Raw genomic sequence first — 40,398 nt, forward strand, 5'->3', positions numbered from 1 at the left:
CAATATTTTATTATTTTCAAAAGGGACCTCTTTAATGAAGTCCCTTTTATTTTCTTTCTCATATCCTTCAAAACTTATATTTGGAGGGATAGTTGATGAAGATTTTTGATTTGAATTCAAGTAGTTTGAAGTATTTTGACAACTTGGAGCTCTTGAATTTTCCTGAAAATGTTCGAAATACAGATAATCTTGTAATATCACCTCCATTTGTAGATTTGCATACCCACGTTAGGTTAAACGCACAAGAAGATTATGAATCACTAAGTAGAGCTGCCATTGCAGGTGGTTTTGGGGTATGCAATATTCAACCCAACACCGTCCCAAAGCTTGAAAGCTTGGAAGTGCTTCTCAAACATGTCGAGCTTTCAAGAGAGAAACCTGTTAACTTTCTGCACACAATAAGCTTTTTTGGAGAGATTAATGACATTTCCACAGTTGACCATGTTTCAAATAGGATTACTGGTTTTTCAACAGACGGAATGCGTTACGATTCAAAGGAGCTTTACGCTTCATTTGCTACGAAAAAAGCCGCTCTTCTTTTCGACCATTCTCAGCTCCATGAAATTCCTGGTGATTTTTACATAGGAACGCAATTGCCAAACTCAATAAGAACTTATTCAAATGAAGCGATAGCGATTTTCAGAACCGTTTTAACAGGTTTAGAGTTTGGCTATACATCATTTCATATACAACATGTATCCACAGCGACGTCTCTTGAGGTAGTTCAATATCTGAGAAGGTTTGCTAACATAACATGCGAAGTCACACCACACCATGTGTTTTTCACCCCTGACATGATTTCGAACACAACTCAAAAGATAAATCCGCCGATTTCAAAAGACAGAGAAATATTGAGAGAAGCTTTGAGAAAAGGTATTATAGACTGCTTTGCAACAGACCACGCACCGCACAATCCTAAGGGGGATAATTTCGAGAATGCGCCTTACGGAAGCTCGCATATAGAGATTGCATTTTCAGTCTATTATACATTGTTTGAAGATATTGAACTTGTTCTGAGAAACCTAACTCTTAACCCTCTCAAAGTGATAAAAAGGTCATATGAAGAGCTTGGAATAAAATATCCACATGATGCTGTTCTAATAGATGCATCCGCTGAGTATACAGTAGATAGCAGTAGATTCTTTAGTCTTGGAAAGAATTGTGCGTTTGATGGTTATAAACTGAAAGGTCAGGTGGTAGGTTTCAGAAGGAACGGAAGGTGGGTGTATTGGAATGGTGAGTTCATCGATAAGGCAATTTGATGGTTCAAGCGAGAAAAAAACAAAGTATAACGTTTTCGAACTGTCAAAAAGAGAGATTATGGAAATAACAGTCGACACTTTTTTAATAACGTTCGAGGAAAAAATTGACTTTTCACCCGGACAGTTTTGTATGGTAGACGTTAATGACTTCGGACTTACCCGAAAGCCTTTTACTCTCGGAAGTGATGCTGAAGGACGAATCATGATTTCGGTAAAGATAGTTGGGGCTGGAACAGAATACATTGTGAAAACACAAAACAAATTGAACATATTAGCTCCGCTCGGCAGGGGATTCTTGCCACCGAATAAGAATGGTGCGATAATTGTCGCGCCTTCTTGCCTTGCCGAGGGCCTTGAGCTATCAAGATACTTCGATGTTCCATTATTTGTAGCCTCAAGAACAAATTTAAACGATGATATTGTACAACACTATGGACTAAACTACATAATAGGTGATTACGATTATATCTATTTGCTTGAAAAACTAAAATTTTCAAATTTCGAATGGTTCTTTGTATCGGGTTCCAAAAAGATGGAGGAAATCACAACTAAACATCTTTCAGCCGAAGGTATAAAGGAGGTATTCGTCTCGCTTAACGAGTATATGGCTTGTGGAATAGGTGCGTGCAAAGGATGTGCAGTTGAAACGACAAGTGGCATTAAGCACGTGTGTCAAGATGGTCCTGTCTTTAGAGGTGATGAAATATGGAGATGAAAAAATCAGGAAATAAGTTGAACCTCCGAACACCTATTGTTATCGCGTCTGGACCAGGAGGTTTTGGAGAGTACTTTGAAATTCCTACGATAGACTGGGCCCTTGTTGGAGCTTACACACTCAAAACGGTTACGTTAAATAGGAAAATTGGAAACAAACCTCCGCGTATATACGCTAAGGATGGATACGTTATCAATAGAATCGGATTAGAAAATCCCGGTTTCGAAGGTTTTAAAGCACTTATGGAGGAAAGGGGATTAGAGGAAGTAATATCACATGTTCCGGTCATACTGAGCGTTGGTGGTGATACTTTCGATGAATACGTTGAACTTACAAGACTTTTAAAACCTTATTTGAATCGATTCATAGCTATAGAATACAACTTCTCTTGTCCAAACGTTCAACACGGTGGGCTATCTATAGTGTCTGATAAAAACGAGTGGCGAAGATTGTTACAAGTGGTACGTAAAGAAACAGATTCATTTATAATCGCAAAGCTCGGTATCGAGGGTGGTTTTATCGAGCAGATGGCAGAGGTTGCAGCATCTGAAGGCTGGAACGGCGTAACCGTAATTAACACTATAAGGGGGTTAATGATAGACGGGGAAAATCGTGTGGTACTGGGTGGCTTATCAGGTCCGAATCTTTTTCCAATAGCTCTGCGTGCTGTTTATGAGGTGAGGAAAAGACTGCCAGATATTTACATCATCGCTTCTGGTGGTGTATACACACCTGATGATGCAAAGCTGATGATTGAATTCGGGGCGGATGCCGTGAGTATAGGTAGTGCACTGTTTAAGAACGAGTCTGTGTTAAATGAAATCGGAAAATCATTGCAAGGTATCCAAAATACTTGAACAGGGGGTGTGTTTATGATTATGTTAGCAGAGGAGCAACAAAGACAAATCGTGTACGAAAGCGATATCAGGAAAGCTCATGTGCGAATAACTGAACCTGTACTCAGTCTTGATATGGAAAATCCTATCGAGTTTGTGCAAAAATACGGGAGTTTTGAGTACGTTAAAGTTGGACACAACCTGGCAGTAGAAGGAAAAAGGGTGCTTGATTACTTTTTAGAAAATGGGTATAAGGTGATTTTAGACTTGAAATTCTCGGATATCCCCTCAACTGTTGCAAGGTCTGTTCGTTCTTGGGACCATCCTGCGATTGTTGGTTTTACCGTACATGCAAATTCTGGGTTGGAAAGTGTGAAAGCTGCATTAGAATCAAGTGGAAAGAGGATATTCACAGTCATAAAGCTTACTTCAATTCCTGGGAAGTTGGAAGACTTCAAGGATGTTATAATTGGACTTTCAAGACTCGGCGCTTCTTTTGTATTACCTGGTCAGTGGGCTATCGCTATGAGGAGATACATAGGTGGTTCGATATTGGTGCCAGGAATCAGAATGGAACAATCAAAGGATGACCAGAAAGACGTTATCTCATTGTGGGACATTTTTGGAATTGCAGATTTCGCAGTTCTTGGAAGGGAGATTTACAAATCTAAGAATCCTGATGAAAAGATAAACGAAATTAAGGAAAGGGTGAAAACATGGAGAGAGTAATGGAAAGAACAGGTGATATGGAAAAACGTGTCTTGGAAATTTTAAAAGAGACTAACGCACTTCTTGAAGGACATTTTATACTTTCCTCAGGTTTACACTCAACAAATTATGTGCAGTGTGCGAAAGTCTTCGAATATCCAAAGTATGGAGAAGAAGTTGGTAAACTTTTGGCTGAAAAGATAAAAGCCTCAAACATTGAAATCGACGTGGTAGTTGGTCCGGCTCTGGGTGGTGTCATAGTCGCATATGAGGTAGCGAGGAGCCTTGGTGTAAGGGGTATTTTTACCGAGCGAGAAGATGGACTAATGAAACTGAGAAGAGGATTTGAAATAAGGGAAAACGAAAAGGTGCTGATTGTGGAGGACGTCGTAACAACAGGCAAATCTACACTTGAGGTTGTTGAAGTTGTCAATTCATGCGGTGGAGAAATAGTAGGTTTTGCAAGTATTATTAACAGGTCAGGCAAAGAAAATCCTTTTGGACAAAGGAAACCCTACTTTTATTTAGTAAAACTCGATTTTCCAACTTACAATCCTGAAAACTGTCCACTTTGCGAATCGAATATCCCTGCAATAAAACCCGGCAGTCGAAAGCTTAACGCTAAGTAGTTTCGCTGCCGGGTTTATTAAATGCTCTAAATATTTTATTTTTGCCTGTACGATGTGATATACTTTTCCCTTAGCAATCTTGCGTGTTCCATTGGAAGAAGAGAAACATTTCCAACTTTCAGCGCTTCAACGTATATTTGGGCGGTCTTTTCTGCTATCAATGTCGCTATGAACGCCTCTTGGAGGTTCTCACCCACGGTCACAAGACCGTGGTTTTTTAAGAATACGCAGTTATTTGTTCCAAGAGCCTCAAGAGCTTTTTGGGCAAGTTCTTCTGTGCCAGGTAGTGCGTACTCTGAGACTTTTAATGTTTCTCCGAGAATCATCACAGCATCTTCCACTATCGGTGGAATTTCTCTTTGCGTAATTGAAACTATCGTGCTGTATATAGGATGAGTGTGAATTATCGCACCAACGTTTGACCTATTTAGATATATCTGAATGTGCAAAGGCAACTCACTCGATGGTTTTAAGTTGCCAAAAACTTTTTGTCCTTCCATGTCAACAACGCATATATCTTTCGGCTTCAATTTATCGTAGGGATAACCTGAAGGAGTAATATACACATATTCTCCGGACTTTACACTGATGTTGCCCCATGTTCCTTTTGTAAGCCTTTCGGCTGAAACTTTTTTTGCATATTCTATGACTTCTTGCGCTATCTTTATATTGAATACTACGTTTTGCATAGTGATCTTTTCCTTTCTGTTTTTCCAATTCTCAGATACTGTCGACTCTGAATACTCCAGAGCTTGTTTCTACATTCATCAAAGAAGGTGTAATACCATATTTCATCGTATACATTTCAGCTACTTTCTTAAAAATCTCTTCAAAGTTATCTCTTGCCAACACAATAACACTACCACCAAATCCTGCTCCAACTATCCTTGCACCGAGCACGTCTGGATATTTTCTCAGTTCCTCTATAAGAAAGTCAATTTCCTCACACGAAACTTCGTAGTTATCTCTTAGACTCTCATGAGACTCGTATAGATAACGGCCTACGAGAAGAAGATTGTCTGATTCAAGAGCCGATAGGGTTTTTAAAACACGCTCGTTCTCTGTAATTACATGTAGTGCGCGTTTTCTCAGCACAGGATCGGAAAGTCTATCAACATCATCCATTGTTACATCACGGAACGATGACTTTTTCATAGATTCCAAAGCAAGCTCGCATTCGTGTCTGCGTCTGTTGTACTCCGAGTTTCCCAACTCGTGCTTTATTCCTGAGTTAATGAGATACAACTTTGCACTGTCCAAATACAATGGCACATATTTGTACTCTCTCGTCATAGTGTCAATAAATAGTGCGTGGTCTTCTTTGGAGAGTGCAACAGCGTACTGGTCCATTATGCCACATCTAACGCCTACAAAATCTACTTCACATTCGTGCGCTATCTTTGCAAGTTCCTCTCGTTCTATTTCATATCCCATAAGTTGAGAAATAGCGTATCCAACCCCTACTTCTAACGCAGCGGAGCTAGAAAGACCAGCTCCCATGGGAAGTTCCGAATCTAAAATCATGTTGAACGGTTCCACTTTGTATCCGTGCTCTCTAAGCTTCACTATCATACCAATGACATAATCAGCCCAGGAGTTAGTCTTTAAAGGTGCTTCGAATTCAATCCCCTTCTTAACCTGTTTTGAGAATATTTTGAATCTCTCAGAAGATTCAATTTCAATTTTTACATACTTCTTAATCGCAAACGGGAGTATGTAACCGTCGTTGTAGTCTGTATGTTCACCTATAAGGTTCGCTCTTCCTGGAGAATAAACAACTATTTTGTTTGCCATACTTAGATCTCGACCTCCACATTTCTTAATTCTCTTGCAGCTTCTTCAGGAATTTTGGGATTGATAAACGCCCATGTTCCTGTTTCAACACTTGCCATCCATTTGATCTTGTCTTTGTCGCGCTTTACAGGATTAAACTCGATGTGAAAATGGAAAGCATGATCATATTTAATGTAGTTTACAGGTGACTGAAAGAGCATCATCATGTAGGGGAATGCTTGTTTGAATAACAAGTCATACTTCATTGTAACAACTTTTAGAGCTTTTGACAAGAGATGCCTCTCATCATTTTTTAGCTCTGCGAGTGTGCTTACATGGCGTTTCGGATAAATGTGTACCTCATAAGGCCACCTGGCATAAAATGGTACGAGGGCGATGAAAGAATCGTTTTCGTATATTACCCTTTCTTTTCTCTTTGTTTCCTCTTCGACTACGTCACACAACGCACATCTGTTATTTTCATCATAGTACTGTGCAAACGCCTTCAGTTTTGATTCGATCCTTTTTGGTATGAATGGAAAAGCGTACAATTGTCCATGCGGATGTGGAAGTGTAGCACCAACTTCTTTACCTCTGTTCTCAAAGATGTACACATACTTGATTGAGCGATGTTGTGAAAGGTCAAGGTACCTATCAGCCCACATGTTTAATAGCTTCTCTATCTGATGGACAGACATTTGACTCATCGCACTCTCGTGCTCTACTGTGTAGACAACAACCTCACACTTCCCGTTGGAGCGTTCCTTTTTAAATAATCCTTCAGACTCAACCTCTGGAGCATCGAGTTTCATCGATGGAAATCTATTGTCAAAAGAGGATAAATCATAGTCACTTTCAAATTCATCACCACCAGGGCAGAGTGGACAGAAATTCGTAGGGTTTGTTGGTCTTGCTTGTGTGTAAGCCGAGATAAGGACCCATTCACCTGTAATTAGGCTCCATCTTCTTTCCATCATATCACTTCACCACCTTTATTCTTTTTCAGTCTTCTGATCTTGGTTCGGTATAATAGTTAAACGTTCTCCCGTCAGGTCTTTTTTCAACAGTTTTCGCAAGCTCAACTCTTTTCTTGTCAAAATTCATCTCGAATGTAGGCAAAGATAAGTCGCCGATTAGAAGCTCATCGACTCCGTTGACCCCAGCTGAGGTTATTTTGTATTTTTCGTTGATTAAACCTTCGACTTTGAACTTCCTTCTTCCGTACTTCCTGTAATCTAAAACCTTATTCCACAAGTCAAAATCAATTTTGTAAGAAAGGTTATCACTTTGAATTATCATGTTATCCAACATAAGTGAGACAAGAATGTACAATTCCCTATGCTTATCATTCAACTGAGTATCCTCTTTTCTCAGCATAAGACAGTCTGGATCATTCCACCAAAGTACGTTGTTCATAAAGCTCCTTGTAATAACATTTCTAAGTGCATAGTATGCATTCGGATATCCAATATCAGGTCCAGTTGGGTCCCAGAATGGCGCCGTATCGGCACTTATTCTCATTCCATCTACAAATCCCACACTTGGAAGAAGCGGAGCACCACAGCCAAGAACGAATGAATCACCAACGCTGTTTCTAATTATCTCCAAACCTTTTCTGTAAGCTTCAATAGGGGTTGCGTTTTCGTATCGTTTGCCTTGAATTGCTGCAGCAAATAGAAAATCTATCTTGAAGTAATCGAATCCGTTTTTCTTCAAATTTTTGAACAGTTCACTTAACCATTTTGCAGCTTCTGGATGTGTTGTATCCAATGCGTATATTTTCTTATTCCAATTCTCGTAGGCAACTACAGGGCTGCCATTATCATCTTTCACCAGCCAATCAGGATGCACTTTAAATATCTGCGAAGTTTCAGATATGCTGAATGGTGCCAGCCAAATTCCTGGAATGTAACCAAATGATGCAATATCATCGGCTATTTTTTCAAGCGATGGAAATTTCTCATTCGGCTCCCAATCTCCGATATCTTTTTCCCAAGCATCGTCTATCTGAAAGACTTCATAATTCAGTCCAAGTTCTTTTGAACGCTTCAAATCACTCATCATTTTTTCATAATCGAAATCTAAAAAGTACTGATACCAGCTCGACCATCCCAATGGATGATTCGCTGCAAATTTAACATCATTCTGATGGGCGATTAAATCAGCATAGTGAGGTAGTCCTATATCTGCTTTTAACCTAAGTACTACGAAAGGCTCGATATCCGTCCAATCATTGAAATTTCTCTCGAAGTATCGCAACATAACTGTTATTTTGTCATCTTCTATCCTGAAATATGGGTGCCCAATTTTAGAACTCAGCGAACCTATTACAAAATCTTCAAAAGCTATGAAATAGTCGCTCAAAAGTGTATTGAAATATTCTTCCGGCATTATCGACGCGCTAAAACCGAATTTTTGGATTAACTCTGAAGGGAAACTGAGTTTGAAGCCTTTTCGTATGACCCTTGATGGTCCCCAAGACTGCCAATTATTCACAAGAAGCTTATCCGGCGTAGGCATTGAGAAAATTTCTAACTTATCGATGACACCTTTAACTTGCCCTTTGATTAAGTATCCAAAATCAATCTTCTCGATCTCTATAATGCATTCACCGCTTTCGAATTTCCTGTACCCTGCAATCTTTTTAATCTCTGATAAGTTATCTATGTACATATAACCTTCCCTACCTTTCGTCATTTTTGATAAAGTTAGTAAGTTAAAACGTTTCACGAAGACTGGCGCACTATTAAATTAACATCTAAGACTATCTTTTTCTTCTCTAACTTTTCTCCCTTAATTATCTTGAGCAACAGTTCAAAAGCTAACTCACCTTCTTGTTGTTTATCAATCCTAACAGTCGTTAATGGTGGCTCAATAAATCTGGCAAACAATATGTCATCATACCCAACAACTGAAATTTGGTCAGGCACTTTTCTTCCACTCTCTTTGAGAGCCCAAACTGTTCCGATAGCCGATATGTCGTTGAAACAGAATACTGCATCAAAGTCTTTTGATGAATTGACAATCTCGAGTACCTTTTGGTAAGACTGCTCAATCCCTTCCTCAACCTCGTAGACCAACTTTTCATCAAACGGAATGCCAAAGTCTTCAAGGGCTTTCTTATACCCAGCTAATCTCATTTGAGCGACCGATTTATAAAGGTAGGCGCTTAAATATATTATCCTTCTTCTGCCATTTTCGAGCAGATGTCTTACTGCAGCGTATGCTCCTTGAAAATCGTTACTGTATACTTCAGGGATGTTCTCTTCATTGAAATGAACACCCAAAACAACAAATGGAGTTCCTGATTCGAGGAGTAGTTTCATATCCTCTGTCTTTTCCTGTGTTGGTGAGATTATAATCCCGTCCACTCTTCTACTGAGCATGGTCCTTATCGCTTCTTCTTCAAGGCCGTAGTCTTTTTCTGTATTCATCAAGATTACGTTGAACCCATTCTCCTTTGCTTTGACTTCAATGCCTTTGAGCACCTCAGAGAAAAATGGATTCGAGCTGTCTTCAAGTATCACACCAACGACCCTCGAAAGCCCGTATCTAAGAGATAAAGCTGTAGCATCTTTTATATAGCCAAGTTCTTTTGCAACTTTTAGAACCTTTGCTTTTGTTTGAGGGTTTATATCAGGTCTGTTGTTTAGTGCCCTGGATACAGTATTTATAGATACTCCTGCTGCCTTAGCTACGTCACGAATGGTAACAAATTTCTTTGACTTCTTCAATCTGTTCAGCCCCCTATAGCTTTTTACATTCAAATGGTTTTAATTCTACTTTCTCACCATTCAAGTATACAACATTAATGTCTTTCTTTAGATTCAATATTACATAACCATCTATTGTTTTGGCAATTTCAAAATCTCTGCCTACAACTCTGGATTTTAAAACATCGGACAAAACTATCTTCCAACCATTCTCATCCAATACCGTACCTATGTAATACCAATTGTTTTTCTGTGTAACCATCGGTGAACAATCACTAAAAATGCCTATGACCTTTGAATCAATTATGTCTATCTCTTCCTTCCAGTAATAAACATCGACATTCTGTGACATTATAGCTCCATTCTCTTTATCGATAGCGCCGAAATCCACCACTTCTAACCCCAGTTCATCTATGAGATTATGAGGTATCCTTTCTCTTATCCAGTTGTTTTGATCTTTCAATGCTGACATAGCCGTCACGAAAACAGGACCTTTGAAACGCTTTAGTTTGCTGGAAAATTCCTCTGGTATATATTTGGCGTATGGCACGATCATCACTTTGTATTCATCTATCTCATCGTCGCTGAACACAAATTCGGCATTATAACCCAAATTCTTAACTGCCTTGTAAATCTCAACCACTGCATCCCAGTATTTAAAATTCCTATTCACATGGCTTATCCTATGAATCCACTCATTCTCGTAATCGAAATATATTGCAATCTCCTTTAACTGCTCAATCATACCAGATGTCTCATTTTTAACTTTTGAAAATGCTTCCAATCTCTTCGACGGACGTCCTGCATAATCGAGAAGCCCACCGTGGTACTGTTCTGCTCCAAATCTAATCTGGTCAAATCTAAATGGCATAACTCCAAAAGCACCATCCAAGTAAGCCTGTTTTGTCCACATTCCCAAGTATTCGGGATCAAAATTCTCATTAGTCACGCGCCAATTAACGCGACCAGGTTGTTGCTCTATCACCAAGAACGGCTTGTGTTTGATAGAACGCATCAAAGAATGATTTGCCGATTGGCGTAACGGATCATAGTCCTTTGTTGCTATGTAATTATCCCATGAAACAAAATCAATGTATTCAGCCATCTTTCTGTAATTTAAATCCATGAAGTCGATCATGAAATTATGTGTAATGGGTTTCTTAGAATGTTTCCTAATGATATCAACTTGTTCTTTTAGGAACTCTATATTGCTGTCTGACATAAACCTGTATATATCAAGCATTTGGTGAGGATTTTCAAACGTTGGCGTATTAATTGGAAAGACTATTTCGTTCCAATCATTGTAGTTCTGACTCCAGAAGACTGTCCCCCATGCTTTGTTCAAATTTTCGATATTTCCGTACTTTTCTTTCAGCCACACGCGAAACTTCTCGAGATCAGCATTTGCAAAGCTGTAAGTTGTACCGTGGCATCCAAATTCATTATCAACCTGCCAAGCATCGATTTCATCACCGTATCTTGAAGCATATTTTTCTGTTATTCTCAGTGCGTAATCTTTATAAGGTTTAGAATTAACTGAATAATGCCTCCTACTCCCAAATCCACGAACTTGTCCGTGCCAGTCAACAGGAAGCATCTCTGGGTACTTTTTTGTTAACCAAGCGGGTGGAGTTGCTGTTGGTGTGCCAAGAATCACCTTGATATCATTTGCTTTCAGTATATTGATCGCCTTGTCAAGAACAGAAAAATCGAATTTCCCGTCCTCAGGTTCTATGACGCTCCACATAAACTCACCGATTCTAACCCACTCAATGCCATACTCTTTCATAACCTTGATATGAACATTCCAAAACTTTTCATCCCAGTGCTCCGGATAATATGCGGCTCCATAGATGTCCATAAAGTAAACCTCCCAAGTTTATGATAATAGTGGTAATCTTGATAACAATCAACGAGACACACTGAACAGCATCGGTAACGTTACCGATGCTGCTAATATTATTTAAACAAAAAGTTCACTGTTTTCAAATCTTGAAATAAGTTGATTATATTCAAATAATTGAAGAAAATTAACTTTTTCTTTCCCATGCATTGTTTTATTTTCCATTGTTTCTTTGAACACACGCCAGTTTGTGATATCATTTATATGTAGTTCGCAGTACGAATTAAATTGTGGGAGGCGTTTTCGGTAGAATGGATCAAGAGCGAAGATATATGAATCCTTATAGGGCTTTAAGGAACAAGTACTATCGAAATTTCTGGGTTGTACAGAGTATTTCACTTATAGGAACGTGGATAGATACAACATTACGAGGTTGGGTAGCCGTCAACATGTTTGCCGAGAATAAAGCATCTGGATTTATTGGTTTGATTGCCTTTCTAAAGGGCTTCCCTTCAGTCTTTTTTTCGCCTGTCGCTGGTGTTCTAATTGATTGGTTCGGACCTAAGAATATTCTTCTTTACAGTCAAGTTATCGATGCTGTAAATGCTTTTATAATGGCATATTTAGTATGGAAGGGGTTGTTAAGTCCGTATGTGTTGCTTGCTTTAAGTCTTGCAATGGGAATAACAAGTAAATTTTATTTGCCGTCTCGAAATACGTTCATATCTAACATTGTTCCGAAAGAACTATTACCAAACGCTCTTGCTCTGCATTCTATGATCTTTAATGTGGCGAGAATGATTGGACCCACGATTGCTGGATTCATAGTTAAGTCTTATGGTTTACAGGTTGGCTTTATCGTAAATGCAATCTCATTCGTGCCACTTATCGTGGTTCTTTTCTTTATTCCTGATAACTATTCTTCATCTTCGAATGTGTCGTTTAAAAGATTTTTCCTTGATTTGCGTGATGGAATACGTTACGTGATTAAGAATGATGTACTTTCAAGAACATTCATAGGTTTAACGATGTATTCCTTATTCGGTATGCCATTTGGAATGTTGATGCAAGCATTTGTAAAGAGCGTTGTTAAGTATGATATCCTCGGATACAGTCTTATAATGGGGATGATGGGTGTTGGAGCATTCATCGGTGCAAATGTCGTGGCGAGCATCAATTCTAAGAGGCTTATCACTTTAAGGGAAGATTTTCTGCTGCTCATAATTGGACTGAGCATCCTTGCAGCATCTTTTCAACCAAAACTCGTTCCTATCTCTGCATTTATCGTTGGAGCATGTCAGTCTTCGTTTTTCAATATCACGAATAGTAGAACTCAACTTCTTTCTCCATCAGATATGAAAGGAAGAACAATCTCTCTTTATTCCTTTATAAACACGGGTGGCTCACCAACAGGAACGTTCGTTTTGGGATTACTCGGTAACGTACTTGGAGTGAAGAACGTCTACATCCTTTCTGGTATTATCCTCCTGTTTTTCTCATTTATTAGACTAATTAATCTGGTCAACTCCACAAAAAGTCGAACAACTACGTTTTAGCTTAAATAAAACCATATGTATGGCAAAATCTCTCCCGTTCTTCGTTACAATTTATTGTATACTATTGATTAGGACACACAATATGTGGTATAATCTTTCACGCAGGAGAATCTTTAGAAATCATGATTTATCCGGGAGGGATATTTATGTACTCAGCTTTATCGAAGTTCATCGATTATTGGAAGGATGTTGAGCCTTCGAAGAATGCATACAAAATATTGAGTGAAAGATACTTTCTTAAGACACCGGAAGGCGAGTACTTGGAAACACGATGGGAACACGTATGTCGCAGAGTTGCTCGCATTATCGCAACTTCAGAATTGGTTAATAACCCAAAACTTAAGGAGAAGGCAGAAGTTGAGCAGTTAGATGAAGTCAAAGCATGGGAAGAATTGTTCTACAATTTCTTAGTCTCGAGGATTTTCATACCAAATAGTCCTACTCTTTTCAATGCCGGTATGGGTGTTAGACATGAACTGTTGTGGAAACCAATAGAACAGATGACTTTGGAAGATTATTGGGAAATTTACAAGTCAAGGAACCATCTCCACATGTTATCAGCTTGTTTTGTAGTTCCAGTTGAAGACAGTATTGAAGGAATATTCGAAGCAGTTAAAGAATATGCACTTATAACCAAGGCTGGTGGAGGTATCGGAAGTAATTTTTCCAGGTTGAGACCAAAAGGAAGCTTTGTGGCTGGTACGCACGGTCAGGCAAGTGGTCCTGTATCTTTTATGCATGTGTTCAACTCAGCAGTTGGCGTTGTTGAACAAGGTTACAGAAGACGCGGTGCGTTAATGGGAATACTCAATATAGATCATCCTGATATAGAAGAGTTCATAACCGCAAAAGAGGGAAACGACGGGGAAAAGGTGCTTAAGTTCTTCAATATCTCAGTTGGCATTCCAATGGATAGGCAAGAACTGTTGAAATTGTACATGGAAGACGGAGAAATTGAACTACGACATCCAAAGTGTAAAGAATCAAAAAAGATTAAAGTTCGAGAGCTGATAAATAAGATGGCCAAAAATGCTTGGAAAACAGGCGATCCAGGACTCGCATTCCTCGGCGAGATGAATAAGTATTATGCCATGTACCCAGAGATGGCAATTGAAAGTACGAACCCGTGCGGTGAAATTGGGCTTGCACCTTACGAAGCTTGTAACCTTGGTTCTATTGACGTCGCTAAGTTTTTTAAGGACGGAGAATTCAACTGGGAAGCTTTCGGCGAAGCTACACGCTTAGCTGTTAGGTTCTTGGACAATGTTATAGACGTCAATGTATTCCCACTTGAGAAAATTGCAAAAGCTGTAGCAGATAGCAGAAGAATCGGACTTGGAATAATGGGATTTGCAGATTTGTTGTATTTGCTTGATATACCTTACGATTCGCCAGAAGGAAGACAATTTGCAGCTGATATGACTGCATATATGGCCATTCATGGACATTCGGAGTCAAACAGATTAGCACAAGAGAAGGGTAACTTCCCCGCATTTGAAAAGAGTAGGTATTACAGAGAGGACAATTTTGCACCGTTTGCTATGGGAATGAGTAAATTTGATGATGAATTGAAACAAGTTCTTGCTGAGTCAAAGCATGGTAAGAGAAATGTGGCAGTTCTTACGATAGCCCCAACAGGTTCAATTTCTAACATTGCAGACACAAGCAGTGGTCTGGAACCGAATTTCCTTTTGGCTTACGTAAGGTACATGAATAAACATGATGGTGGAAAAGAAGCGTTGTTCTACGTGAACAAGGTTCTTGAATCCAAGCTCAAACCCGAAATTCTTGAGAAGATTAAGGAAAGACTTGTAGAAAGCGGTTCCTTAAAAGGCTTTGAGGAAGTTCCAGAAAATATTAAAAGAGTTTTCGTTACAGCGATGGATATAGCACCAATGGATCACTTGCTCATGCAAGACGCGTTCCAAAGATATGTTGATAATAATATCTCCAAGACAATTAATATGCCGAACAGCGCAACTGAAGAAGACGTACTCAACATTTACCTTGAAGCAATGAAATTAAATATCAGAGGTCTCACGATCTATAGAGATGGTTCGTTGCAAACACAGGTACTTACTTCAGCAAAGAATTTGAAGACGAAAGACGCACCAAAGGTTCAATTCTTCGTTCTTGATGATAAACATAAATTGAGACCGAAGCCAAGAAAGGAAACGCTAAGAAGCGTTACAAGAAAGTTCAAATCCGATACTGGTACAACATACATAACAGTTAGTTTCGATGATAACGGAGAGGCTGTTGAAATATTCCTATCTAATGGTACGGAACTTGCAGAAGCAATTGGTAGGCTCAGCTCAATAGCTCTGCGTGCCGGAGTCTCCGCCGAGGAAATTTTGGAGCAACTGCGGAAGGTAAAAGGTAGCTATACACCAGCTTTGGCAAAAGAGATTAAGAATGCGGTTGACGACTTTGTAGATCTGTGGGGAGAGACCCCTGCAGAAGGCTTTGATACATTTACCATAGATGGAACTGCAAAGACTGCCGAAGAAATAGAGAAATTTGTAACTGCAAATGGTCTGCAGTGGAGTGAGGGATACTACATAGATGCAGACGGTAATACCTACTGTCCATCTTGTCTCTCAAAGAACAGCATTATCAAACAGGAAGGATGTACAAGTTGTAGAAAATGTGGATGGAGTAAATGCAGCTAAGTTGAAATAAGATAAACCCCCTTGCAGTTTTGAAGAAACTTGCAAGGGGGTCTTATTTTTGGATATCTTGAATCATTCATCGTCTTCCAAAATAAATGCATTATCTCCCATTATTATAGTATAGGCTAATGTTTCAAATGATAAAGTTATATCCACATCTTCAACAGGTATATTCACTCTCAGTTTAATAGGTGAAAAATTGACAATACCCTTAACTCCCGAATCTTCAACCTGTTCCGCCACATACTGAGCAGCGCTCTCCGGAACTGCTATAACAGCAATTTCTATGTTCTTCTCCTGAACCATCTCTTTGAGATCGCTTATGTGCGTTACAGTTATACCACCTATTTTCTTCCCAACTTTCTCTCTATCGTTATCGAATATAGCAACAACATTGAACTTATGTTTTAAAAGCCCCGGATAATTCGCCAGCGCACTTCCCAGATTTCCGGCACCTATTATTGCAACATTCCACTCTTTGTTGACGCCTATTATAAACGCTATCTCACCAAGAAGCTTGTTAACGCTATAACCAAGTCCGCGTTTGCCAAAGTTACCGAAATACGACAGGTCTTTACGTACTTGACTTGGCTTTATATTCAATCTTTCTGCAATGTCCTGCGAAGAAACAAAGTTAACACCTTCTTCTTTATATCTTGATAAGCAACGATAGTAAAGTCCGAGACGTTTCACCGTCGGTTTTGGTATTTTCATCCCGTTTCACCCCTGCTTTTCTTTAATAATCATAATGCATGTTATATCTTTCACAATTATATCACTTTTCCTTTCATTAATCAAGGAATAATTGATATCGTTTCACAAAGGTAATTATTGAATAGCGAACATCGTTCTTCAGTCTATAAACCACTTTCGAATGTTGTGAGTACAACTTTTATTCGCCCAGGTTGTCGAGCCGACGTTTCCACTACCACAAAGTAGTTGCAAATTCTTTGCTTGTTGCTACAATCTACGCAGTAGCCGGTCTTTATACATGGAGTCTCCAAGTTCAATCTCTTGGAATTCATAGGCGATATAAACTGTAGTCTTCGACGTGCATTTTCAACATCCTCAACAACCTTATTAACACTTGCAATAATCACAACATTTCTTGGACCATACAAAACTGCTGCGACTCTGTTACCATTTCCATCCAAAAATACAAGCTTTCCGTCATTTGTTATGGCGTTTGCACTGGAAAGATAATAATCAACGGTGAAAGACTTTAATTCAATTTCTTTTCTTTCTTGTATAGTTTGCGCTGAAGCTCTATCATAATATACATAGTTTCCACTACGCAATAAATTCAAGACTCCGGTTTCTGCTAAAGTCAAAGAACCACCATTAGAAACAGAAGCACCCTCAGGAATTATACTCTTTACCGTCTCAAGTAATTCTTCCTTTGAGCGGGCAATAAATACATCAAAGTATCTTTTCTTCATTTCTTTAGACAATTGTTCGGCAAGACTTTCATAGCGCCAGTTATAAAGCTCAACTCTCATCACGTCTACCCCCTTCGATTTTCTTGTTTGGCCATTGAATTCATTGGAATCATAAAGAAAAACGGGACCATTAAGGTCCCGTTTGTTGGCGGGGACGACGAGATTTGAACTCGCGGCCACCGGTGTGACAGACCGGCGTGCTAACCAGGCTGCACCACGTCCCCGTCTTTTTGTTGAGTCAGTTTTCGTCACTGACCGAGCAATATTTTGCCATACATTCCGGGAGTTGTCAATAGGGTATTTCAAAAAATTTTTCAAGATTAAACTACTTGAAGTTGTTTCTATACGATTGTCCTGAATAGGTCATCATACGTCTCTCTTCTTCTTATGAGCTTTGCTTCACCATTTGAAGTGATCAGTACCTCTGCGGGTTTCAAAGTTGAGTTATAGTTACTTGACATCGAGTAACCATACGCTCCAGCATTTTCTACTAACAGTAAACTTCCAACTTCTGGTATTTCTATTTCCCTTTGCACAGCTATGACATCTCCTGACTCACAAAGCGGTCCCACGATGTCTACTACATTTTTCTCGTTAGTCGGATTTAAAACCATGATTTTATGGAATGCATCATAGAGTGTTGGTCTAATCAACGCATTCATACCGCCGTTTACGACAACAAATGTCTTTTCTTGTGTTCTCTTCACATACTCTACTTGAAGCAGAAGAATACCAGCGGGTGCGATAATGTATCTTCCAATTTCCATTATCACTTTCTCAAAATCCTTTAGAAGTGGGATAAGTCTCTTTTTGTATTCAAAAATATCTAATTCAGAGCCATTGTAATTAATTCCCCATCCACCACCAATGTTTATCTTGCGCAAATTGTACCTTTTTGAAAGTTCAACCACTTGGGAGATTGCCTCTTCAAATGGTTCTATTGATGTTATCTGTGAGCCGATATGTGTGTGCAGACCTACGATGTTGTGGTTTGGTTTTTCGAGAATTCTGCTCACATCATCGATATTTATTCCAAATTTATTCTTTTTCAGACCAGTTGAGATATGAGGATGCGTTTTCGCATCAACGTTTGGATTCACTCTCAAGAAAAACTCCGGTACACTTTCGTATTGCCTTTTGAACGCCATCCACTGTTCGTATTCTTCGAACGAGTCTATATTAACATATCGAATGTTAGAAAGCACGTTCATATCCTCTCTTGACTTTCCGTTCCCGTTCCAAACGATCATTTCATCTGGTATACCAGCCTTTTTCGAAGCATAATATTCACCGACGGTTACTATATCAGTTCCGAATCCTTCTTCATACAGTATTCTGATCAAATTCGGATTGTTGTTTGACTTGCATGCAAAAGTCGGCAAGAGATTTACACCCTCGAAAACACTCTTTACCAGTCTTGCTCTCTTCCTAATCACTTCTTCAAAATACACGTAAAGTGGGGTTCCATACGTTTTTCCAATTTTGCTAATCAGTTCCTTTATTTCTGTTCTTTCTAATAGTTCCATGACTAAAATACCCTCCCTTTTTGGGTTACCTTGCCATTACTTACCTTAAGTATCTCGCCATTTTCCATCGGTGTTAGGTCGCCATTCACATTCTCAGAGTAAACAACAAAACCAGCTTCGTTTTGATCGTAATATAAAGTGAAATAGTCCGGAGATCTTGAATATATACAACCTACGTAAAGACTATCTTCTATCTCATCATAAAGTAGAAAATTCAAACCGCTATACTTGTGGTTGGTTACATATCTTCTAACATTATCAATTAATGCTTCGAAATTATCAAAAGAGAATATATTAAGAAAAAAGTCATATGTATCGCTTCGAAAATCATTTTCTATATTCGCATTGTACACAGTACCATTGTGAGCCAGATATTTACCGCTTATGTGAAATGGATGGAGCTGTAATTTTGTCTTATCCAAATTTTCGGAAGCCTTACGGGCGTGAACTATTCCCGCTGAAGCTTTAAAGCCTTCAACTACACTTTTCCAGAAATCATCTTCGAAGATAGCAACTACTGATTTATATTCCAGCTTGCGTTCTTTTGTGAATAGAACAAAACCGTACCCATCATCATGTGGTGCACTCTTACCACTCTTTGCCATTTCAGAAACGTTGATTATTATCTTTCCAACTTCAACGTATTCATTAGAGGAAAATGCTGCCATTCTGCACATTCCTTTTCGACCTCCTTTTTCATTTTGAATATTTTACCACATGATTTGAACTATCTGTAAACAGAGAAGGTCTAATATTGTATACAGAGAAGTATTGTGCGGTCATATTCTCTATTCTTCACTATATTTCGAGGAGGTGTATCTATGAACAGCCGAGCGTTTGGAAGAAAATTAGTAATTTTTGTATTCCTGTTTTTACTTGCTTCAATGTTTTTCACCGCAGGTGGAGTCACAATCACTGAAAAGGTCAAGCTTGTTATATTACCGGGGAAAATAGGCCAGGGATGGAACATGGACGAGGTTGACTATTTACTCTCAATACTTGAAGAGCAAGCTCTTGAACTCGGAAGATTCCAGCTCTTTCCGAGGGGTGATTTGCAACAGATAATGAAAGAGAGAAACCTCAGTGAATTCGGAGTCTCCGAAGCGGTAGAAATTGGAAAACTCGGTGGTTCAAAGTACGCATTACTTTTAACACTTACTGAACTGTCTTCATCTTGGAGTAGTAAATCAAACGCTTACATCGCAGTTTCAAGATACACCATAAAGCTTTACAACATTGAGGACGGAAGCTTATTAGCTTCAAAGACACTCGATTCGGGAGGTTCCTCAAAAGAAAGTAGTCAAAAGGCTATTACGGAGGCACTTAAGAGCACAGCGACAGATATTTGGTACGAATTAAGGCAGATATTCAAACTGGAAGCATATGTACAGGCAATCCAGGGCAATACGGTAATATTGGCTGGAGTTGATAGAAAACTCATAAAATCAGGTTATGTGTTTGAGATCGAGACAGAAAGTGGTGTTGGCTATGTGAAAGTTGTTGGATTCAACAAAAATGACGGAACCGTAGTCACACAGCTCATGTATGGAGAAATGCCCAGAGAGTACGATGTTGCAACCGAATATCCGATGCTACCAATTAGAGCCGGAATTGGAGTGAGTTACTTTTCTGGAATGTTTGGTTTGGGGATATCAGGATGGGGTGGAACAGAAGACATACCTGTCCCGTTACACATAGGTCTTGGAACATTCTTGGGCTCCATTTGGAGTTACACACCGGTCTATTTAAACTTAGGCGTTGGGATGAACATACTTACTATGGGACGTATTTCTACGATGGCCAATGGTGGTTTAAGTATGGTAGGACTTGTGGACATGGATACTTACGAACCTGTTGCTTATCTCTTTGGACTTTTTGTAGGTGGAATGATCACTTATGATTTCAATCCAAAATCTGGCGTTTATGGAAGTATTGGCTACTCATACTATTTTGGAGACGTTTCTGGCATTTCGATACAGATAGGTTTGTATTTTTAAGTAGATTTCAGTTTTTGAGGCAGAATATTGCTACTCGAACTTTGCCGTAGCAATTTTATCTGGTATAATCTTGCTTGATAGAATTGGATATTAATCTGAAGCGTAGATGATGGGGGATTTTCTTTGAGAGGTTATTTTTCTTATTATATGAAGAGCAGTTCATACTCTTTAGCTTTTTTTCTTTCCCTATTGTTACTTTTTAGATGGTCTATAGCAGCAGATGGAATCCTAATAGAACAGTGGCAAGTTCTTAGGGATAGCAATCAAGTTTTCCAAAGTGAAATAGTCGATGGTAGGTTTTACAGGGTTATCAAGAAACCCTCAACCGTAAGATTAAGAGCTATTTTAGATAGTAAGAAGCTCAAGAATAATACTAACCAACCACTTTATATTTACATACCTCAAATTGACACATCTTATTTTGCTGTTTATCTTGACGGACAAATCATTGGAAGTTTTGGATTTGAAAATGAACGTACGGCACATGTGTGGTATCAACCCTTTATCTTCAAGCTTCCTGAAAAAATTGCAGTGGATTCCAACATAGAATTTCTAATTTCTGGTGTTTATGAGATTGGCATCGACTTCCCAGTTACTATTATAAATGAAACACAGAAATCGAAGTATGCTGTGTTGTACTTTTTGACAAGCTTAGCTCTTCCCATTGCTACAGGTCTAGCTCTCACGTTATCGGTTATCTTATATTCCATCGCAATGAACCTATCTAATAACAAAAAGGAGATTTACAGACATTTAGCAATTGCAAGCTTTTTCGCAACCGTGTGGCTATTTGATTTATTTGCATTTCCAACGATGGGTTCTGTTACCACTTTTCTTATACTGAGAAAGATCTTTGTTGCTTCAGGATACCTCGGTTTTGCCGCGTTGCTATATGCAATCGACAAAGAAGTATCAAGCTCTCTTTCTAAGACTGGTAAAGTTATGGTGGCGACAAATTTCATCGGTGCTGCTTCTTTGCTATTTTCACCTTCGAATTATTTGCTCAAGGAAATTTCAAATAATGTTGCATTGCTACTTTTAGCCAACGCAGTTTATCTGTTCTTTAAATCATTGAAGATGTATTCAAGAGTTTTGATGGGTTTCATAATGTTTTTCATTTATGCGGTTTTACACGATGGAATTTCTATGTTCTTCTCAACGGGAACTAAGCTACTTTCGGGATTTGGTATAGCTTCAATGTTTGCTGGTTTTGCCTATACTCTGGTTCAGGAATATAAGCAAATGGTTGTTCAAATAACGATGTCACATATAAAGAGCATTACTGACCCACTTACTAATGCTTACAACAGAGGCGCATTAAGTGGGATAGTGTTCAGTCCAGATGATGCTTTCGTATATATTGATATGGATAGGTTTAAGGAAATAAACGACAAGCACGGTCATGACACTGGAGATGAAATCCTCAAGTTGCTTGTAAGTACTATAAAGAGGAATATAAGATCAAACGATATGGTCGTGCGAATGGGAGGAGACGAATTCTTAGTAGTTCTGAGAAGTTGCCCTGTTAATAAAGCACAAGAAATATTTGAAAAAATATCTAAAGAGTTTTATTTATCCCATATTCTCCATCCAAAATTTTCTTACGGAATCGTACAATATCAATTTAATCTTGAGAAAACTATAAGAGTTGTAGATGATTTAATGTATAAGATGAAAGAATCAAGAAGATGAATTTGCAAATTACTATTGTTCCTTGATTGAAATTTGTATAATGTGGTATAATATACAAGAATCGTTTGGAAAGGGGGATGAATATGAAAAGTTTTGTAATGAATATTTGGCTGAAGACGTGGAAGAAATTGTATGGTGAGAGTATCGTTGAATCTCTTATAGAGGAATTTAAACTCGACAAAACAAAACTCCTAATCCCAATAAACGATGTCTCAGATGAACTTGTGATGGAGTTCTCGAAAAGATTGGCGCAAAAAGTTGGAAAGACTTACGAGCAATTGTGGGAGGAAACAGGCTACAACAACATACGCTCTTTCCACGATGCGTATCCAAGTTATTTCAAAAAGAACAACTGTATGTCATTTATGAGCGCAATGGATAGTGTGCACAGAGCTTTGACAAGAAGGATATCTGGCGCTAAGCCTCCAAGGATTATTTTTAACTATATCGACCAGAATACAGCAATAGTCAGATATCAATCGCACAGAGATTTCAGATCTTATTTCTTAGGTTTATTAAAAGGAGCTTCCGAGTTTTTCAATGACCCGCTGAAGATTGAGATACTCGATCAAGGTTCGTCACCTTCTGGTTCATATATAGAAGTTAAACTTCATTCGACAAAACCATACGGAAGAACCGTTAAACTCCGCACGTTCAGGTTATTTTCGTTCGGCCTTTCAAGAAGTTTTATATCAACCTACACGATAGTTTTCCCGATTTTTACATTTATCGCGTCTTACTTGTTCACAAACTTTTTTGGTCCGCTTTTCGGGTCAGTTTTAACAGCGGGAGCTGCTTTAGCTGCTGTGTATTTTGGACTCAGAGACTTCAAAACTGGGTTTACAGCGCTTAAAGATAAGAATGAGATCTTGAAACAAAAGGATTTCAACAACACCGTTAACGTATATGGAGAAAAGAATTTTGAAGATATTTCCCAATCATTTAATGAAGCTGCATATGAATTCAGAGAATTTCTTATAGGTCTACAAGGCGATATGGAAGAAATAATGGCATTCTCTAAGAAAACAATAGATTCGGCTAACGTAGTCCAAGAACAAATAGATACTATGAAGGAATTGTCAACCCAAGTAGCAGACACTGCGGTACAGATAAGTAATGATGCCGAAAGAATTTCAGATGCTGTTACATCGAACGTGGAAACTATTTCAAAGACAATTAATCAACAAAATCAAATCATCAGTGATCTCAATCTTGCCGTTCAAAAGATAAGGGCTGCGGCAAGTAGTGTTGAACAGTCTGCTAACGGCATGAGAAGCATGAGTGATGATTTCGAGAGCATAGCCAATGAGAGCCAACAGCTAAGAAATCAGGCAAGTGCAATAATGGACATAGCGAAAACAGTTATGAGCATTGCAGAACAAACTAATTTGTTGGCATTGAATGCAGCTATAGAGGCTGCAAGAAGTGGTGAGGCAGGAAGAGGATTTGCAGTTGTAGCAGACGAAATCAGAAAACTTGCGGAAGAAAGCAAGGCTTCAGCTGTGAAGATTTCACAATTCCTTGGAAGTGTCTCTGGTGGGATTGATAAATTAAGCTCAAGTATTATTAAAGGCTATGAAGAATTGAAAGAACAATCTCAAACACTAATTAGAAGTGCAGAAGAGAGTAAAGAATCAAGTGAGATTATTTCTCAAATAAGCGAACAACTGAACTTGCTCGTTTCGACCTTGAACAGGGAAACAGACAAACTGGAGAGCATAACAACGAGTATACAAAACTTGCTCGCAATATCAGAAGAAAGTTCCGCAACAGCTGAGGAAATAAGTGCTTCTATTCAGAGGTTCTTTGATGAAATAAACAATGTGTTCTCAAATGTCAAACAAACAATAGCTCTCTTGAATACAATTCAAGAGAATTTCAAGGACATAAAAATATAATACTTGAAAAATCAAAGGAAAAGTGGTATTATATAACGTGAATTTAATCAGGCAAAAATCATGTAGGAGAGGTGAGTGAGTTGAAAAAGGGTATTCACCCAGAACTGAGGCTTCTAAACGTTAGGTGTGCTTGTGGTGCTGAGCACAAGATTTGGACAACTAAGGAACAGCTTAAAGTTGATGTCTGTTCTAACTGCCATCCACTCTACAAAGGAAGTGGAGGTGCAAGCCTGATCGTAGATACCGAAGGACGCGTGCAGAAGTTTAAGAAGAAGTTCGAAGGTAAGTATTGATAATTTTAAAAACGTGTACTCCAATCTTATCTTTCAGGAGGGTTATATTTTATGGAAGTTGGTCAAGTAGTAAAAGGCAAGGTAATAGAAGTACTCAAATTCGGAGCAAACGTCGAGCTTGAAAACGGAGAAAAGGGGTTCATACACATATCAAAGATTTCTAATCAGTACGTCCAGAAAGTCGAAGATTTTCTTAAGGTTGGACAAGAGGTAGAAGCAAAGATCATAGGAAAAGGCAGAGATGGCAAGTGGGAACTTTCACTGAAAGAAGAAACGAAGGAAAATGAAGCAGAAGCAAAGAAAGAAGATTTTGAAAGAAAGCTCCAGAAATTCCTAAAAGACAGCCAAAAGACATATTCTGAGTACAAAAGAAGATTAGACAAAAAGCAAGGAATTACGAAAAGAAAGTAAGAAAAATTAATAGCTAATAATAAAGGGGTGCATAACGCACCCCTTGTTCTTTCAATTTAATCTTGCTATTTTTTAATTTTGCTTATATAGAAGATTACAACTACCGCAGAAACTTGCGTTGCAACAGACAAAGCTATCAAATACCTAATGTCAAGCGAGTACATTAATCCTAAGAATGCACTACCAACAAACCAAGCAATGCCGAATATCGCGTTGAAGAAACCGTATGCTGTACCGCGCACTTCTTTGCTAACTAACTTTGCAATCGTAGCTTTCATTATGGATTCCTGCGCTCCCATTCCAATGCCCCAAAGAGCTGCACCGATAAACACGTTTGCCGAGGTTTGCGAAAACGCAAATATAGAATAAAACGCCGCGATAAATGTCGATAATGCCAATATATTTATACCGAACTTATCAAACAGTCTGCCGAATATGAGTGCTGCAAACGCATCAATTATCATCGCAATCATATAGGCTGTTGGTATCAGAGCTGGGGACAATATACCAAACTTCTGAACATGATAACCAATCAGGGCAAAGTCGGCAAAGCCAAAAGCGATAAGTGATATTGCGATTAAATACGCATAGAACGCCTTGTCAAATTTAATTTGACTGCTTTTGGAAGAAACCGATTCCTTTTCCATTTTCTCAGGCTCTGGAACCAGAACTCTTGCTATGAATATAATACCGATTGTTATTAACGCAGGAAACGCGAGAAATGAGAATGCTTTTCTGTAAGAGTCAATAGTTCCAAGTTTTATATTTTGTGCTATCGTTATACTCATTATCAATGGACCAATAGTAGCTCCAATTTGGTCAAGAAATTCCTCTAAAGCAAAGGTAGTTCCGTATCCGAGCTGACTGCCAGCAAATGAGGTTATTGTATCTTTTGCCGGCTTTCTTAAAGCCTTTCCAATACGTTCTAACACGATGAGTAGTGCCGCTAAAGTCCAGTGTTTTGTAAGTGCAAGCGTGGGTATTACAAGTAAGTTGACAGAGTAACCTAATATCGCAAAAAACCAATATTTCCTCGTTTTGTCAACAAGCTTTCCTGTTAGGTATCTCAGCGTGTATCCCAACAGCTCACCAAGACCAGCCACGGCACTAACTACTACTGCTGATGCACCAAGCAATCCAAGGTAAGGTCCTACAAGGCTCCTTGCTCCTTCGTAAGTGATGTCGCTGAATAAACTCACAAGCCCCATTAAGAGTACAAAATAAAAAGCCTTCTTTTTTGAAGAGTTCACTGTTCATGCACCTCTTGAGAAAATTTATTGATGTGCTGACTGTTCCGGCTTCTCCTTTAAAATAACTCTTACCAAAAACTCTTCTACACTTTTTAACAAACTTTTTCTTGGAATTGAATCAACAGTCGAAATTATTTCAGTTGCTGTTGACGGGTCAATGTTATTTAAAACCCCTTCGTTTTTACCCCTTTCGAAAATCTTTTCAAGCCTACTCAACAGACTGATATATCTCTTATGTGCGTTTGCAAAATTGCTCTCATTTTCAAGTACGTGCATTCGCTCTCGAGCAATCAATTTACTAAGCTGCTGCTTGTTAAGGGCAAACTCAACGTATTTCTTTATTAGTTTCTTAATAACTTTCAGAATGCTACCTTCATTTTCTGCTTCGGAAAATAGTTCTGTCTCTAACTCGTCAATAACACTTACCCAAACTTCCTCGAAAAGAACATCCTTACTTGGAAAGTAATAATAAATAAGGGACTTGCGCACGCCCGAGGCTTGCGCAATGTCCTCCATACTTACTCCGTCGTAACCTTTTTCTGAAAATAATTTCCTTGCAGCAGAAAGTATCTTCTCCCGCGTTTCGCTTGACTTGTTAGCCAATTTGAGCGCCCCCAAATGCTTGCTATGCCATCATATCTTATAATCACAGGGACAGTTTTTTGTCAACTTTAAGTGCCTCTTCTTTGTTCATGTATCGCTTCATTCTTGTTTCGTAATTATAAATTCCGCGGTTTACTGGATACCTTTCAACGTAACCATATTCATACCATAATTTGTCTGCGTATTCTTTCCACTCTGCTGCCAACTTGTCAAGTTCTGGCGCTAATTCAGTAATTGTCTTTTCAGAACCTTCGTGCTGCGGTATTGCATTGAAGTTCTTAACCATTGCTCTAAACACCTTTGGGTTGTCGATAATTGGGCATGGTCTGAATAGGTTATTCGAGAATGGAATCGCTCTCTTGTATGATTCGAAGAACGGAGATTTGAATATTTCTAGCAGTGATTTCTCTCTTATGCTATCAACAGCAAATTGCTGGAAAACACATGGTTCAACGTAACCTTTTGCGTTGACATGGAAATACTTTGCTCCGGCAGACAGACAACCATGAGTTAAGAAGCCGTGATTCCAAAAGTCCGCAACGAATGCAAACCTACCGCTCAGCCTCATCTGCTCTGTCTTAAAGAACCTTTCGTATCTCTGCTTTGGAGTTGGGACAAGATCCATTACTGGGTCTTGTCCAACTGGCATGAACTGGTAAATCCAGACGTAACTTACGCCGTTTTCTTCCAGGAAGTTCCAGAATTCATCTTTCATGATTATATCGTGGTTGACACGCGTTGCTGTAACACTTGCACCGAAAGGTATACCGTACCTTCTCAATCTTTCCCAAGTGTTCTGTATTGCCTTGAAGACACCGTGTCCTCTCCTCCAGTCCGTTTCTGACTCGAATCCTTCGACGGAGATTGAAATCGTTGCGTTTCCAAGCTCAGACAGTTTCTTGGCCTTTTCTTCATTGATAAGGATACCGTTTGAGTAAATCATGAAGTAGTGTTCATTGAATTCTTCTAAAATTTCCATTAGATGTGGCCAGTAGAAAGGCTCACCACCGGTGATTACCCAGAAATAAATACCGAGCTCTTCGCCTTGCTTAAGAATGTTCCTAACCTCGTCTTTCGTTAGTTCGTACTTTCTACCGTAGAGACCAGCGTAACATCCTATACAGTTCAAGTTGCAAGCATAAGTTGGACTTATAACACCGAGTTTCGGAAGAACGACTTTTTCTTCGTGCATTATCTTTTGCCTCGTTGGTTCACCGATTGCAAATTCGTTGATTATAAGGTTGTTGATTATCTTTTCAACGGATTTTGGAGAGGACTTTTGGAATATCTCGATCCACTTTTTAATCATTGGATGTCCTTCTTGTGCCATAAGGCCGAGCTTTTTAAGCCCGCTCTTTGCCGGTTCCTTGCTCAGTGCCGAAACTGTGAAAAGGAGTTTCGCAAACGTTTGCGTATCAGCCTTTCTCATCACAGATGAAATCATCTTACCAGCTTGATGATAAACCAAACCCTTTAATCCACCAACTGCCATAATCTTATCCCTCCTTGAGTATCTTTATATCTTTGGAAATTTATTGACCGTTCAGTCAAATTTCTATCATAATTTTACTCCTCTTCCTCCTCAGCGATATTTCTTATTGGTAACATTTATGTAACTTTTTACTACCTGCAACCATACTTGTCTTTTTTTGACTATAATTATAGTCAGGAGGTAAACAGATATGAGAACTAAGCAAGAATTTCTCTCGTTGGCTGAGGCTAAGGCAAAGTTTTCGAAAGTTGTTGATGATTCCTTGAATTTTGATATTATTGTTACGAAGAATGGCAAACCCACATCGGTTGTAATCTCTTTTGATAAATACAAAAAGATCATGGAATTTATGGAAAGGGTGTGGGATTTGTATTTGTTGGATTTAGGTGATCCTTCGCTTTTCAAAGATTTAAAATTGGAGGAAATTTTTGAATCTGAAACTGATGAGGAGGGTGAGTAAGTATGGCACAGGTTTTGCTCGAACACGTATGGAAGATTTACGAAGGTAAGGTTGAAGCTGTAAAAGATGCAAACTTCACGGTTGAGGACAAAGAATTCGTGGTTCTGCTTGGACCATCAGGCTGTGGTAAAACAACAACACTCAGAATGATAGCTGGTCTTGAAGAAATAACTAAGGGTACTATAAAGATTGATAATCGCATAGTCAATGATGTTGAACCGAAAGATAGAGATATCGCTTTCGTTTTCCAGAACTATGCGTTGTATCCACATATGACTGTTTACGAAAACATGGCATTTGGTTTGAAGCTCAGAAAAGTACCAAAAGATGAGATCGAAAAACGTGTAAGAGAAGCAGCGAGAATTTTGGAAATTGAACACCTTCTTGATAGAAAGCCAAGACAACTTTCAGGTGGTCAAAGGCAAAGAGTTGCTGTCGGTAGGGCAATTGTTAGAAACCCAAAGGTATTCTTGTTTGATGAACCACTATCCAACCTTGACGCTAAGCTTCGTGTGCAGATGAGGGCTGAACTCAAGAAATTGCACATGAGGCTTGAGGCAACAATTGTTTACGTTACACACGACCAGGTCGAAGCTATGACAATGGCTGACAAAATTGTAATCATGAAAGACGGTGTTATCCAACAGATAGGAAGTCCGTATGAAGTTTACAACAGACCAGCTAACATTTTTGTTGCCGGTTTTATTGGAAGTCCTTCTATGAACTTCCTCAATGGAAAGATCATAAGAGGGGAAGGTGGGCTCTGGGTTAAAACAAGTGGTCTAAAACTGAAAGTACCTGCAGAATATGAAGACAAGTTAGCAAATTATATTGACAAAGATATAGTCTTCGGAATCAGGCCTGAAAACATATACGATAAGATGTTTGCAATCGCTCCGAAACCTGAAAACACGGCGGAAGTTACTGTCGATGTTGTTGAACCGCTTGGCAGTGAAACATTACTTCACGTAGTGGCCGGCGATGATAGACTTGTAGCAAGAGTTAATGCAAAGAGCCAAGCTAAGGAAGGACAAAAAATTGATCTCGTCTTCGACATGACAACTATGAACATATTCGATAAGGACACTGAGAAGGAGCTTCTCCACTGGTAATTTCGAATTATTTCGTCCTGCCTTTAAAATTGTTGACTTTTTAGAACATATATAAATCACTACCGCCCTTGTACCTGCCTTTAAATTACGAAGTTGTGCAAGGGCGGTATTTTTGGGGGAGTGTAAATTGCCAAATCTATTCTATTGTATGCCAAAGGAAGATGTTGTTCATTTCGATGAGCACGAGGTAACACACATGAAAGTCACTCGTGTTAAAGAGGGGGAAGTTATTGAGGCAACTGACGGTAATGGTGGTAAGTATAAAGTTGTAGTGAAAAAAATAGACAGAAATTCGGCTTATGGAACAGTTATCAGCTATGATTTTGTTCCAAATACGGAAGGAAGACTTGTCTTATTTGCACCATCTGGACGTTGGGAACGACTCAGATGGACCATTGAAAAGGCTGTAGAACTCGGGGTAGACGAGATATACGTCTTTAACAATGATCGTGCATCAAGGCATTACGATGATAAAATTGAAAAGCTGGAACTGATTGTAAGAGAGGCTTCTAAACAATGCGTGAGATATCATTTTCCAGTAATTAAACCTGTCGAATTTCTTGATATTTTCTCCTTAGCACCGGAGAGTACGTATATTTTAGATTTCAAAGGTAGAAAGATCCCGAAAAGGATTTCAAAGAACATTGGATTAATTGCAGGACCTGAAGGAGGATTCTCCCAAAAAGAGCTTTCAATATTGAAAAAAAAGTTTAAAAGCATATGTCTTGGAAAAAAGATCCTAAGATTTGAAACGGCTATCATTCTTGCTACGGGAATATTCAGTATGAAGTTAGGGAAAGTATAGGAAGTATGGCAAGGCAACGACAAAATATATGATAATTATAACAATCTGGCACAGCTTAGCTGTGCCTTTTTGTTTATTTTCTGAACTTTTCTCAATTCGCTGAAGTGTACAGCATTAAATTCGGACCACACAAGCCCTATAGTATATATTAGAACACAGAAGAGAAATTCGTCATTCATCATAATTCCAATAAAAAGATGAGTTTTCCATCTTTTTCTACATAAGAGTGAAAAATGCATCTTCCTAATTTGTATGCTTTGAAAATTGAAACAAGTTTCATTAAACATTTGAATAACAATAGAATATTTCTTTCTCACTTAGAATAATAAATAATTCTCTTGTAAGTCATTATTGCTTCAAATATATTCAGTATCATAGTGTTTCTTTTATCCGCCTTTGTCTTATATAATATAAGTGATTTTTTCTGAGAAAGAATTAATTCTGTAGGGGGAGCATATGGTAAACAAGAAGCTTAATCCCGTATCTATGAAAAGAAAGAACAAAAAGATGGTAATGAGGTACCTAATGGAGAAAGGGCATGCCACGAGGAGCGAAATAGCTCATAAAACTGGACTTGCTTTAAGTGCAATCTGGAGATTAATGGGTGAGCTTGAATCCGAGAACCTTATTGAGGTTAAGAATACTTCGTCTGGCAGAGGTAGGAAATCTTTAGTCTATGCCCCTACAACTTCTTTCATAACATCGGTGATATACAACGTGGAAGTCAAGGAAACAATTGTAGCTGTCGGTTTTCTTGATGGGTCTTGGAGAATTGTGGAAAACTTTTTAACACCCGACAATTTTGGAGAGTTTAAGAGAATTGTGCTTGACACGTTTTATAGAATTCAAAAGAATTACAGAATCAATAGCAATATTACGAAAGTTGTTTTCTCTCTACCTGGAATGGTTGACTATAAGAGAAAGCTCCTAATCTGTGCTCCTAATTTAGACTGGAAAGATTTGAATCTTCAAAGGGAATTTAAAGAGATGGGTTTAGAGGTACTTGCCGAGAATGATGCAAACCTTTCTTTGCTTGCCGAATTGTTTTTCTCAAATGATGTCAGAGAATCTAAGGTTGCGTTTTTCCTGTACTTTGGTGAAGGTATAGGCGGCTCTATCGCTGTAAACGGTGATATTGTTAGGGGAAAGAATTCTATAGCAGGCGAAATTGGACATGTGGAGTTGAGTGTTAGCAATACTGAGCTCGAGAAATTACTTTCATTATCAAAAATTTTAGACAGAATAGAAAGTCCTACCTTTCATCGAAACGCATCGCTGAAAGATAAGTTTGAATACATGAAAAAACTGTGGTATGAAGGGTACCCTGGTGTTAAACACGTAGTAGATGATTTTATTCACCAACTGGCTTTAACCGTAAGGAATATGGGTTATCTTTTGAATCCCGATGTCATTGTTTTTGGCGGACTAATAAACGATATATATGAAACGTTTTCATCAGAGATAAATGATCGATTGAATCAAATTATTGGAGCAGATAAGATTTTTGATGTGAACATACGCGATACTGTTTTCAAAGAAGTTCCGCCCTCGCTTGTTGGTGCAAATGTTTTAGTTCTCGAGGATTTTTTGAGGTCTTTTGATTGATGACTACCCAACTTTACTATCAGGAGGTGTGAGTATGAGGAAGTTAGGTACGTTCTTGGTTTTGTTATTTGTTCTCTCTTTAACGTTTGCAGCGGTGTCTTTCCCGCGTGAGGAAACAGTTTACATTGCTGGTGCTCTATGGGGACCAGCAACGACATGGAACCTCTATGCGCCACAGTCAACATGGGGTACTGACCAATTTATGTACATACCGGCTTTTCAGTACGACCTTGGAAGAGATGCTTGGATTCCTCTCATTGCAGAAAAGTACGAATTTGTCAACAGTACAACACTGAGGATCTACATAAGGCCTGAAGCAAAGTGGAGCGATGGAAGGCAGATAACAGCAGATGATTTTGTTTACGCTTTTGAACTTACAAAGAAACTTGGTATTGGACCAGGAGCAGGCTGGGAGAACTACATAGACTCAATAACACGCCTTGGAACAAAAGTTGTTGAATTCAAGGCAAAGACAAAGCCACTGAACTACTTCCAGTTCTTGTCATACGCTCTTGGAGCTCAACCAATGCCAAAGCACGTTTATACGGCTCTCGAAGCAAAGAAGATAAACATACAAGACTGGATAAACGACAAACCATCTGAGCAAGTTGTCTCTGGACCTTACAAGCTCTACTTCTACGCACCTGATATTGTTGTCTATCAGAGGGTTGAAGATTGGTGGGGTAAGGGTATTTTTGGACTGCCAAGGCCAAAATACATTGCACATGTAATTTACAAAGATAATCCAAGTGCAAGTTTGGCTATTGAAAGAGGAGATGTAGACTGGGCTGGATTGTTCATACCAAACATCTGGGAAATGTGGCAAAAGAAGAATCTCCCAATTGGAACATGGTATAAATCGAAACCATACTTCCTACCAGACGGTGTTGGTTTTGTCTACTTAAATAACACAAAACCTGGACTTTCTGATCCAGCAGTTAGAAAGGCTATCGCTTATGCTATACCATATGAAGATATGCTCGAAAAGGCATACTTCGGCTACGGCAGTCAGGCACATCCTTCGTTTGTCATTGATTTGTTCAAACCAAATAGGCAATACATAAACTATGATCTTGCGAAGAAGACTTTTGGAACAAGCGATGGTAGAATTCCATACGATATTGAAAAGGCAAACAAGATACTCGACGAAGCAGGTTACAAATTAGGAAAAGATGGCATAAGGGTAACACCGGATGGCAAGAAGCTTTCTTACACGATATCAGTTCCTTACGGTTGGTCTGATTGGATGATGATGTGTGAAATGATAGCACTCAGCCTGAAAAAGGTAGGTATTGAAGTTAGAACTGAATTCCCAGATTTCTCCGTCTGGGCAGATAGAATGACAAAGGGAACGTTTGATATAATAATCTCTTGGAGCGTTGGACCAAGCTTTGATCACCCATTCAACATTTACAGATTCGCACTTGATAAGAGGCTTTCTGCACCAGTTGGCGAGGTTACATGGGCAGGAGACTGGCAGAGATACGACAACGACGAAGTAGTAAAACTATTGGACAGTGCAGTTTCCTCTCTCGATTCGAACGTCAGGAAGAACGCTTATTTCAGACTGCAAGAAATGATCTATAAAGATATGCCAAGCATACCTGCATTCTACACAGCTCACTGGTACAATTATTTGACAAAGTATTGGAGAAACTGGCCAAGTGAAGATAATCCGTACTGGTTTAGACCAGCACCATGGCATGCAGATGCGCTACCAACACTATTCGGGATCTCCTCTGTTAAGAGTCCTCAACCAGTTCCAAAATGGTTAGGAACAACCGAAGAAGGCGGACTTGGTATTCCAACTTCTAAGGTATTCGACGACCTTAGCAAAGCTAAGAAATAATTGAGAAATACTTACCTGTTTTTACTTTCTGATGCGGTCCCCATTTGAATGGGGACCGCTTACGGAATTACATAAAAAATGCAAGGAGTGGTAGAATGAAGTCGAAAAATATGTTAAGGTTTTTGTTAAGAAGATTTTTATTTTTACTTGTAACTTACATCGTTGCAACAACCATCGTTTTTATCCTTCCTCGAGCAATTCCAGGAAACCCACTTGCCCAGCTTCTTGCCAATCTTTCTCAGGTTGCACAGGCAAACCCTGAAGCAATAAGAGCTGCTGAAAAGACATTAATGGAGCAGTTCGGCGTAGGTAAACCTGTAGTTGTACAGTATTTCGAATTTGTGGGTCGTGCGTTGAAAGGTGACCTCGGAACCTCGATAACGTACTATCCGAGAAAGGTACTTGACTTGATTATTCCAGTAATACCTTGGACCCTTATTTTACTTTTGCCAGCAACTTTAGTTGCTTGGTGGCTTGGAAATATGCTTGGTGCTATAGCAGCATACAGGAGAAATACCTGGGTAGATAGGTGGGTTCTTACATCCTCGATGATAATTTCTCAAATCCCTTATTATTGGCTCGGAATGTTATTTATATTCTTATTCGGTGTAAAATTAGGATGGTTACCAGTGCAGGGTGCTTATTCACAAGGAACGATTCCAAGTTTCAGCTTGAACTTTTTCTTGGATGCTTTGAAACATTATATAATGCCATTTGCGTCGATAGTTATCTCAGCCATGGGAGGCTGGGCAATAGGAATGAGGGTTATGGTCGTAAACGAACTCGGAAGCGATTACGCACTATTCTCTGAATACCTCGGAATGAGCGAGAAAAGAATATTCAAATACGCTTTCAAAAATTCAATCCTACCGCAAATTACTGGACTTGCGTTAAGTTTAGGTGGAGTTTTGGGAGGAGCATTGATTACGGAAATTGTTTTTAACTATCCTGGAACAGGTTATCTCTTGTTTAAAGCACTAACAACTCTTGATTTTCCAATGATACAAGGTGTGTTTATAATACTCATCGCTTCAATATATCTGGCTAACTTCATCATGGACTTTATGTATGCGTTAATAGATCCAAGGATAAGACTTGGTCAGGGGGAATGATTATGCTTGCGACGATGATAAGACCATTATTCAAGAATAAGAAGTTTCTGGTAGGTATATCAATATTCCTCATCTTCCTATTTCTAGGAATTTTTGGTCCCATTTTTTACACAGTTGATCCTATGGAAATGAGTTGGGATAGAGAGCAACCACCGTCTGCTAACCATCCATTGGGTACAGACACATATGGAAGAGATATCTTGGCACAACTCCTACATGGAATTAGATCTTCACTCTATATAGGTTTTCTTGCCGCTATTATTTCGCTGATCATTGGGGCGTTGATAGGAAGTCTGTCTGCTGTAAAAAGAGGGATTGTAGACGATGTATTAACATCCTTAACGAACATTGTCTTAACTACACCGTCGGTACTTATAGCTATTCTTATAGCAAGTTATTTAAACGTAAGAAGTTTGGAGGTCGTCGCTGTCATATTGGGACTCTTCCAATGGCCTTGGTTCGCGAGGGCGATAAGAGCTCAGTTGATGAGTGTTATGTCACGAGAATATGTTTATTTATCAGTTATGGCGGGATATTCCGATCTCAGATTAATAATTGAGGACTTACTACCAACCATTGCTACGTACGCATTTATGTCGTTCGTGCTTTTCATAAACGGTGGAATAATGGGTGAAGCTGGATTGAGTTTAATAGGTCTTGGCCCAACACGCGGAATATCCTTAGGTTTGATGCTACAGTGGGCAGTGTTAATGGAATCGATGAGGAGAGGAATGTGGTGGTGGTTTGTACCACCGGGAATCGTCATTGTCGCTGTCACAGCTTCGTTGATGGTTATCAGCACGACAATGGATGAGGTCTTTAACCCACGTTTAAGGGAGGAATAATCGTGAAAGACGTACTTTTAAAAGTCGAGAATGCTAGGGCTTACTATGTTTTGGAACAAGCAACCGTAAAGGCCGTTGATAGTGTTTCATTTGAGATATACGAAGACGAGGTTGTTGGTATAGTTGGGGAATCAGGTTCTGGTAAGACAACGCTTTCAAACCTTGTTTTCATGAATATGCTAAAACCTTTGAGGTTGATAGACGGAAAAGTTTTCTTGAAAACGGATGGCAAATTTGAAGAAATATCAGCTATGTCACGTGATGAAGTTAAGAGAAGATTCTGGGGAAGCGACATAACCATAATACCTCAGAGTGCGATGAACGCTCTGATGCCAACTATTAGAATGTCAAAATATGTTGAGCACCTCGCACAGTCACATGGAATTGATGAAAAAGAACTTTTGAAGAAAGCCGAGGAAAGGTTTGAACAAGTAGGTCTCAAACCTGAATGGCTAAGAAGATATCCGTTTGAACTTAGTGGAGGAATGAGACAGCGTGCCGTTATAGCGATTGCAACGCTTTTGAACCCGAAGTTGTTAGTTGCTGATGAACCAACTTCCGCACTCGATGTTGTCAATCAAAAAGTTCTCCTACAGGTCTTAATGGATCTCAAGAGAAAAGGTATTGTAAAGAGTATCATGTTCATAACACACGATATAGCAACAATCAGACAGATAGCAGACAGAATGCTCGTTATGTATGCAGGTAAGATAGTTGAGTTCTCGAATATGGAGAAGATGTTAGAGAAGCCATTGCATCCTTACACTAAAGGCCTCTTTGAATCCGTTTTAACACCAGAACCAGAAGTAAGGGAAAGAGGCATTAGCGTAATTCCTGGCGCACCTGCTAACTTGATAAACCCGCCGAGTGGGTGTAGATTTCAACCAAGATGTCCACACGCAATGGAAATATGTAAACAAAAGGAACCAAAATTGATAGAGGTGGAAAAGGATAGACAAGTTGCCTGTTTTCTCTTTCAGGAGGAGAGAGTATGAGTAGACTCGTTGTTGAAAATTTGACTAAAACATTTTCATTAGGTTTTATAGCAAAGCGACATGTTAATGCCGTTAAAAGCGTATCGTTTACAGTCAAGGAAAAAGAGATAGTGTCATTAGTTGGTGAGAGTGGATCAGGAAAGACTACAACAGCAAAAATGTTATTAAGACTTATACAACCAACCTCAGGAAAGATTATGTTCGAAGGAAAAGATATATGGAAAGATTTGAAAACTCAGGAGGATTTTAAGACCTTTAGAAGAAAGGTCCATGCTGTTTTTCAAGATCCATTCGCAAGTTACAACCCGTTTTATCCGGTGGAAAGGCCACTTTGGCAAGCAATAAATCTTTTAGAAAAGAAGCCTTCAAACAAAAAGGAAGCTCTTGAAATAATAAAGGATTCTCTATTTAAAGTTGGTATAGATCCGAAAGATATACTTGGAAAGTATCCTCATCAGGTGTCCGGTGGTCAAAAGCAAAGAATTATGATTGCAAGATGTTGGATTTTGAGACCATTAATGATAGTAGCAGATGAACCAACATCGATGATAGATGCTTCCAGTAGAGGAGGAATAATACAGCTCTTCGAAAAGTTAAGAGACGAGCAAGGAACATCTATCATTTTCATAACCCATGACCTTGGACTTGCTTACTACGTTTCTGACAATATATTTGTTATGAAAGATGGTGAAATAGTAGACAGAGGCCATCCTGATAAAGTCGTTTTGGAACCACAACATGAATATTCGAAACTGCTTGTTGAGAGTATACCAAAACTATACAGAAAATTGGAAGGGCTGTGATTATGTTTACAAAGGGCATCTTAACAATCTTTACATGGGCTTTTATACTTGAAATCATAGTTTTTATATATTATTTGGGAATAAGCCCAAAACCTGTCGAATTTTATATGAATTTAGCTTTGCTGATTTTCACAGTTCTTACGCTTGTTTCTTTGTTCTTGAGAGAAAGAAAAAAGAGAAAGAAAGAACAAGATGAAGATAATTAACTTTTGTACATCGATTAATAAATGCGGAGCGTAAGCTCCGCGTTTTTTGTTTATGGCGATATAAATCTATTCTTCAAACTTCTCCTGAACATATCGTATGCTTTCGTTTCCATTCAAGTGAGATATTTCATACTGAATTTTCATGGACTTATAACTTTCGAAGTTTAGCTTGACACCTTTCGGTACGCTCTTTTTTATATACGCTGTACGTTTTTCGTATTCTTTCTTGTCTATCATTTTTCTATTAGCAAACGGTGTAGAGAGCTTCGGAACCAAAGGATTAATGCTGACACTGACTTCTTTGTACCCCAATTTCAACACTTGGTTCAAGAATTCTATCAGCTCTTTGTAATCTTCCTCAGTTTCCTCCTCCAGACCAATAATATAGTAAAACTTAACGTTTTCAAAGCCTACTTTCCTTCCTATCTCAAGACCTTTGACTATCTGCTCTGTTGATAAGTCCTTTAACATTATGTCCCGCATCTTTTGTGAAATGCCCTCCGGTGCTACTGTGAATGAATGGTGGTCGGTGATTCTAAGGAGTTTTAGAAGTTTTTCATTCACTTTGTCCACCCTCATCGATGAAACAGAGAATCTTATTTCATTGTTTTCTATATAGTCCAGAAGTTCATCAAGGTATGGGTAATCCGTTATAGTTGCGCTTATCAAACCAAATTCGTGATGTTTAAACCTGTCAAGTGTTTCAATAAAATCATCCAACTTCGCAAATTTCACAGGCTTTTTCGTATATCCAGTAACACAAAACGCGCACCTTCTTATACATCCCCTTCCGATTTCTATCAGAAGCTTATTTTTGAAAGGCGAATGCGGGGTTATATAATGTGCCATAGGTATAGGCGATAGATTTCCGATGCAGTTTTCATAATTCGTTTTTCTGTATTTCTTCGAATATATCTGTGGTATCTTCAGAAGATTGTTCTCTATTTCTTCTTTGTTGTCCAAAGATAAAGCTTCGGAAAACTGATTTGAACAACATTCAAGATCACCTATAAACACAAAATCAGCAATGTCTTCCACAATCCTATGATTAAACAGCGTTACTGGACCACCAATTATGATGATGGGATGGTAAGACTCTCTTTGCTGGAAAGACAATGGAATCCCCTTCTTTTTCAACATTCTTGCTATGTTTATCAAATCATTTTCAAATTGGAATGTGAATAACCAGATTTGAAATTCGTCGATAGGAACTTGTTCCTCAAGGGAATAGAATTTACTGAACCAGTCTTCATAAAAAAAACGCTGAACATTTAGGTTGTTTTTCGTTAGGAGGTTCTGTATCCAACTCCAAGCTAAAGATCCACTCGCTATTTTATAACTGTTCGGGAAAATAAGGGCAACCTTCTGAAGGTTGCCCTTTAGCTTAAAAATTTCAGCTTCTGATTTTTGATAATTAAGAACAAAGTTATATTCTTTAAACGATTCAGAGTCTCTCGGTCTGCGCATTAAACTCTGTTCACCTCAGGTTTAGAAATTCTCAACGGCTTTTCTTTTCAAATAGTTCTTGGAAACCACTACGCGTGTCAAAGTTCCCTCGGCGATTTTTTCGGATTCTCTCATTACGACGAATTTAAATAAGACACGATTACCTACTATATCTGTGATGCGAGCTCCAATTATCAAATTTTCTCCAACAACGACAGGTTTGAGGTGACTAATTTCAGCGTCTGTTACAACAGAAGTTTCTTCTTCGTCAATGTAAGCTCCAAGAAATTCGTACGTAACGTGGCTTACCTCTTTCAAGAGTGACGAAGTCGACACGAGATGTAGGTATGATAATTCTTCTTCCTCTTCCCACACCATACTCTCGTTTGTATTGAGTTCAACAGACTTGTTTAATCCTAAAATGTTCGATAAGTCTTTCATACGATCCCCCCTAAATTTAAGAAGATAATGTTAACTAAAAGTATTGAAACTTTCCAAAAACCGCATTATTCTTATAAAGATGGGACACCCCCCAACCTACTCTTGACAAAGGAGGTATCCCGATAGGGATAACTCAATGCTCTCTTGCCAAAACGTTATTCCACCAGCTTTTACAAAAACGGTCATGACAAATACGGTAACCAACAATTCCTTTGCAAACTCTGCCATCATTCCTTCAAACTTTCCCATTCTCACAAACACAAAAACTTCTCTTTCCCTTATCCCAAATGCCCTTCTTGTGGTAGGTCTAAGGTTTTTGGGTAGTCAAGAATTTTTGGAAAACGCACAATGGTAATATCAATCTCATTCTTTCACACTTACACTCTTTCATCACTACAAGTTAACACTATC

The 40,398-nt window shown here is 38.8% G+C and carries 38 protein-coding genes and 1 tRNA gene; 23 read left to right on the plus strand and 16 right to left on the minus strand.

The features are described from left to right. Positions 1-95: 95 nt before the first annotated feature. From BUA11_RS06930 to pyrE, 5 genes are read left to right on the plus strand one after another with little or no spacing between them, the layout of a single operon-like run. On the plus strand, positions 96-1,262 hold the full coding sequence (locus tag BUA11_RS06930) for a dihydroorotase (RefSeq protein WP_072759808.1): 1,167 nt from the start codon (positions 96-98) through the stop codon (positions 1,260-1,262). Continuing rightward, positions 1,234-1,977 carry an iron-sulfur cluster-binding protein gene (locus tag BUA11_RS06935; protein WP_084634395.1) on the plus strand — a complete coding sequence of 248 codons (744 nt, stop codon included), beginning with the start codon at positions 1,234-1,236 and terminating at the stop codon, positions 1,975-1,977. The genes BUA11_RS06930 and BUA11_RS06935 overlap by 29 nt, the downstream gene beginning before the upstream one ends. Further along, positions 1,968-2,834, plus strand: coding sequence for a dihydroorotate dehydrogenase (locus BUA11_RS06940; protein WP_245789610.1), 867 nt, complete (start codon positions 1,968-1,970; stop codon positions 2,832-2,834). Before BUA11_RS06935 ends, BUA11_RS06940 begins: the two co-directional genes overlap by 10 nt. Positions 2,835-2,849: 15 nt before the next feature. Further along, positions 2,850-3,542: an orotidine-5'-phosphate decarboxylase gene (gene pyrF / locus BUA11_RS06945; RefSeq protein WP_084634396.1), complete on the plus strand. Its 693-nt coding sequence runs from the start codon at positions 2,850-2,852 to the stop codon at positions 3,540-3,542. 17 nt (positions 3,543-3,559) lie between these two features. Next, entirely contained in the window at positions 3,560-4,150 is a 591-nt protein-coding gene (gene pyrE / locus BUA11_RS06950; RefSeq protein ID WP_072759907.1) for an orotate phosphoribosyltransferase, read from the plus strand. Positions 4,151-4,185: 35 nt separating this feature from the next. Here pyrE and BUA11_RS06955 read toward each other — a convergent pair whose 3' ends face one another. From BUA11_RS06955 to BUA11_RS06980, 6 genes are read right to left on the minus strand one after another with little or no spacing between them, the layout of a single operon-like run. After that, complete coding sequence (locus tag BUA11_RS06955; protein WP_178137757.1) at positions 4,186-4,839, minus strand: class II aldolase/adducin family protein; 654 nt, start codon at positions 4,837-4,839, stop codon at positions 4,186-4,188. A gap of 31 nt (positions 4,840-4,870) precedes the next feature. After that, on the minus strand, positions 4,871-5,944 hold the full coding sequence (locus BUA11_RS06960) for a galactokinase (protein ID WP_143145296.1): 1,074 nt from the start codon (positions 5,942-5,944) through the stop codon (positions 4,871-4,873). Positions 5,945-5,946: 2 nt separating this feature from the next. Then, entirely contained in the window at positions 5,947-6,900 is a 954-nt protein-coding gene (galT, locus tag BUA11_RS06965; protein ID WP_072759810.1) for a galactose-1-phosphate uridylyltransferase, read from the minus strand. 25 nt (positions 6,901-6,925) lie between these two features. Then, positions 6,926-8,596: a glycoside hydrolase family 36 protein gene (locus tag BUA11_RS06970; RefSeq protein WP_072759812.1), complete on the minus strand. Its 1,671-nt coding sequence runs from the start codon at positions 8,594-8,596 to the stop codon at positions 6,926-6,928. Between the two features lie 53 nt (positions 8,597-8,649). After that, positions 8,650-9,657 (minus strand): LacI family DNA-binding transcriptional regulator, encoded by a 1,008-nt coding sequence (locus BUA11_RS06975; protein ID WP_072759814.1) that lies wholly within the window; start codon positions 9,655-9,657, stop codon positions 8,650-8,652. Positions 9,658-9,670: 13 nt separating this feature from the next. Beyond that, positions 9,671-11,497 (minus strand): beta-galactosidase, encoded by a 1,827-nt coding sequence (locus BUA11_RS06980; protein WP_072759825.1) that lies wholly within the window; start codon positions 11,495-11,497, stop codon positions 9,671-9,673. Between the two features lie 314 nt (positions 11,498-11,811). On the opposite strand from BUA11_RS06980, the gene BUA11_RS06985 reads away from it, so the two are divergent. Both BUA11_RS06985 and BUA11_RS06990 read left to right on the plus strand, forming a co-directional pair. Continuing rightward, positions 11,812-13,035 carry an MFS transporter gene (locus BUA11_RS06985; protein WP_245789611.1) on the plus strand — a complete coding sequence of 408 codons (1,224 nt, stop codon included), beginning with the start codon at positions 11,812-11,814 and terminating at the stop codon, positions 13,033-13,035. Positions 13,036-13,181: 146 nt separating this feature from the next. Beyond that, positions 13,182-15,707: an adenosylcobalamin-dependent ribonucleoside-diphosphate reductase gene (locus BUA11_RS06990; RefSeq protein ID WP_072759829.1), complete on the plus strand. Its 2,526-nt coding sequence runs from the start codon at positions 13,182-13,184 to the stop codon at positions 15,705-15,707. A gap of 72 nt (positions 15,708-15,779) precedes the next feature. Here the strand turns inward: BUA11_RS06990 and BUA11_RS06995 are convergent, their stop codons facing one another. The 5 genes from BUA11_RS06995 to BUA11_RS07015 form a co-directional block, all read right to left on the minus strand. Then, complete coding sequence (locus BUA11_RS06995; protein WP_072759831.1) at positions 15,780-16,421, minus strand: redox-sensing transcriptional repressor Rex; 642 nt, start codon at positions 16,419-16,421, stop codon at positions 15,780-15,782. A gap of 143 nt (positions 16,422-16,564) precedes the next feature. Next, entirely contained in the window at positions 16,565-17,206 is a 642-nt protein-coding gene (locus BUA11_RS07000) for a lactate utilization protein (protein ID WP_072759833.1), read from the minus strand. Between the two features lie 86 nt (positions 17,207-17,292). Continuing rightward, positions 17,293-17,370 (minus strand) — tRNA-Asp (locus BUA11_RS07005). A 117-nt stretch (positions 17,371-17,487) separates the two neighbouring features. Next, positions 17,488-18,672: a diaminopimelate decarboxylase gene (lysA, locus tag BUA11_RS07010; RefSeq protein ID WP_072759835.1), complete on the minus strand. Its 1,185-nt coding sequence runs from the start codon at positions 18,670-18,672 to the stop codon at positions 17,488-17,490. A gap of 2 nt (positions 18,673-18,674) precedes the next feature. Then, positions 18,675-19,349, minus strand: a complete 675-nt coding sequence (locus BUA11_RS07015) for a class II glutamine amidotransferase (RefSeq protein WP_072759837.1) — start codon at positions 19,347-19,349, stop codon at positions 18,675-18,677. A gap of 144 nt (positions 19,350-19,493) precedes the next feature. Here BUA11_RS07015 and BUA11_RS07020 point away from each other — a divergent pair, with 144 nt between their 5' ends. From BUA11_RS07020 to BUA11_RS07040, 5 genes are all read left to right on the plus strand, one after another. Continuing rightward, entirely contained in the window at positions 19,494-20,669 is a 1,176-nt protein-coding gene (locus BUA11_RS07020) for a hypothetical protein (RefSeq protein WP_072759839.1), read from the plus strand. A 123-nt stretch (positions 20,670-20,792) separates the two neighbouring features. Beyond that, positions 20,793-22,361 (plus strand): sensor domain-containing diguanylate cyclase, encoded by a 1,569-nt coding sequence (locus BUA11_RS07025; RefSeq protein WP_072759841.1) that lies wholly within the window; start codon positions 20,793-20,795, stop codon positions 22,359-22,361. 83 nt (positions 22,362-22,444) lie between these two features. Then, the gene (locus tag BUA11_RS07030; RefSeq protein WP_072759843.1) at positions 22,445-24,259 is read left to right on the plus strand and encodes a heme NO-binding domain-containing protein; all 1,815 of its coding nucleotides are present in this window, start codon (positions 22,445-22,447) and stop codon (positions 24,257-24,259) included. A gap of 80 nt (positions 24,260-24,339) precedes the next feature. Continuing rightward, entirely contained in the window at positions 24,340-24,552 is a 213-nt protein-coding gene (gene rpmE / locus BUA11_RS07035) for a 50S ribosomal protein L31 (RefSeq protein WP_072759845.1), read from the plus strand. Between the two features lie 51 nt (positions 24,553-24,603). Next, positions 24,604-24,963 carry a S1 RNA-binding domain-containing protein gene (locus BUA11_RS07040; protein ID WP_072759847.1) on the plus strand — a complete coding sequence of 120 codons (360 nt, stop codon included), beginning with the start codon at positions 24,604-24,606 and terminating at the stop codon, positions 24,961-24,963. A 65-nt stretch (positions 24,964-25,028) separates the two neighbouring features. Here the strand turns inward: BUA11_RS07040 and BUA11_RS07045 are convergent, their stop codons facing one another. Genes BUA11_RS07045 through BUA11_RS07055 form a run of 3 tightly spaced genes read right to left on the minus strand, consistent with a single transcriptional unit; the run spans position 25,029 to position 28,308 of the window. Next, complete coding sequence (locus BUA11_RS07045) at positions 25,029-26,213, minus strand: MFS transporter (RefSeq protein WP_245789612.1); 1,185 nt, start codon at positions 26,211-26,213, stop codon at positions 25,029-25,031. Between the two features lie 24 nt (positions 26,214-26,237). Then, positions 26,238-26,816 (minus strand): TetR/AcrR family transcriptional regulator, encoded by a 579-nt coding sequence (locus tag BUA11_RS07050; RefSeq protein ID WP_072759849.1) that lies wholly within the window; start codon positions 26,814-26,816, stop codon positions 26,238-26,240. 43 nt (positions 26,817-26,859) lie between these two features. Further along, a complete protein-coding gene (locus tag BUA11_RS07055; RefSeq protein ID WP_072759852.1) occupies positions 26,860-28,308 on the minus strand; it encodes a radical SAM/SPASM domain-containing protein in 1,449 nt (482 codons plus the stop codon). Positions 28,309-28,498: 190 nt separating this feature from the next. Here BUA11_RS07055 and BUA11_RS07060 point away from each other — a divergent pair, with 190 nt between their 5' ends. The 10 genes from BUA11_RS07060 (at position 28,499) to BUA11_RS07105 (ending at position 38,100) form a co-directional block, all read left to right on the plus strand. Beyond that, the gene (locus BUA11_RS07060; protein ID WP_072759854.1) at positions 28,499-28,768 is read left to right on the plus strand and encodes a type II toxin-antitoxin system Phd/YefM family antitoxin; all 270 of its coding nucleotides are present in this window, start codon (positions 28,499-28,501) and stop codon (positions 28,766-28,768) included. Positions 28,769-28,770: 2 nt separating this feature from the next. After that, positions 28,771-29,880 carry an ABC transporter ATP-binding protein gene (locus tag BUA11_RS07065; RefSeq protein ID WP_072759856.1) on the plus strand — a complete coding sequence of 370 codons (1,110 nt, stop codon included), beginning with the start codon at positions 28,771-28,773 and terminating at the stop codon, positions 29,878-29,880. A 127-nt stretch (positions 29,881-30,007) separates the two neighbouring features. Further along, positions 30,008-30,685, plus strand: a complete 678-nt coding sequence (locus BUA11_RS07070) for a 16S rRNA (uracil(1498)-N(3))-methyltransferase (protein ID WP_072759858.1) — start codon at positions 30,008-30,010, stop codon at positions 30,683-30,685. A 456-nt stretch (positions 30,686-31,141) separates the two neighbouring features. Further along, positions 31,142-32,290, plus strand: coding sequence for an ROK family transcriptional regulator (locus BUA11_RS07075; protein ID WP_072759861.1), 1,149 nt, complete (start codon positions 31,142-31,144; stop codon positions 32,288-32,290). A 34-nt stretch (positions 32,291-32,324) separates the two neighbouring features. Beyond that, complete coding sequence (locus BUA11_RS07080; RefSeq protein WP_072759864.1) at positions 32,325-34,139, plus strand: ABC transporter substrate-binding protein; 1,815 nt, start codon at positions 32,325-32,327, stop codon at positions 34,137-34,139. 95 nt (positions 34,140-34,234) lie between these two features. Further along, entirely contained in the window at positions 34,235-35,251 is a 1,017-nt protein-coding gene (locus tag BUA11_RS07085) for an ABC transporter permease (protein ID WP_072759866.1), read from the plus strand. 2 nt (positions 35,252-35,253) lie between these two features. Further along, on the plus strand, positions 35,254-36,096 hold the full coding sequence (locus tag BUA11_RS07090; RefSeq protein WP_072759868.1) for an ABC transporter permease: 843 nt from the start codon (positions 35,254-35,256) through the stop codon (positions 36,094-36,096). Between the two features lie 2 nt (positions 36,097-36,098). After that, entirely contained in the window at positions 36,099-37,091 is a 993-nt protein-coding gene (locus tag BUA11_RS07095) for an ABC transporter ATP-binding protein (protein WP_072759870.1), read from the plus strand. Then, on the plus strand, positions 37,088-37,894 hold the full coding sequence (locus BUA11_RS07100) for an ABC transporter ATP-binding protein (protein WP_072759872.1): 807 nt from the start codon (positions 37,088-37,090) through the stop codon (positions 37,892-37,894). The genes BUA11_RS07095 and BUA11_RS07100 overlap by 4 nt, the downstream gene beginning before the upstream one ends. Before the next feature lie 2 nt (positions 37,895-37,896). Next, entirely contained in the window at positions 37,897-38,100 is a 204-nt protein-coding gene (locus BUA11_RS07105; protein ID WP_072759874.1) for a TM0026 family membrane protein, read from the plus strand. A gap of 66 nt (positions 38,101-38,166) precedes the next feature. Here BUA11_RS07105 and BUA11_RS07110 read toward each other — a convergent pair whose 3' ends face one another. Next, the gene (locus tag BUA11_RS07110) at positions 38,167-39,567 is read right to left on the minus strand and encodes a B12-binding domain-containing radical SAM protein (protein ID WP_072759876.1); all 1,401 of its coding nucleotides are present in this window, start codon (positions 39,565-39,567) and stop codon (positions 38,167-38,169) included. A gap of 21 nt (positions 39,568-39,588) precedes the next feature. Further along, the gene (locus BUA11_RS07115) at positions 39,589-39,987 is read right to left on the minus strand and encodes a thioesterase family protein (protein ID WP_072759878.1); all 399 of its coding nucleotides are present in this window, start codon (positions 39,985-39,987) and stop codon (positions 39,589-39,591) included. A gap of 144 nt (positions 39,988-40,131) precedes the next feature. Here BUA11_RS07115 and BUA11_RS10565 point away from each other — a divergent pair, with 144 nt between their 5' ends. After that, positions 40,132-40,311, plus strand: coding sequence for an IS1/IS1595 family N-terminal zinc-binding domain-containing protein (locus tag BUA11_RS10565; protein ID WP_425432312.1), 180 nt, complete (start codon positions 40,132-40,134; stop codon positions 40,309-40,311). The last annotated feature ends 87 nt before the right edge of the window (positions 40,312-40,398 follow it).

This window comes from Fervidobacterium gondwanense DSM 13020, assembly GCF_900143265.1.
Classification (GTDB): domain Bacteria; phylum Thermotogota; class Thermotogae; order Thermotogales; family Fervidobacteriaceae; genus Fervidobacterium; species Fervidobacterium gondwanense.

Excerpts from the sequence above, each read along its gene's own strand:
- BUA11_RS06940 (WP_245789610.1), top strand. The coding sequence starts at position 1,968 with ATGGAGATGAAAAAATCAGGAAATAAGTTGAACCTCCGAACACCTATT.
- BUA11_RS06985 (WP_245789611.1), top strand. The coding sequence starts at position 11,812 with ATGAATCCTTATAGGGCTTTAAGGAACAAGTACTATCGAAATTTCTGG.
- BUA11_RS07000 (WP_072759833.1), bottom strand. The coding sequence starts at position 17,206 with ATGAGAGTTGAGCTTTATAACTGGCGCTATGAAAGTCTTGCCGAACAA.
- BUA11_RS07105 (WP_072759874.1), top strand. The coding sequence starts at position 37,897 with ATGTTTACAAAGGGCATCTTAACAATCTTTACATGGGCTTTTATACTT.
- pyrE (WP_072759907.1), top strand. The coding sequence starts at position 3,560 with ATGGAAAAACGTGTCTTGGAAATTTTAAAAGAGACTAACGCACTTCTT.
- BUA11_RS07040 (WP_072759847.1), top strand. The coding sequence starts at position 24,604 with ATGGAAGTTGGTCAAGTAGTAAAAGGCAAGGTAATAGAAGTACTCAAA.
- BUA11_RS07080 (WP_072759864.1), top strand. The coding sequence starts at position 32,325 with ATGAGGAAGTTAGGTACGTTCTTGGTTTTGTTATTTGTTCTCTCTTTA.
- BUA11_RS06995 (WP_072759831.1), bottom strand. The coding sequence starts at position 16,421 with ATGAAAATACCAAAACCGACGGTGAAACGTCTCGGACTTTACTATCGT.
- BUA11_RS07115 (WP_072759878.1), bottom strand. The coding sequence starts at position 39,987 with ATGAAAGACTTATCGAACATTTTAGGATTAAACAAGTCTGTTGAACTC.
- BUA11_RS07060 (WP_072759854.1), top strand. The coding sequence starts at position 28,499 with ATGAGAACTAAGCAAGAATTTCTCTCGTTGGCTGAGGCTAAGGCAAAG.
- BUA11_RS06970 (WP_072759812.1), bottom strand. The coding sequence starts at position 8,596 with ATGTACATAGATAACTTATCAGAGATTAAAAAGATTGCAGGGTACAGG.
- BUA11_RS06980 (WP_072759825.1), bottom strand. The coding sequence starts at position 11,497 with ATGGACATCTATGGAGCCGCATATTATCCGGAGCACTGGGATGAAAAG.
- BUA11_RS06955 (WP_178137757.1), bottom strand. The coding sequence starts at position 4,839 with ATGCAAAACGTAGTATTCAATATAAAGATAGCGCAAGAAGTCATAGAA.
- BUA11_RS07065 (WP_072759856.1), top strand. The coding sequence starts at position 28,771 with ATGGCACAGGTTTTGCTCGAACACGTATGGAAGATTTACGAAGGTAAG.
- BUA11_RS06990 (WP_072759829.1), top strand. The coding sequence starts at position 13,182 with ATGTACTCAGCTTTATCGAAGTTCATCGATTATTGGAAGGATGTTGAG.
- BUA11_RS07015 (WP_072759837.1), bottom strand. The coding sequence starts at position 19,349 with ATGTGCAGAATGGCAGCATTTTCCTCTAATGAATACGTTGAAGTTGGA.
- BUA11_RS07020 (WP_072759839.1), top strand. The coding sequence starts at position 19,494 with ATGAACAGCCGAGCGTTTGGAAGAAAATTAGTAATTTTTGTATTCCTG.
- BUA11_RS07090 (WP_072759868.1), top strand. The coding sequence starts at position 35,254 with ATGCTTGCGACGATGATAAGACCATTATTCAAGAATAAGAAGTTTCTG.
- BUA11_RS07085 (WP_072759866.1), top strand. The coding sequence starts at position 34,235 with ATGAAGTCGAAAAATATGTTAAGGTTTTTGTTAAGAAGATTTTTATTT.
- BUA11_RS07110 (WP_072759876.1), bottom strand. The coding sequence starts at position 39,567 with ATGCGCAGACCGAGAGACTCTGAATCGTTTAAAGAATATAACTTTGTT.
- BUA11_RS07100 (WP_072759872.1), top strand. The coding sequence starts at position 37,088 with ATGAGTAGACTCGTTGTTGAAAATTTGACTAAAACATTTTCATTAGGT.
- BUA11_RS07075 (WP_072759861.1), top strand. The coding sequence starts at position 31,142 with ATGGTAAACAAGAAGCTTAATCCCGTATCTATGAAAAGAAAGAACAAA.
- lysA (WP_072759835.1), bottom strand. The coding sequence starts at position 18,672 with ATGGAACTATTAGAAAGAACAGAAATAAAGGAACTGATTAGCAAAATT.
- BUA11_RS06930 (WP_072759808.1), top strand. The coding sequence starts at position 96 with ATGAAGATTTTTGATTTGAATTCAAGTAGTTTGAAGTATTTTGACAAC.
- BUA11_RS06960 (WP_143145296.1), bottom strand. The coding sequence starts at position 5,944 with ATGGCAAACAAAATAGTTGTTTATTCTCCAGGAAGAGCGAACCTTATA.
- BUA11_RS06935 (WP_084634395.1), top strand. The coding sequence starts at position 1,234 with ATGGTGAGTTCATCGATAAGGCAATTTGATGGTTCAAGCGAGAAAAAA.
- pyrF (WP_084634396.1), top strand. The coding sequence starts at position 2,850 with ATGATTATGTTAGCAGAGGAGCAACAAAGACAAATCGTGTACGAAAGC.
- BUA11_RS07055 (WP_072759852.1), bottom strand. The coding sequence starts at position 28,308 with ATGGCAGTTGGTGGATTAAAGGGTTTGGTTTATCATCAAGCTGGTAAG.
- galT (WP_072759810.1), bottom strand. The coding sequence starts at position 6,900 with ATGATGGAAAGAAGATGGAGCCTAATTACAGGTGAATGGGTCCTTATC.
- BUA11_RS07030 (WP_072759843.1), top strand. The coding sequence starts at position 22,445 with ATGAAAAGTTTTGTAATGAATATTTGGCTGAAGACGTGGAAGAAATTG.